Below are 56,449 nucleotides of genomic sequence, written 5' to 3'. Positions count from 1 at the left end.
CACCCGCAGGTGGACGGCGCTGTCGGTCTGCGCCAGGCGCTCGTCGCCGAAATGCCGCAACAGCGGCTGCCACTGGCTCCCGTCGAAGAAGCCGAACACCGGGCCGCGAAAGTACAAATCGCTTTGCGGCGGGACAACCCCGTCGGGGCCGTCAAAGCGCACCCGCAGTGCCACGCTTTCGTCGAGCACCAGCTTGGTGATCTGGCCCAGTTGCATCGAATCGGACAGCCCGCTGCGCCCGCTCATGTTGTCGCCGGGCAGGCCCCACAGCGGCGCCACGCGCGGAAACAGCATGAACAGCGCGGCCATGATGGGCGCGCCCAGCGCAGCCATGCCGACGGCGATGCGCAACACCTGCGCAAGCGGCGGGCGGCCCACCGGCATATGGGCGTTGACCAGGGCCGTCAACAGCCCGAGCAGCGCCAGCAACATGGCTGCGGCGGTGAGCAGCGACTGCGAGAAAAGAAAATTGCTCAGCAGCGCGAAAAAGCCCAGGAAGAACACCACCATCGCATCGCGCCGCGCGCGCAGTTCCAGCGTCTTGAGCACCAGCAGCAGCACGATCAGCGTCACCCCGGCATCGCGACCGAGCAAGGTGCCATGGGTCAGCCATGTGCCGGCCATGGACCCGAGCAGCGCGACGGCCAGTGTCCAGCGCCCGGGCAACGGGCGGCCCGTCCAGGCCAGCACGCCGCGCCACAGCAGCAGGCCGCCGGCCAGCAGGCTGACCCACACTGGCAAGACGCCGACCTGCGGTGCGATGACCCAGGCGATCACGCACAGCAAAAAGAGCGTGTCCCGGGCGTCGCGGGGCAGGGCATCGAGGCGCTGGTACGGCGTCATCGCGCAACGCATCGGGTCGGGGTTGCAGTCATGCGCGCAGCCTGCGAATTGCTATTCAAAATATAGCTGTATGCACAATGAAAATATGCACTGCACGGCTTTTCACGACAAAAATTCAGCACAATGCCAAAGCCTCCAGGCAGCGCCTGCGGTGCGCGGCGCCGGCGCCGGGCGCGATCTGCCCGCCGGGCAGGCGCAGGCCGTAGTTCAAACCCATCCGGTCGGCCTGCAACACCCAGGCCGTCAGGCGCGCAATGCGGGCTTCGGGGTCGGGCAACGCGGCCTGGGCCAGGTCCAGCCATAGCTCGTGGCGCCGGATCTGTGGGGCATCGCGGCTGAGCAGATCGCCACTGCCGCTGGCCAGCGACTTGGCCGCCTTCTTCCAGACCACCAGTTTGAGCGGGTCGCCGCGCCGGTAAGCGCGCACGCCGTCAAACTCGCCGCTGCCCTGCGCCACTGCGCTGCCGCTGCCGTCGGCCAGCGGCGCGCTCGGGGGCAAGGGCGGCGCCGGCACTTCGGGCGCCGGGTACACCAGCACCTGCGCGGCGGGGCGCCAGTAGGTCCAGACGCGAAAGCTGCCGAGCGGAAAGCGCGTCTCTGCCGTCAGCGTCGGCAGGCGCTGCAGGCCGCGGCGCGCGGGCTTGAACGCCAGTTGCACGCGGGCCTGGCCCTGGGCGGGCACATCGGTCCAGACCCACTGCGGCCCCGCCCCGCCCGCGCCATGCACGGACAGCGCAATGCCATGGCGCGGCGACCTGCGCGCGCTCGACAACTGCACCTTGAAAGCCATGCTGCTGCCCAGAAAATGCGGCTCGGGCGCCTGCAACTGCAAGGTGATGCCGCGCAGGTTGGCGTGGCAGACATGCATGCCCACCACGGCGCTGCCGGCCAGCAAAAAGGTCAGCAGATAGCCCAGGTTGAGCTGGAAGTTGATCGACGCGATCAGCAGCACGAGCAGCGTCAGCGCCAACATCCAACCCGCGCCGGTGGGCAGGATGTAGACATTGCGCTGCGTCAGCAGCAAGCTGTCGCAAAACGGCAGCCGCTCCTGCCACCAGCGCTGGAAACGGCGGCGCACCGACGCCAGCGGGTCGAGCCGGTCGAGGGCGCGATGACCGGGGGTCGGGGCCCGCGCCGCTGGCGGCGGCAGGTGGGCCTTATCGGCTGGCGGCAGCAGAGGGGCCGTATCCGTCGGCGGCAAAAGGGGTGAAGCCACAGAGTCCATGAGCGCCATCGGCTCAGGGCAGCGCCGTTGCGTCCACCATCGCGCGCACCTGCTCGACCACGCCGCGCCCGGCATCGCCCACGGGCACCAGGCGGTGGGCGATGGTCTGGGGCACGATGGCCTGCACATCGTCCGGCGCCACATAGTCGCGCCCGCTGATCAGGGCCTGCGCCTTGGCGGCGCGCAGCAGCGCAATCCCGGCGCGCGGCGACAGCCCTTGCAGAAACCAGCGGCCCGAACGGGTGGCCGCAACCAAATCCTGCACATAGTCCAGCAGCGGCCCGGCCGTGTGCACGGCCTGCACCTGGCGCTGCAACTCGAGCAACTCCTGGCCCGACAACAGCGGCAGCAAGCGGGTCACCAGATCGCGCCGGTCAGTGCCGGCCAGCAAAATGCGCTCGGCCGTGCGGTCCGGGTAGCCGAGCGAAATGCGCATCAAAAAACGGTCCAACTGCGACTCGGGCAGCGCAAACGTGCCCAACTGGTCATTCGGATTCTGGGTCGCGATCACGAAAAAGGGCTGCGGCAAGGCCCGGGTCTCGCCCTCCACCGACACCTGTTTTTCCTCCATCGCTTCGAGCAAGGCGCTTTGCGTCCTGGGGCTGGCGCGGTTGATTTCGTCGGCCAGCAGCACCTGGGCAAACACCGGCCCCGGGTGGAACACAAAAGCCTGCTTGCCACGCTCGTACACCGAAACGCCGGTCAAATCGCTGGGCATCAGGTCGGCCGTGAACTGCACACGCGAAAACTGCAAGCCAAAAGTATGCGACAGCGCATGCGCCAGCGTCGTCTTGCCCACGCCCGGCATATCTTCGATGAGCAAATGGCCGCCCGCCAACAAACAAGCTACGCAGTCCTGTACTTGGGCCCTCTTGCCGACAATCACCGTGTTAAGCTGATCCAGAAGCGATGTGATCTTGTGCTGTGCATTCATAAGGCGCGACCATATCCGAAAAAATACCGGACCACGGAAACCGACTGTGAGCAAAACGGGCTACTTCACCCACCGCGATTGCAGCAAACACGAAATGGGCCCCGGCCACCCGGAATGCCCGGAACGGCTCGACGCCATCGCAGACCACTTGCTGGTCACCGGCGTGGCCGACGTGCTCGCGCACTACGAGGCCCCCGAGGCCGCGCTGGCCGACATCGAACGCGCCCACGACCACGGACATGTCGCCGCGTTGCGCGGCATGTCCGAGCGGCTGCGCCAAGAGCAGCAGGCGGGCGGGCCTGATTACGCGCGCATCGACCCCGACACCGCCCTGAACGCCCACACTTGGCAGGCCGCCCTGCGCGCCGCCGGCGCCGCGCTGGCCGCCACCGACGCCGTCATCGCGGGCGAGATCGACAACGCCTTTTGCGCCGTGCGCCCCCCGGGCCACCACGCCTGCCGTGACAAGGCCATGGGCTTTTGCTTTTTCAACAACATCGCCGTGGCGGCCAGACATGCAATGCAGCGCCACCAGATGCAGCGCGTGGCGGTGGTCGATTTCGATGTGCACCACGGCAACGGCACCGAGGACATCCTGGCCGGCGACCCCCGGGCGCTGATGGTCGGCATCTTCCAGCACCCGTTGTACCCCTACAGCGGCGTGCAGTCCCCGGCGCCGAACATGCTGAACCTGCCGGTGCCGGCGTACACACGCGGCATGGCCATCCGCGAGCTGATCGAGAGACTCTGGCTGCCCCGGCTGGAAGCCTTTCAACCCGAAATGATCTTTGTCAGCGCAGGCTTCGACGGCCACCGCGAAGACGACATGGGCCAGCTCGGCCTGAGCGAGCCAGACTACGCCTGGATCACCCGACACATCAAAGACATCGCACACCGCCACGCCCGGGGCCGCATCGTCTCCTGCCTGGAAGGCGGCTACGCCATGGGCCCGCTGGCGCGCAGCGTGGCGGCGCATCTGCGCGTGCTGGCCGACATTTGACGCGCGCCACGACGGGCACCAAGACACGCACCCGTTCCTCCGGCGCGGCCAGCGGCCATTGCCGCAACAGCCCGCGCCAGTGCCGAGCGCCGGCGCCAAAACGCAGCACGCGCCGCACCACGCACGCGCCTGATGCCGCCACAATCCCCCGGAACACGGTGCGTGGCTTGGCGGGTGTCATACATAGAGGCACAGGCCGGGTGGCCATAAGCACAGGCAATAGGTGTATCGGGCGCATCGGGCGTGGCGCGGCCAAGTAGGTTCCGGTGGCGCTTGGTGCAAGGCCACATCGGCGCCGGGGCAACACGCCGGGGTCGTCGCGCTGGGCCACCGATCGCGGCTTTCCGGCGCCTTCCATCCTTCCGGCCTCCCGGCCCTGTGGCGTCAAGCTGCGGCGCGGCATCGGCATAGAATGCCCCTGGTTTGCGTCCGTTCAACCCACCCTCTCCAGGAGTCACAGCAATGAAGGTCATGGTCCCTGTCAAACGGGTCGTCGACTACAACGTGAAGGTCCGCGTCAAATCGGACCACACGGGTGTGGACATCGCCAATGTGAAGATGAGCATGAATCCCTTTGACGAAATCGCCGTTGAAGAGGCCGTGCGCCTGAAGGAAAAGGGCTTGGTGACCGAGATCATCGCGGTCTCCTGCGGTGTCGCCCAGTGCCAGGAGACCCTGCGCACCGCGATGGCCATCGGCGCCGATCGGGCCATTCTGGTTCAGACCGATGTGCCGTTGCAGCCCTTGGCCGTGGCCAAGCTGTTGCAGGCCCTGGTCGCCAGGGAACAGCCGGCGCTGATCATCCTGGGCAAGCAGGCCATCGATGACGATGCCAACCAGACCGGCCAGATGCTGGCGGCCCTGGCCGATCTGCCGCAGGCCACCTGCGCCAGCAAGGTCGAACTGGCGCCCGACAGGCTGGAGGTGACCCGCGAAGTCGACGGCGGCCTGGAGACCCTGGCGTTGACGCTGCCTGCGGTCATCACCACCGACCTGCGCCTGAACGAGCCGCGCTACATTACCTTGCCCAACATCATGAAGGCCAAGAAGAAGCCGCTCGATACCGTCACGCCCGATGACCTGGGGGTGGATGTGGCGCCGCGCCTGACGACGCTGAAGGTGAGCGAGCCTGCCAAGCGCGGCGCCGGTGTCAAGGTGGCCGATGTGGCCGCCCTGGTCGAAAAACTCAGGAACGAAGCGAAGGTGATCTGAATGTCGGTACTCGTGATTGCTGAACATGACAACGCGTCGATCAGGGGCGCAACGCTCAACACCGTGACGGCCGCGCGGGCCTGCGCTGCCGGTGATGTGCATGTGCTGGTGGCCGGCCACAACGCCGGCGCTGCCGCTGCCGCTGCGGCGCAAATCGCCGGTGTGGCCAAGGTCCTGCACGCGGATGCCCCCGGTCTGGCGCATGGCCTGGCCGAGAACATGGCCGCGCAGGTGCTGGCCTTGCAAGGCGGTGGGGCGGGCAACTACAGCCATATCCTGTTTCCCGCCACCGCCAGCGGCAAGAACATCGCGCCGCGCGTCGCGGCCAAGCTCGATGTGGCCCAGATCAGCGACATCACCCAGGTGCTGAGCGCCGACACCTTCGAGCGCCCGATCTACGCCGGCAACGCGATGGCCACCGTGCAAAGCGCCGACAGCGTCAAGATCATCACCGTGCGCACGACAGGGTTCGACGCTGCTGCGGCCAGCGGCGGCACGGCGGCGGTGCAAACCATTGCCGCTGCGGCCGACTCTGGCAAGAGCCGCTTTGTCGGCAGTGAAATCGCCAAGAGCGAGCGCCCCGAACTGACCGCCGCGAAGATCATCGTCTCCGGCGGCCGCGCGCTGGGCAGCAAGGAGCAGTTCGACAGCGTGATAACCCCCCTGGCCGACAAGCTCGGTGCCGCACTGGGCGCCAGCCGCGCCGCAGTGGATGCGGGCTACGCGCCGAACGACTGGCAGGTGGGCCAGACGGGCAAGATCGTCGCGCCCGAACTGTATGTGGCGGTCGGCATCTCGGGCGCCATCCAGCATCTGGCCGGCATGAAGGACTCCAAGGTGATCGTGGCGATCAACAAAGACCCCGAGGCGCCGATCTTCAGCGTGGCCGACTATGGCCTGCAAGCCGACCTGTTCACCGCCGTGCCGGAACTGGTCGAGGCGCTGTAACGGCGGCCCTTTCCCCCGAAGCCTCGCCAGCGCCGACTCGTTGGCTCCCGGAGACAGCCATGAGCTACATCGCCCCTGTCAAGGACATGCTGTTCGCCATCGAGCACCTGGCCCGGATCGAGCAGATCGCACGACTGCCGGGCCTGGCCGATGCGGGCCTGGGCACGGCCCGGGCCGTGCTGCAAGAGTGCGCCAGATTCAGCCAGGGCGTTCTGTCGGCGCTGAACGCCGAAGGCGACAAGCACCCTGCGCGCTGGCAAGACGGCCAGGTCAGCACCAGCCCCGGCTTCAAATCCGCCTGGCGCCAGTACGCCGCAGGCGGCTGGCAGGGCCTGCAACACCCGGCCGAGTTTGGCGGCCAGGGCCTGCCCAAAACCATTGGCGCGGCCTGCATCGAGATGAGCAACGGCGCCAACCTGAGCTTTGCGCTGTGCCCGCTGCTGACCGATGCCGCCATCGAGGCGCTGCTGATCGCCGGCAGCGATGATCTGAAGACGTGCTACCTGGAAAAACTGGTCAGCGGCCAATGGACCGGCACCATGAACCTGACCGAGCCCCAGGCCGGCTCCGACCTGGCCTTGGTGCGCACACGCGCCGAGCCCCAAGCCGACGGCAGCTACAAGCTCTTTGGCACCAAGATTTTCATCACCTACGGCGAGCACGACATGGCCGAGAACATCGTGCACCTGGTGCTGGCCCGGGTGCCGGGCGCGCCCGAGGGCGTCAAGGGGCTGAGTCTGTTCGTTTGCCCGAAATTCCTGGTGCGCCAGGACGGCAGCCTGGGCGCGCGCAACGATGTGCACTGCGTCAGCATCGAGCACAAACTGGGCATCAAGGCCAGCCCCACGGCGGTGCTGCAGTTTGGCGCCGGCCCCGGTGTAGCTGGAGACAGCACCGGCCCCGGCGCTGTGAGCCACCTCGTCGGCCAGGAAAACCGGGGCCTCGAATACATGTTCATCATGATGAACGCCGCCCGCTACGCCGTGGGCATGCAGGGCATCGCGATCTCCGAGCGCGCCTACCAAAAGGCCGTGCAATACGCCCGGGAGCGCGTGCAAAGCCGCCCTGTGGACGGCAGTGGCAATGCCAGCATCGCGATCATCGGGCACCCCGATGTCCAGCGCATGCTGATGACCATGCGCGCCGGCATCGAAGGCTGCCGCGCGCTGGCCACCGTGGCGGCCGCTGCGTTCGACACTGCGCAGCACCATCCCGACGCGCAGATACGCCAGCACAACCGGGCCTGCTACGAGTTCATGGTGCCCCTGGTCAAGGGCTACTGCACCGAAACCAGCCTGGAGCTCACCTGCCTGGCATTGCAGGTGCATGGCGGCATGGGCTTCATCGAAGAGACCGGGGCGGCCCAGTATTACCGCGATGCCAGGATACTGACCATCTACGAAGGCACCACCGCCATCCAGGCCAACGATCTGGTGGGCCGCAAGACAGCGCGCGACGGCGGCCGGACGGCCCGGGACATCGCCGCGCAGATCGAAAGCACCGAGGCCGAATTGCTGGCCAGCGGCACCCCCGCTGCCCGTTCCATGGCCCGCCGCCTGACGGCGGCACGCCAGGCCCTGCTGGACGTGGTGGACTTTGTCGTCGCCGGCAGCCAGACGCAGCCCCGGGCGGTGTTTGCCGGCAGCTACTCCTACCTGATGCTGGCCGGCCATGTGCTGACCGGCTGGCAGTTGGCGCGCAGCCTGCTGGTGGCGCAAGAGCTATTGCGCAGCGGGCAGGAGCCGGCCTTCATGCGCGCAAAAATCAGCACCGCGCAATTCCATGCCGAACATATCCTGGTCAAGGCTGCGGGCCTGCGCGACAGCGTCGTCGAAGGCGCAGACAGCGTGACCGGGCTGGCGCCGGAAGACTTTTGACCATTCGGCGGCGCCCTCTGCGAGATTCTGCGGGGCCGATAGCCAACCGCAACGCACCATGAAAACGATAGCTGATGGCGCAGGCAAGACAAGCGCCAGAGGCTGTTTACCGATGTTCCCGTTCTCTGAAAGCCCTTGCCATGTCCACCTTGCCTGCCGTGCTGCAAAACCTGTCGCTACCCCTCATCGGCGCGCCGCTGTTCATCATCAGCAACCCACGGCTCGTGATCGAGCAATGCCAGGCCGGCATCGTCGGCGCCATGCCCGCGCTCAATGCCCGCCCGGTCGAGCAACTCGATGAGTGGCTGGCCGAGATCACCGAAACCCTGGCCGCCTACGACCGTGCCCACCCCGACCGGCCAGCCGCACCCTTTGCCATCAACCAGATCGTGCACAAGAGCAATGACCGGCTGGAGCACGACATGCAGGTCTGCGCCAAATACCGGGTGCCGATCGTCATCACCAGCCTGGGAGCGCGCGAAGACGTGAACCAGGCCGTGCACGGCTGGGGCGGCATCGTGCTGCACGACATCATCAACAACCGGTTTGCGCACAAGGCGATCGAAAAAGGCGCCGACGGCCTGATCGCCGTGGCCGCCGGCGCCGGCGGCCATGCGGGCACCAAGAGCCCGTTTGCGCTGATCCAGGAAATCCGCCAGTGGTTCGACGGCCCGCTCGCACTCTCGGGCGCAATCGCCTCGGGCGGGGCGGTGCTGGCCGCGCAGGCCATGGGGGCCGATCTGGCCTACATCGGCTCGGCCTTCATCGCCACCCACGAAGCGCGCGCCAGCGATGACTACAAGCAGGCCATCGTGGCTTGCAGCTCCGACGACATCATCTACAGCAACCTGTTCACCGGCGTGCATGGCAACTACCTGGCGCCATCGATCCGTGCTGCGGGCCTGGACCCGGAGCACCTGCCCGAGGCCGACCCGAGCAAGATGAATTTCAGCGGCGGCGCCAGAAAAGCCTGGAAGGACATCTGGGGCTGCGGACAAGGCATTGGCGGCATCGATGCCGTCACCAGCGCCGCCGACCTGGTGGCCCGACTGCGCCGCGAATATGCCGCCGCCCGCGCCCGCTTGATGTGAACCACCCCCGCCCGCAAACCCGGCGAACGGTTCGCGGCGCTGGGCGCAGGCAGCGGTTTTCCGAAATGATGGTTTGCAAAAATATGCGCCGGCCATTCATCATGCGTTGCCCCATACCTTTATTCCCGCTGCTCAAAGACCCCGGGCAATCAAACGACTGATCACCGGGTGGTATTTTTCCCCCAGGCCCGCCTCGATCGCTTGCGCGAACCACCGATCGACGACACGGGCCGAGCGCGCATCGACCCCGGTGTCATCGGCCAGTTGAAGCGCATATTGCAAATCCTTGCGGGCGTAGTGCACCGAGAAAGCACGCTCGGGAAACTCACCGGGAAGCACCGCTTTCATGCCGTGGTTTCTCAGCGCAAAGCTGTCTGCCGAACCATTGGCCAAGGTATCGAACAAAACGCTCGCATCGACGCCCGCCTTTTCGCCGATGGCTTTTGCCTCGCTGATGGCCACCACCGTCTCGAAAAGAATCATGTTGTTCAGTATCTTCAGCACCTGACCACATCCGACGGGGCCGCATAAAGCGATGTCGGAGGCGAAAGTTGCGATCAGCGGCTCGATCACCCCGAACAGCTCGGGGTCGGCCCCGACCATGACGGCCAACGTGCCCGCTTGCGCAGCGGCCCGGGTTCGCGCCACCGGGGCATCAGCGAATTTCGCTTGCCTGGCGGCAAATTCGGCCGCGAGTTGCCTGGTGCCATCCACCGACGAAGTACCCAGATCGACCACGATATGCCCGGGGCGGGCGGACGCAAGCAAACCGTCTTGCTGGCGACAAAGTTGCGCAACGATCGCGCCGGAGGGCAGCGAGAGAAATACCGTGTCAGATTGGGCCATCACGGCCGAGGCACTGCCCTGCCCTTGCACGCCATCGGCCGCCAAACGCTGCAATGGCGCGGCGTCGAGATCAAACGCCAAAACCTGTGCGCCGGATTTGCGCGCGAGATTGCGGCAAATGGGCTCGCCCATGACGCCCAAACCGATGAATCCGATCACTTGTGCCTTTTTGCTGCCCATTTTTCACTCCATTGCGTTTTCAAGCCATGCCGAAGTAAATGCTCTTGGGCTGCTGATAAAGCCTCATGCCGGCAATGCCCTTTTCCCTGCCGATGCCGCTGTCCTTGAAACCGCCGAACGGGCTTGCAACCGATAGCTGTTTGTAGGTATTGATCCAGACCGTCCCCGCGTCAAGCGCCCGCGCAACACGCCATGCCCGCTGATAATCGGCAGTCCAGATGCCGGCGGCAAGGCCAAAGGCCGTGCCATTGGCCTGTGCGATCAGGTCTTCTTCGTTCCCGAACGTCAGCACACACAAAACCGGGCCAAAGATTTCCTGCTGGGCAATCCGCGCGCGGTTGTCGATTCCAGCAATGATGGTCGGCAGGTAATAAGCCCCGTTGGCAAGCGCACAGGCATCCGGGCGCGTGCCGCCGGCAAGAATGCTGGCTCCTGCGGCCCGGGCCTCGTCGACCATTGCCTGCACCTTGTCACGCTGCGCGAAGGTGGCCAAGGGGCCCATTTCGGCGCCAGGCGCGTCGGGCAAATCAACGCGCAGCGAGCGCGCCCGCTCCAGCAGTTTCTTGAGCACGACGTGATGAATGGATGCATGCACGAATAACCGGGAGCCGGCCACACATGATTGCCCGCTTCCTTCAAAAATGCCTTCCGCGACAGCCGCCACTGCGGCATCGACATCGGCATCCTCGAACAGGATATGGGGTGATTTACCGCCCAACTCCAGCGCCACCGGCATCAGTTTTCTGGCGGCTATTTCACCGATCCGCCTGCCACTTTCGGTTCCCCCGGTAAAGGACACCATCCGCACCAAAGGATGGGCGACCAGCGCAGCACCCGCACCCTGCCCGGTGCCCGGCAGGACATTCAGGATTCCCTCGGGCAACCCCGCTTGCAACGCAATGCGCGCAACCGCCAGTCCGGTGGAAGGCGTGACCTCGGATGGCTTGAGGATGACGGCGTTGCCGGCCGCCAGGGCGGGCGCCATTTTTTGCGCCTCCATGGTCATCGGCGAATTCCACGGTGTAATGGCCGCCACGACCCCATAGGGTTCGTGGAGCGTCATCGACAGGTAATTACCGCGTGCCGGCGTTACTTCGGAGCCGGTGACCTCGCACACGCCAGCGTAATAACGGAACGTCGCAGCCGCACTCTGTACCTGCCGGCGGCACTCACTCCAAACCTTGCCGTTTTCCTGCATTTGCAGCCTTGCGAGCATGGCGCCGTCGCGCTCGATGCCATCCGCAATGCCGAGCAAAATACGGGCACGCTGCATCGGCAGCATTTCGCGCCATCCACGGTCCGCGCAGGCCGAGGCGGCGTTGCGCACCGCAAAATCCACCGTTTCAGGACCTGCTGCGGCCACTTCGTAATTCGTCTGCCCCGTCGCAGGGTTGATCGATAGCAAAGGCGCGATTCCGGCTTCGCACGGAACGTCGGCGCCGGCAATCAGCATTGGTTTGGGTTCCGGCATTTTCATTTTCTCCGCCGATCTTCATGTAACGATGGCCGCCTGGTCAGCCGCAATGGTCGAGCCGGCCTGGCTGCCGCCGCTCGACACAGTAGCGCAACAAGGCAGCGCTGCGGAAAACGCCATGCGCGAATTTTCCATAGGGCAAGGTGGCAAACAAAGCCATGACAGCGGCCAAGTGCAGGCACAACACCATGGGCAGCGCCTGAGTCCCGCGACACAGCCAGAGCGCAAAACCACTGGCACTGACCAGGAACAGCAGGGCAATGAATCCTTGGTCCATCGGTTTCTGGGCCTGGTCGCCATGCAGCGGGTGGCGCCTGAGTTTCAACCAGCACAAACCGGTCGTGCCAATGAGCAAACCGAAACCGCCTGCGACCCCGAGAATTTTTGGCAGGCTCGGCCAATCGTAGGGGGCTGCCAGGCCGAGGAAATAGTGGTATATCGTTGCGACGCTGGTGGCGGCAAAACACAGCAAAAACCCGTAGAAAGTGCAATGATGAAAGCGCCGGCGCGCCAGCGTATGCGCGTCATCTTCATCGTGACAGCCAGCGCCATGGCCGCCATCGAGGTATTTCAGGCGTAAAACGGCATCGGCGGCCTGTGCTGCCGCCGGGCGCGTCAGCGGCGCGCCACTGGTGGCAACGGTGATGTCGCGCAAAAATCTGCGCACCCCGATAGCCAAGGCCAGGCTCGCAAACAAGAACACCGGAACAAACAGCAGCACCAGGATGCCGTGCGGGAAAATGTCGTAAAAATCAGCGCCCATGCTCATCTTCCATGGAGCGCCGTTGGCGAGCACTGCCAGAAACAGAAAAAAGGCCAAGAAAAATACCAGCACCAAAGAAATGCCCAGACCGTTGTGCTGGTAGAGCTTGCCCAGCGCCGATGGCCAGGCATAGTCCGCATAGGTCTGGACCCGCACGCGCGCCATGGCCCGGGGCACGTTGATGGCAAACTCGTGCGGCGGTGCGTACTGGCATGCATGCAGGCAAGCGCCACAGTCGTGGCACAGGTTGGCCAGGAAGTGGATATCGGCTTTTCCGAATTCCAGCCGGCGGGTCATCGCCGGGAATACGGCACAAAATCCTTCGCAATAGCGGCAGGCGTTGCAAATCTGCATCTGACGCGCCACTTCGGTTTCAGCCAGGCTCGGCACGATATTCCCGTTCGCCAAATCCCGCGCCGTGCGCGTCAGCGCATCAAGCACCTGCATGGCCGAAGCCCTTTTTCAGTGACGCGCGTGCTGCATTGGCGCCGGCGATCCGGCCAAATGCCGTGCCGATCGACATGCCAACGCCCGCCGTATACCCTTTGCCGAGTACGTTTCCGGCCATCATTTCGCCGGCCACGAACAAGTTTTCGCTGGGCCTGTTGGCAAAACGAACCGCTGCGGTTTCATCCGTGCGCAGGCCCAGATAGGTAAAGGTCACCCCCGGCTTGAGCGCATAACCGAAAAAAGGCGCGTCAGTGATGGGCCGCGCCCAATGTGTTTTGGCCGGGCTGATGCCCTCGGTATGGCAATCGTCAAGCACGGTGTGGTCAAAGTTGCCCGCTCGGCAAGCCGCGTTGTAGTCATCGAGGGTGCGCATGAAGGCAGCGGCGTCCAGCCCGAGCTTTTGCGCCAATTCCCGCAATGTGTTTGCGACGACGCCGGGAAAGACCGCCGGCATGAAATGCCCGACGGCCTTGGCATCGATGATCGCGTAGCCCATTTGTCCAGGCTGCCGGGCCACCAGCCGCCCCCAAATGGCGTAGCGCTTGGGCCAGAAATCCTCGCCCTCGTCATGAAACCGTTGCGCATCCCGGTTCAGCACGACACCGAGCGAAACGCAGTCGATGCGTGTGCATATTCCGCCGTCATACAAAGGGGCCCGCGCGTCGATGGCCACCATATGCGCTTGCGTCGGATCCCCGATGCGATCGGCGCCATGCTCATCGAGCATGTGCCGCAGCAGCACGCCTTGGTTGTACCTCGTGCCCCGGATCAGGAAATTGTCCGTCGGCCATTCTCCGCGTTCATTTTGCCCCCAGGCTTGGCGCAACCATTCCCGGTTCGACTCGAATCCACCGGCGGCAAGGACACAGGCCTTGGCGGTAATGCGTTCGCCGTTGACATGGGCCGCGACAAACCGGCCCTGCTGCCCGATTTCCAGCCGATCGACCGGCGCCCCGTAGCGGATGGTGACACCCAGGCGCTGCGCGCTGCGGTAATAGGCATTCAGCAAGGCTTTGCCACCCCCCATGAAAAAGGCGTTCGTGCGGGCCACATGCAGGGCGCCCGAGAGCGGGGGCTGGAAATGAACGCCATGCGCGCGCATCCAATCCCGGCAGGTGGCGGATGCCCGAATGGTCAGACGTGCCAGGCGCTCATCGGTCGACCCGCCGGTGACTTTCAGGAGATCCTGCCAGTATTCCTCTTGCGGGTATGCATCGACGAGAACATCCTGCGGCGCATCATGCATGCAGCGCAGGTTGCGCGTGTGCCCTGAATTTCCTCCGCGCCATTCCTTTGGCGCAGCCTCCAGCAGCAAAACACCAGCGCCCGCTTCGCGCGCCATCAAAGCGGCACACAGCGCCGCATTTCCGCCACCGATGACCACAACGTCATGCTCCAAAACAAGCTCTCCTGCGGTACTTTGGCACGCCCGGGCCAAGCCCCCGCCGGTGCCAATGTAGTGACAAGCATGGTTGCAGCCCAGCCCACGAATGGCATGGGGACATCATTTATCGTGATGCCTCGTATGCCTCACGATGACTACAGGCATCACTGCGGTTTTCACCCGGCCCTAGTGTCGCGTCACCGATCATCTGTCGGTCTGCGCTGGCCATCGAAGCGCATCGCGGCGTTGCATCGCTTGCCAATACAGCTCGGTATGGGCAAGCGATGCGCCTTGCGCTGCGCTCCGATGGCTGCGCGCAGCCTACGACATCTGATCCGTGACGCGACCCTGGCACGAAACACATCGATTTCATTTTGCACAGCTATTTGCGGGACGGCATACGAGGGGTAACCCCTGGCCAACTGCCGTTTTCGATCAATGCCCTGACGGCATCGCTGATCACCATCCGTGTCGCGATCGCAGCCGAAGACAGTTCTGCCTCGGGAAGGCTGCACAGGGTATTGGTGCGGCGCACTTCATTTTCGTCGATCCGGGCCCACTGAAAGCGCTGATCGGCATCGGGAAAACGGCCGACGGCTGCGCGCGGCTGAAGTGTGCAGCCCAAGCCGGCATCGACAGCGGCCATGAGCATGGACAGTGAATCGACCTCGAGAACCACGTTGGGAACGACCCCGGATCGGGCAAAAGCCGCATCCAGGGTGCTGCGCAAACCATGGGGGCCTGTGGGCAATATCAACGGCTCCTGCGCAATGTCGTTCAGGGTCGGCGTGGAAGGTATTTTCCCCGGACGCATATACCGCTCGCGGGCGCAAATGAGAAAGATATCCTCATCCATCAGCGGCTGTATCTGCCAGAGCCGGCGACCTGGTTCACCGGGGCCAGCCGGTGTGCGACGGTCAAACAAAATGGCCATATCCAGGGTTCTTGAATTGAGCATGGCCGCAAGGTGGCCCGACAGTCCTTCGACCAAATGCAGTCGAACGTCCGGATAGCGCTCGCGCATGGCCCGCATCAGCGGCAGCCCCAGCATTGCGGCCGTCGTGGGGGCCAGGCCCACGCTGACCGTCCCGGAAAGTCTCGCCTGCCGGGCCACGCGAACCGCTTGATCTGCATGCCTCAACGTGAGCTGGGCTTCCCGAAAAAATGCCACCCCGGCCTCGGTGGCGACGACGCCGCGCGATGTGCGCCGCAGCAGGCGCGTGCTCAGTTCGCCCTCCAGCCGACTGACCTGCTGGCTCAAGGCTGACTGGACCATATCCAGATCGAGTGCCGCACGGCCCATGGAGCCCAACTCCACGATGCGCACGAAGTAACGCAATTGACGCAATTCCATCGCGGGTCGCAGCTTGAAAATTCAGCAGGCCATTTTGCCGGCAGATGGCGCAGGCCGGTGCTGCCCGCCAGCCCGGCCGGAAAGGATTGGCAGATGGCTATTCAAATAACCCCGGTCATCCTGACTTCTGCCAGGTGCCGCTTCATGTCTTGCACGTCACGCAAATGCCCGGCGCCGCGTTGGATTGCGACACTGATCGCGAGTATGTCCATCACCACCAGCGCCGCCAGTCGGGATATCGTGGGGGTGTAGATATTGGTGTTCTCCAAGGTTTCGGCAATGATCGAAATATCGGCATACCGGGTGATCGGACTCCTGGAGCCGGTGATGACCACCACCGACGCCCCCCGCTCCTTCACGGTGCGCACGACTTCGATCAATGAGCGGGTCGATCCGGTGTTGGAGATGGCAACCACGGCATCTTCAGGGTTCAGCATCGAGGCCGCAATCAGTTGCTGGTGCGAGTCCTGGTGTGCGATGCAGGGAACGCCGAACAGGGGGAATTTTTGCTGCGCATCCAGTGCCACGATGCCCGATGCGCCGAAGCCAAAAAATTCGATGCGCCTGGCCTTGAGCAAAAGCGCGACCGCTTTTGCAATGGCGTCCTGGTCCAGCTTTTTCCGCGTCCAGTCCAGACTGGTAATGGTGTGGTCAAAAATCTTGGTGGCGACGGTTTGCGGAGAGTCCTTTTCACGCAATTCGGAATGCGCCAGTGGCGCCCCCAAGGCCAGGCTCTGGACGAGGCGCAGCTTGAGCTGGGTAAATCCATCACAACCGACGGTATTGCAAAACCGCAAAACCGTCGGTTCGCTGACGCCGGCACGGGCGCTCAAATCGGCCAGGCTCGCTTGCGCTATCGCGGCGGGGTCGTGCAAAACGGCTTGCGCCACGTTCAGACTGCCGCGCTTGAGCGTTGGCCGGATGCGCTCTATCAGTGCCAGGATGTTTTCTTCTGCCATGGGGTGGCGCTTGGCTCGATGGGATGATGGGATGGTTTGGATGATAGTGGTCTGGTCGCGGCCTGGTGGCGCCGCATGGTGCGCAAAGAAAGGCTAGTGTCGCGTCACCGATCATCTGTCGGTCTGCGCTGGCCATCGAAGCGCATCGCGGCGTTGCATCGCTTGCCAATACAGCTCGGTATGGGCAAGCGCTGCGCTCCGATGGCTGCGCGCAGCCTACGACATCTGACCGGTGACGCGACACTAGCAATCCAGCAGTTTGCCGGGGTTGAGCAGATTGTCCGGATCGATGGCGCGTTTGATGGCCCGCATCACGTCGATTTCAATCGCCGAGCGGGTCAGACCCAGCACCGGCTTGCGCTTCAAGCCGATTCCATGCTCTGCAGACACCGATCCTGCCCATTGGCCCGTGATGCCATACACCACGGACTGCACTTCGGCCATGCTGCCGGCGGGCCAGTCCGGCTCCTGCACCACGATATGGATATTGCCATCGCCCAAATGCCCATATATCAGCACGGTGGCCTTGGGCCAGCGCTCGCGCAGCGCCGCTTCGCAGTGCGCGATCGCGGCCTCGACATCAGAGATGGCAAAGCTGATATCGAATGAGACGCGCCCCGGGAGGATGCGCTGGTATTCTCCCGGCGCGTCACGGATGGCCCAAAATGCCAGTGCATCGGCATCAGATCCGGCAATGGCGGCATCTTGCAGCAATCCGTCTGCCATGCATTTGGCCAGAAAACACTCGAACGCCTGGTTTTGCCGCTCTGCATCGGCCCCGCTGCTTTCCAGCAGCAGATAAAAGGCGTGGCGCCGCGCCAGTGGCGCACGCAGATGCGGCAGGCGCTCGAGCACAAAGTGGTAGTAGCCCGGCCACATGACCTCGAAGGCCGAGACCCCGGCAGGAAGCTCCGACTGGGCCCGGGTCAGCAGTTGAATGACGGCGGCAAAGTCGGGGACGCCGCAAAACGCGGTGGAGACCGCCGTCGGCTTGGGACGCAGTTTCAGCACCGCCTTGGTAATCACGCCCAGCGTGCCTTCGCTGCCGATGAACAGGTGGCGCAAGTCATAGCCGGTGTTGTTCTTGATCATCCGGTGGCGGCCGCCCAGCACCTGCCCGCCGGGTAGCACCACCTCGATGTCCAGTACCTGGTCGCGGGCCATGCCGTACTTGATGACGCGGTTGCCGCCCGCGTTGGTGGCAAGGTTGCCGCCTATGCTGCAACTGCCGCGCGCGCCCAAATCCAGCGGGAACATCGCGCCCGCCGCCTCTGCGGCCTGCTGAACCATTTGCAACGGCGTGCCGGCCAGCACCGTCATCGTCGACGCCTGCATGTCGATGGATTCGATCCCGCGCATGCGCTCCATCGACAGGGCAATCTCGCCGCCCCTGAGACAGGCGCCGCCAGACAGTCCGGTCAAACCGCCTTGCGTGACGATCGGCTGCCGGTGCTCACTGCAAATGCGCAGCGCCTGCGCAATCTGCGCCGTGGACACAGGGCGCAGCAGCGCAATCGGTTCTGCGCAGGCCATGCGACTGGCGTCGGCATGCTGGCGGTTGCCGAAGTCGGCCGGAAGTTGCACGACTTGCGCACCCAAGGCATGCAGCAAGGCTTGAACGGCCCGAGGGTGCCCGGGGGTGATGGCAGGGGTCATGGGGGTGAAAGCCAAGGAAACGACTGGTTGCCGGTAACGTTAGTCTAGCAAATGACTGTAGATAGCATAAGGAACGATGATTCAAGGGTATTCCCCAATTTTTCGGCAGAACGTTGTATTTATCATTTGCACAACTAACGTTCATTGAAAGAACAGGTGTCGGATGGAGTGGATGGAACCAAGATCTTTTGCCGTCGATGTCCCGGCCGGTTCGATGCGCGGGGGCGGGTCCTGCTACCAAAAAAGGCTCAAAGACATGGCCGGGCAATACGCGAATGCGGCTGTGTTTGCCCAGATGGCGGCGGCATCCGCCGATGCCGTCGTCTACGAGGTCACCGACCATAGGCCGAGCCAGCGCGCGGGCGACCTGATCACGGGTGTGACGCGGATGTCGCCGGGCGATGTCGCCGGCGAGTACTTCATGACCCGGGGCCACCTCCACGGTGTCGCAGACCGGCCCGAAATGTACTTCTGCCTGGCCGGCAAAGGCGTAATGCTGATGGAGGCCCCCGATGGGCAAACCCGGGTGCTGGAAATGACGGCCAACACCATCTGCTACGTGCCGCCCTGCTGGATTCACCGCTCGGTCAACGTCGGCCCGACGGACTTCGTCACCCTGTTTTGCTACCCCGCAGATTCCGGTCAGGACTACGACATCATTGCCCGCTCCAACGGCATGCGCCTGCGGGTGATGAAGACCGCCGGCGCTGGCTGGGAAACCATCGCCAACGCTGGTTACCAGCCGCGCGCGCAATCCTCGGGGCGGGCGCGCGTATGAACCTGGCTGCGGCAACCTGCCCGACCCTGTACTTCATTGGCGTGAGCACCCGGCAAAGCTCGATCATGAAGGTGTTTCCGGACTGGGCTGCGCACCTGGGTCTGCGCAATGTGGCCATCGCGGGCATCGATTTTCCTTTGCATGCACCGCCTGCGGACTACCGCGCCGTGGTGCGCTTCATCAAGGATGACCCGCTCTCGCTGGGCGCGCTGGTGACCACGCACAAGATCGATCTGTACGCCGCCTGCGCGGATCTGTTCGATGTGGTGGATGCGCATGCCCGGCGCCTGGCCGAGACCAGTTGCCTGTCCAAATCCGGCGGCCAGTTCGTCTGCCACGCCAAAGACCCTGTCACTGCGGGCCTGGCGCTGGACCACTTCATTCCTGCCGGCCACTTTGCCAGGACAGGGGCCGAGGTATTTGCCATCGGCGCCGGCGGATCGACGCTTGCGCTGACCTGGCATTTGATGCAGGCCAGTCGCGGCGCGGACCGCCCGGCGCGGGTGCTGGTGACCGACCGCTGCGCGCGCCGTCTGCATGACATCGAGCGCCTGCACCGGTCTTGGGCCACCGGCATTCGCTGCGAATACATGCTGGCGCAGACCGCCGCCGACAACGACGCCGTGCTGCAAGGTCTGCGCCCCGCCGCGCTGGTGGTCAACGCCAGCGGCATGGGCAAGGACCGGCCAGGCTCGCCGCTGACGGATGCCTGCCCGTTTCCCGAGGCGGCCTTGGTGTGGGAGCTCAATTACCGTGGCGAGCTGTCTTTTTTGCAGCAAGCCAGGCGCCAGGCGCAAGAGCGCCGCTTGCAGGTCGAAGACGGCTGGCTTTACTTCATCTACGGCTGGAGCCGGGTGCTTGCCGAAGTCTTCCACATCGAGGTTCCGGTCAGCGGCCCGGGGTTCCGGCAACTGTGCCGCATTGCGCAGCAGGCCGGGCAACCGGCGCCGCCATGATCCCTGGCCCGCAGGCCCGTCATTCGCCCCCCAGTCAGACAAGGAGACAAAGATTATGAACATCCAACGCCGCGCATTCGCCATCAGCGCAGCCGCCAGCGCCGCGCTTGCCGCAGCCGCCCTGGCCGCCAGTGCCGCCGCGATGGCCCAGACCGGGGCCTTCAAGATCGGCGTATCAATGAAAACCTTGTCGGCGCCGTACTTCGCCGCGCAAATGGAAGCGGCCAAGGCGCGCGGCAAAGAGTTGGGCTACGAAGTGCTGGCCACCGATGCCCAGGGCAAGCTGCAAAAACAAATCTCCGACGTGGAAGACCTGGTCACCCGGGGCGTCAAGCTGTTGATCATCAACCCGGCCGACTCCGAAGGCTTGGTCAATGCCGTCAACAACGCCAGCGCCAACGGCGTCAAGGTGGTCGTCATCGACAGCACGCTGAACCCCCGGGCCAACTTCGTCACGCAAGTGCAGTCCTCCAACAGCATCAATGGCGCCTTGGTGGGCCACTGGGTCATCGAGGAAGTGGGCAACAAGTCGCTGAAGATTGCGCTGCTGTCGGGCGAAAAGGGCAACCCCGTGGGCCAGGAGCGTCGCCTGGGTGTGCTCAGCGGAATCATCGAAGCGCAGTTGCGCAAGTTCGGCAAGGCCGATCTGACCGTGGTCGGTCAGGGCTGGGGCCACTGGAATGACGAAGGCGGCCTCAAGGCGATGGAAGATTTGCTGGTGGCCAACAAGGACATCAACATGGTCTTGGGCGAAAACGACAGCATGGTGCTGGGCGCGCGCCGCGCCATCGAAAGCGCTGGCCGCACCGGCATTTTGCTGGTCGCCGCAGCCGACGCGCAGAAAGAAGCCCTGGCCTTGATCAAGCAAGGCAAGTATGGCGTCACCGGTCTGAATGACCCGGCCCTGGTGGCACGCACGGCGATCGACCTGGGTGTGAAAGTGGTCAAGGGTGAAGTCAAGGATGTGCCCAAGCAAACCCTGACCACCCCGGCGGCCATCACCAAGGGCAATGTGGACAAGTTCTACAACCCCAAGGCAGTGTTCTGAGCAACCGACGGACTGGCGCTGGCGGACCCGCCCCGGACGACCCCGCAAGAGACCATCAGGAGAATCCGCTTGGCTGCGCTCACTGGAATACCTGCGCCTTCGGCTGCGGTGCGCGCGCCTTCGGGCGGCCGGGCGGCGCTCACTGGAGGACCTTCGCCTTCGGCTGCGGTGCGAGCGCCTTCGGGCGGCCGGGCTGCGCTCATGGCCCTGCACGGCATTCACAAGAGATTTGGCGGCATCCATGCGCTGCGGGGTGTGGACTTTTCCGTCGAGGCCGGTCAAGTGCATGCCTTGGTGGGCGAAAACGGCGCGGGCAAGTCGACCATGATGAAAATCATCGCCGGCAACTACCCGCCGGACGCCGGCACCATGCGGATGGGCGATGAGGCCATCTGCCTGGCCACACCGCAAGACGCAATCCGGCGCGGCATTGCGCTGATCCACCAGGAAACCGCGCTGGCCCCCGATCTGTCGGTGGCCGAAAACGTATTCTTGTGCCAGTTGCCCTGGTTCCTGCGCCGGGCCGACATCCACCGGCGTGCCGCACGGTTGATCGAAGGACTGGGCTTTCACATCGCCCCCGGCCAGCCCGTAGCGCAGTTGTCCGCAGCCCAGCGCCAGGTGGTGGAAATTGCCAAGGCGCTGAGCCTGAACGCCAAGCTGCTGGTGCTCGATGAGCCGACCGCCTTGCTCTCCCCTGCGGATGCCAGGCGCCTGCTCGACATCGTTCGCGGCTTGCAAAAACGCGGTGTCGGCGTGGTCTACATCTCGCACCGTCTCGATGAGGTGTTCGACATTGCCGACCGCATCACGGTGCTCAAGGACGGACAGACGGCAGGCACGGTCAAACCGTCCGACGTGAACATCGACGGACTGATCAAACTCATGGTGGGTCGCCCGCTGGCCGCCATGTTCCCGCCCCGTCGAGGAGAGCACCGGGTCACACTGGGCGCGGTCAAATTGCGCGTGACCGGCATGACACGGCCGGGGCACACGCAGGGCGCGTCTTTCGAGGTGCGTGCCGGCGAGGTGCTCGGCATTGGCGGGCTGATCGGCTCCGGCAGAACCGAACTGGTGCGCCTGATCTTCGGCGCCGATGCGCGCGCCAGCGGCCGCGTGGAGATCGACGGTATCGACGTCACCCCGCAAAACACCCGGCAAGCCGTGGCCGCCGGCATCGGACTGGTGCCCGAAGACCGCAAAACACAGGGCGTGATTTTGAGCATGTCGATCCAGATCAACTCCACGCTGGCCAATCTGCGTGCCGTGAGCCACCGCCTGGGCCTGATCAAACGCCGGCATGAACGCGCTACCGTCTCGGCGTTGTGCGCCAGGCTCGGCGTCAAAGCCCGCAGCATCGACGCCGATGTGTCCTCCTTGTCCGGGGGCAACCAACAAAAGGTGGTGCTGGCAAAGTGGTTCCATGCCCAGGGCCAGGTCCTCATCTTCGACGAGCCGACGCGGGGCGTCGACGTGGGCGCCAAGGCCGAGATTTACACCCTGGTCAACGCCCTGGCCGCCGAGGGCAAGGCGATCGTGCTGGTTTCCTGCGATCACCAGGAACTCATCGGCATGTGCGACCGCATCATGGTGATGGGCGACGGCCGTATCCGTGGCTACCTGGCGCCCGCGCAGTACAGCGAAGAAAACATCGTTGCCATGTCGTTGGGCCTGATGCCGCCAGGCCAGGCACCCGGCAGCGCAGGAGCGTAGCGCATGGACCCGACCTGCACCGGCACATCGGCCACGGCCACCGTCGACACCCGGCAGGGCATGGCCGCCCGCACCGGCCGGCGCCTGCGGGAATACGCCACGCTGTTCATCCTGGCCGGCTTGGTGCTGGCCGCGTCGATGGTGTCCGCAGATTTCTTCACCGCGCCCAACCTGTCGAACATCTCGCGCCAGATTGCCGGCTTCGGCATCATGTCGATGGGCATGCTGCTGGTGGTTCTGACCGGCGGCATCGACCTGTCGATAGGCTCGGTGGCGGCATTTTCCAGTGTCGTGACCGCCATGCTGATACCCGGGCATGGTCTGGGCATGGGCCTGATGGCCGGTCTGGGCACCGGACTGGCCTGCGGCTTGATCAACGGCCTGCTGATTGCCAACTACCGCCTCAGCCCGTTTGTCGTCACCCTGGCGATGATGACCGTGGCCCGGGGCCTGGCACTGATGGTCTCCCATGGCGCCCCGATTCTGGTGGATGAGACCGGCGCCCTGCTGCTGGACTTTGGCCGCGCGACGCTGCTGCATATTCCGCTGCCTACGGCGCTGATGCTGCTTGTGTTTTGCGCGGGCGCCCTGTTCCTGGGCTGGACACGCCCTGGCCGGATCGTGCGCGCAGTCGGCTCCAACGAAGAGGCGGTGCGGCTGTCCGGCGTGCCGGTCGGCCGCCATGTGCTGCTGACCTATCTGGTCTCTGGCGCCCTGGCCTCGGTGGCCGGCATCATTTCGACGGCGCGTGCGGGGGTGGGAGCACCCACCGTGGGTGTGGGCGACGAACTGACCGTGATTGCTGCCGTGGTGATTGGCGGCGCCAGCCTGGCCGGTGGCCGTGGCAACGTGCTCAACACCTTGGTCGGCGTGGTGATCCTGGGGGTGATTGCCAACATCATGAACCTGGCCAGCGTACCGGGCTACCACCAGCAGGTGGTGATGGGCGTCATCATTTTGGCGGCCATCCTCGTGCAACGCGGCACCGTCGCCACGCGGCGTTAGAAGCGGGATCCGGCGATGCGCCCCGAACTGACCCTGGCCATCGATGTCGGCACCGGCAGCGCCCGGGCGGCACTGATGAACGCCGATGGCGCCATCGTCGCCGTCGCGGCGCGTGAACTGACGCAGACAGTGCGCCAATTCGGCTGGTCCGAACAACAGCCGCTGGCCTGGTGGAGCGGTGTCGTGGCATCGGTTCACGACCTGCTGGCGCAGGTGCCGGATGCCAGGGGCCGCATCGCCATGGTGCTGGCCTGCGGGCAGATGCACGGCACGGTGCTGCTCGATGCCGCTGGCGCACTGACCCGCGACACCGCGCCGCTCTGGAATGACAAGCGCACCAGCGCCCATGTCGCCGCCTATGAGGCAGCACATGCAGACAGCGACTTTTTGCCCCGCACCGCGAACCCGGCCACACCGGCCTGGCCGGCGTTCAAACTGCAGTGGCTGCGCGACAACGACGCGCAAGCCTACCAATCGGCCTGGAAAATGCTGGTCCCCAAGGACTTCATCAACTTCAAGCTCACGGGCGTGGCGGCCATCGACCGCACCGAGGCCGCCTGCAGCTTCTTGATGGACCCGGCAACGGGCCACTGGTCTGCGCAAACCTGTGACGAGATGGGGCTGGACATCGGCAAACTGCCCCCGATCCGCCAGCCGCTGGACATTCTGGGCGCGGTCACGCAAGCGGCCGCCGCAGAGACCGGGCTGGCAGCCGGCACCCCGGTGCTGGTCGGCGCCAGCGACTTTGCCACGGCCTTGCTCGGCTCGGGCGTGTGCCAGCCCGGCATGGGCTCGGAGATGATTGGCTCGTCGTGCATCGTGACACTGGTCGCGCGCCAACCCACGCTGCACGGCCAGGTCTGCAACCTCGGCACGGTGGAAGGCCACTGGGGTGCTTTCATGCTGCTGGAATCGGGCGGCGACGCGATGCGCTGGGCGCGCCGCGCCCTGCACGGCTCGCGCCTCGGTTACGCCGAACTGGTCGCGCACGCCGCCACTGCGGCCGCAGGCAGCCAAGGGCTGTTCTTTGTGCCGTATCTGACGGGCCAACGCCTGGGACGGCACCGCAACGCCCGGGCGCAGTTCTTTGGCCTGGGCGCAGCGCATGGATCGGCCGACATGGATCGCGCGGTGTTGGAAGGTGTGGCCTTCGCGGTGCAGCGCCACATCACGCAACTGCAAACCGCGCAGGGCCGCACGTTGGAGCGCCTGGTGGCCTCCGGCGGCGGCGCGCGCACCGCGCTGTGGCTGCGCATCAAGGCCAGCGTCTACGGCTTGCCGATCGCCGTGCCGCGCGAGGCCGAGTGCGGTCTGGTAGGCTGTGCAGCGATGGCGCAAACCGCGCTCGGGCGTTTTTCTTCGGTGCAAGACGCGGCGCAAGCCCTTGTGAAATACCAGGCCGACATGCTGCCGGACCCCCGCTGGCAAGACATTTACCGCCGCATGCAACCGGTCTTCGAGAAACTCCTGGTGCATGCGCAGGCCATGTACGACGATCTGGATACCCTGACACCATGAGCACAGCAGCCGTTTTGTTTGATCTGGATGGAACACTGGCCGTCAGTGAAGAAACCCACCAACGGGCCATCGATGATGTGCTGCGCGCACTTGGAATCGAAAAGCCTGCGGGTTTCGACCAGCAGGTGATGGGCCTGACCATGCGCGCCACGTTCGAGGCCCTGCGGCAGCAAACCACGCTGGCCCTGAGCTACACGCAACTGTCGGCCGCGAAACACCAGGCCTTTCTGGCCCGTATCGACGAACTGCACTGGCGCGCAGGCGCGCGCGAAGCCATGCAGGCGGCGCAGGACAGCGGCCACCAGATCGCGGTAGTCACCAACTCCGACCGGATCGTGCTCGATGCCAGCCTGCGCGCCCTGGGCATCAGCCGACCCGACCTGATCACCGTGTCACGCAACGACGTGCGCGAGGGCAAGCCCGAGCCCGAACCCTATCTGCGCGCCGCCTGGTTGCTGAGGCGGCACGCCGAGCACTGCGTGGTGGTGGAAGACAGCCACGCCGGGGCCAGCGCGGGCCTGCGTGCCGGCATGCGCGTCATTGGCTGGCCGCATGCGGCCACGGGCCGCATGCAGTTTCCCGAAGGGGTTTGCCGCGCCGACAGCCATGCGCTGTGGCCGGCACTCAAAAGCCAGCTCGATCAAGTGTAAAGACCAGGACTTGCGATGATTCTCGACCGATTCAAACTCCATGGAAAAACCGCCGTGGTCACCGGCGCAGCACAAGGCATAGGCCAGGCCTGCGCGCAGGCCCTGGCCGAGGCCGGTGCCAGCGTGGTGCTGACCGACATGCAAGCAGAGCCCCTCGGCGCCGCCACCCGGCTCTTGCGCGCGCAAGGCCACCCTGTGGACCAGCAACTGCTCGACGTGAGCGATGCCGGGCAAGTCGAGGCCGCCCACGCCGCCATCATCGAGCGCCACGGCACGGTCGACATCCTGGTCAACAACGCCGGCATTGCCATCTCCAACCATCCGGCCGAGACCATGTCCGACGAGGTCTGGAACAAAGTGATCGATGTCAACCTGAACGGCACCTTCCGGTGCTGCCGTGCGTTCGGCGCTGCGATGCTCCGGCAAGGCCGCGGCAGCATCGTGAACATCGGCTCGATGTCGGGCTTCATCGTGAACCGCCCGCAGGAGCAGGCCAATTACAACGCCTCCAAAGCTGCGGTGCACCACCTGACACGCTCACTGGCCGCCGAGTGGGGGGCACGCGGCGTGCGCGTGAATGCGGTCGCGCCCACTTACATTCAAACGCAGATGAACCGCTACGCCAGCGACGACCCGCAATTGCTGCGCCACTGGATAGGCGGCACGCCGATGAACCGCATGGGCCGCCCGGACGAAGTGGCCGCCGTGGTGCTGTTTCTGGCCAGCGATGCCTCCAGCCTGATGACCGGCGCTATCGTGCTGGCCGATGGCGGCTACGTCTGTTGGTAGGGCCGCCGGCCGGCCATGTCCTCCGAACGGTCGCCGGCCGTGAACGGGATCGCCGCCACCGGCTGCCGATGCGGGTTGCAGCCGCGATCACGGCCGCGCCTCATGGTGCCGCAGCGTCCGGCTCTGCGGCCGAAGACAGTGCTTCCAGCGTGACGCCCTTGGTCTCGATTCCGAGCAGCCACACCGCGAATGCGGCCACCCCGAACGACATTGCGCCCAGCGTGAAGACGCCGCCTTGGCCGAATGTCGGCAGTACGACGCCGACCGCGTAGGGGCCGATCAGCGAGCCGACCCGGCCCACCGCCGACGCAAGGCCGGAGCCGGTGGCGCGCACGCCGGTGCCGTACAACTCCGGCGTGTAGGTGTACAGCACCGCCCACATGCCGAACAGGAAAAACTGCATCGCCAGGCCGGTGCCGATCAGCAACCCGATGCTGCCGCCGTACAGCGCGCTCTGGCCATACGCATAGGCCATCACGGCGCCGCCAATCAGCGCCGCGATACAGGTGGGCTTGCGCCCCCAGCTTTCGACGAGCCATGCCGCGCACAGGAAACCCGGCACGCCGCCGAGCGAGATCAGCACGGTGTAGAGCACCGATTGCGTGAGGGCAAAGCCGGCCTGTTGCAGCAAGGCGCCGAGCCACGATGTCAGACCGTAGAAGCCGAGCAGGGCAAAGAACCACAGCAGCCAGACCATCGTCGTGCGGCGCCGATACACGCCACTGCAGATCTCGCGCAGTGCATCTTGCCGGCGCGCCGGCATGGCGCCGACCAGCGCCGATGGGGGCGGCAGCGTCGTGACGCCCGCCGAGTGCATGACCTTGGCCTCGATGCGCTGCATCACCGCGTCCGCCTGCGCAAGCCGACCGGCGTGTTCGAGCCAGCGCGGCGACTCCGGCACGAAGCGCCGCACGGCCAGCACGAACACCGCCGGAATCGCGAGCAACGCGAACACCGTGCGCCAGCCAAATTGCGGCAACACGAAGTAGGCAAAAATCCCTGCGGTGATGAAGCCGAGCGGCCAAAAACCGTCCATCAGCGCAATCAGGCGGCCGCGTTTTGCGGTGGGAACGAACTCGGACAGCAAGGTCTGCGCGATCGGAAACTCCATGCCCATGCCGATGCCGAGCAGCACGCGGTAGGCGATCAGCGCATCGACGCTTTGCGCGGTCGAGCAAAGATACGAGGCTGCGCCCCACAGCACCATGCTCCATTGGAACACCGGCCGGCGTCCGAACCGGTCGGCAAGCAGGCCCGCAGCCGCCGCGCCAAGCGCCATTCCGAAGAAGCTCGCGCTGGCAACGAGGCCGGTCGCCGCATTCGACAAGCCGAACTCTGCTTTGATCGACCCCAGCACGAAGGTCATCATGCCCAGGTCCACCGAGTCGAAGAAAAACGCGATCGCGATGATGAAGAAAATCAGCTTGTGGTACCCGGAAAACGGCAGGCGTTCGAGCCGGGCGGCGGCGCTGACGCGCGTGGGGGAGACAGGGGCGGTCGACACGGGCGTCCTCTGACGAAAAGAAGGTCTCCAGGCACCGTGCCGGGAGGACTGATGGCCGGATGGCCCGATGACAACCGATTACAGATGATCGGGGTGTGCGGCGGTCGCTGCGGGCCAAGATGAGCCGTGCAACTATTGCGCCAAAGGCTAGTGTCGCGTCACCGGTCAGATGTCGCAGGCTGCGCGCAGCCATCGGAGCGCAGCGCAAGGCGCATCGCGCAGCCAATACCGAGCGTATTGGCAAGCGATGCAACGCCGCGATGCGCTTCGACGGCCAGCGCAGACCGACAGATGACCGGTGACGCGACACTAGCTGTGCCCGCGCAATGTCCGCAGCAGGCTGTCCAGATGCGCGCGTGCGCTTTGTGCGTCGCCGGCGCGCATTTGCTCGCAGGTGCGCTGCGCCACGTCCGGGGCGACGGGTTTGAGCGCCCGGCCGCTGGCCATGGCCTTGAGCTGCACTTGGGCGGCGCGCTCCAGGTAATACAGGTCGTCCCAGGCTTGGGCAATGTCGGGGCCGGTGACCATCACGCCGTGGTTCTTCAGGAACAGCACATCCGCCGTTCCCAGTGCTGCGGCGATGCGGTCGCCTTCGGCCGCATCGAGCGCCAGGCCGTTGTAGTCCTCGTCGACCGCAATACGGCCATAGAACTTCAATGCGGTTTGCCCGGCCCAGAGCAGTGGCGCGCCTTCCAGCATGCTCAGCGCCGTGGCGTGCGGCATGTGGGTATGGAAGGCGGCACGCAGCGCAGGGCGCGCCCGGTGCAGCCTGGCATGGATGAAAAAGGCCGTGGCTTCGGGCTGTCCCTGTCCGGCCAGGACATGGCCGTCGAGGTCGCAGATCAGCAGCCGCTCGGCCGTGATTTCGCTGAATGCGTAGCCGTAGGGGTTGACCAGAAACAGGTCGTCGCGCCCGGGCAGCAGCGCCGAGAAGTGGTTGCAGATGCCCTCGTCGAAGCCGTGGCGCGCGGCGGCCTGAAAGCAGGCGGCCAGCTCGATTCTGGTCTGCGCCACGGCGTCGCTGTCCAGGTTCGATGCCGATGGTTCCGGGCGGGGGGCTGATCGGCCCGATCCGGCCAAAGCGTGCAGGGTGTGCGCCATGTGTTGCTCCTTGTTCCTCGTGCTTGACGGTCATGAACGGTTGCGGGGGCTCGCGCAGATTGTGCACTGTGCCAGGGCGGCCCGATCTGCGCGATCGATACGATCTACACCGGCTTGCCCGGCTCGCGTTCATCCATGCGCCCGGCCAGCCACGCACCCCCGCCCACGGCGGCCCCGATCACCCAAAAGAGGCCGCCGACGCCGATCACCGTGCCCGCCGAGCCAAACAGCATGGGCATGAACACGCTGGAGGCGTTGATGACCATCAGGCGCAGGCCCAGCGCCTCGCCATGGCGGTGCGCCGGCGTGATCTGGTGCAGCAGGCTCATCACCATCGGCTGCACCGAGCCCAGCGCAAAGCCCAGCAGCACCGAGCACAGCCCCATGCCCAGCGCGGTGCCCAGCAGGGGGTAGACGGCAAACAGCAGCGCCGTGACCAGCATCGCGCCGGCCACCACCACCCGCTCGCGCAAGCGCTCGGCCACCAGCAGCATCAGCAGCCGGATCACGGCGGCGGCAATCGCAAAGGCCCCGAGGATGCTGCCGATGACCGATGCCGACATGCCCCGCTCATGCCCGAGCAGCGGCACCGCGAAGGTGTGCACGTCCCAGCAGGAGGCCAGTATCCAGTTGACCAGCAGCAGGCGGCGAAACGGCAGCTCGTTCATCAGGTCCCAGGCGCGCTGCGGCGGGCCTGCGGCGGCAATCACCGGCGGCAGTTCCACCGCGTTGCGCACCCAGAACCAGGTGAGCAGCGGCAGCACGGCCATCAGCGCGAAGGCGGCGCGGAAGCCATCGATGCCGGCGCTGCCGGCGTGGTCTATCAACTGTCCGGCCAGGAAGGGGCCGACGAAGTTGGACACCGCCGGCCCGATGGCCAGCCAACTGAAGACCTGCTTGAGCTGCGTCGCGTCATGGGCGGCGGTGCGGCCCACATGGCGCTGCAATGCAATGATGGCGGCTCCGGTGGCGCCGCCGGTCATCAGCGCCGCCAGGCACAGCACCGCAAAGATCGGCCACAGCAGCGCCAGCCAGGCCCCCAGGCAGGCCACCACCACGGCATAGCCGATCGGGCGCTTGAGGCCATGGCGGTCGACATAGCGCCCTGCGGGCAGCGCCAGGACCACCTGCATGAGCGCGAACAGCGCCAGCAGCAGCCCCACCGCCGCCGCGCTGTGGCCCTGGCGCAGCGCCAGCAGCGGGGCGGCCATGCGCATCCCCGTCATGCATGCGTGCACGCAGATCTGGCCGGCGATCAACCGGGCCAGCGCCCGGTTCACGGCAGTTCGTCCTCGGGCACGGGCAGGGCTGCCGTGGCCAGCGCCAGGTCGGCGCCGGGTGCGGGCAGGTCCTGCACGGCGCGCAGCCGGCGCTGTATCGCGCGCGTGCGCACGCCCACCTCGTCAAACTTCTTGGCGGCGGTGTCTATCGATTTCTTCGTGGCCTCGACCGCCTCGCCAAATTTGGCGAACTCGGTTTTCACGCTGCCCAGCAGGCTCCACACTTCGGACGAGCGCTTTTCGATCGCCAGCGTCCTGAAGCCCATTTGCAGGCTGTTGAGCATGGCCGCCAGGTTGGCCGGGCCGGTGATCATCACGCGGCATTCGTTTTGCACGGCTTCGACCAGGCCGGGGCGGCGCATCACCTCGGCAAACAGGCTTTCGGTGGGCAGGTAGAGCACGGCAAAGTCCGTGGTGTGGGGCGGCGAGACATATTTGGCGAAGATTTTCCTGGCTTCGAGCCGGACCGAGGTCTCGAAGGCGTTGCCGGCCGAGGCGATGGCGGCCTTGTCGGCAGCGTCCTGCGCATCCAGCAGGCGCTGGTATTGCTCCACCGGGTACTTGGCATCGATCGGCAGCCACACCGGGTGTTCGTCGCTCTTGCCTGGCAGGCGGATGGCGAACTCCACCAGTTCGTCGCTGCCCGGCACGGTCTTGACGTTGCGGGCGAATTGCTCGGGCGTGAGCACGTTCTCGATGATGGCGCCCAACTGCATCTCGCCCCAGGTGCCGCGCGACTTGACGTTGGTCATCACGCGCTTCAAGTCGCCCACGCTGCCCGCCAGGGTCTGCATTTCGCCCAGGCCTTTGTGCACCTGTTCCAGCCGTTCGCTGACGAGCTTGAAGGATTCGCCCAGGCGCTGCTCCAGCGTGGCGTGGAGCTTTTCGTCCACCGTGCGGCGCATGGCTTCGAGCTTGCTGGCGTTGTCGGCCTGTATCGCGGCCAGGCGCTCGTTGAGCGTATTGCGCAACTGCTCGGCGTTGTGCCCGCTGCCTTGCACCAGGCCGGCGAGTTGCTGCGAGACGGCGTCCTGCAACACCGAGAACTGGTTGGTGATCTGCAAGCCGTTGGCCTCCAACTGATTCTTCAGCGCATTCGCCATGCTGCCCAATTGGGCCTGGACATCGCCCTTGAGCGAGTCGAGCGTCTGGCGCGTGCCGGCAGTCAGGGCCTCGAAGCGCTCCTGGATGCGTTGCTCGAACAGCGCCGCGCTCTCGCCCATGGCCTGGCGCGATTCGCCGCTCTGTTTCACCAGCGCGGCGGTGGTGGTGGTCAGTTCGGTGCGAAAGCCGGTGAGCGTGTCCGACAGTTCCTTGCGTGCCGTGGCCGAATCCGCCTGGCCCTGGGCCAGATGCGCCAGCAGCGCCTTGTTGCTTTCTTCCAGCCGGCCCGCCACGGCTTGTTGCTGGCCATCGAAGCGTTGCTCCAGCGTGGCGCCCAGCGCCATCTGCCGCTGCCCCAGGCTGGCCTCGAACGTGCCGAAGGCGGCGAGCAGTTCGGTCCGGCCGCTGCGCGATTCGGCCACGGCCTGCGCCAGACGCTCATCCACGACCTGGCGCAGGCCCTCCAGCGTCTGCTGCGTGGCCTGGGTCAAGCCGTCCAGTTGCCGCGCCAGCGCGTCGATCGTGCCATCGTTCTTGACCACCGCCAGATGCGTGGCCAACGCCCTGCCGTCCAGCGCCGACGCGATCTGCTCCAGTTTGTTCGTGAACACCAGTTGCGTGGCCAGCGCCTTGTCGTCCAGCGCTTGCAGGCCCGCCTGCCATTGGGCAAGCAGCAGACGGCGCAGCAGCAGCCACACCACGAGCAGCAGCAACGCCAGGGCCAGCGCGGCCAGCACGATGAGCATGTCAGTCGTCAAGGGTTACTCCGTTTGCCATCGGTTTTGCCGCCACAGGGGAAATGAAACCACGCGCCTGCGGGCCGTTTCATTCCAGGCCCTGGCTCGAGCGCGCGGCTGCGGCCCGGGCCTGCGGCGTATTCACCGGGGTGAGCGGGCCGCGCCCGTCGAAGAAGGCGATCAGGTTGTCGGCAGCCAGGCGCGCCATGGCCCGGCGCGTGGGCACGGTGGAACTGGCGATGTGGGGCGTGAGCACCACGTTGGGCAGCGTGAGCAGGTCCGGGTGCACCCGGGGTTCGCCCTCGAACACATCCAGGCCCGCCGCTGCGATGCGCCGCTCGCGCAGCGCCGCCGCCAGCGCCGCGTCATCGACGATGCCGCCGCGCGCAATATTGACCAGCGTGGCCGTGGGCTTCATCAGCGCCAGTTCGGCCGCAGCAATCAGGTGCCGCGCTTCGGGCGTGTATGGCAGCACCAGCACCACATGGTCGGCCGTGCGCAGCAGCTCTTGCTTGCCCAGGTAGCGGGCCTTGCATCGCGCCTCCAACTCGGGCGCCAGGCGTGAGCGGTTGTGATAGAGCACCTGCATGCCAAAGCCATGCGCGCCACGCCGGGCAATGCCCTGGCCGATGCGGCCCATGCCGATGATGCCCAGCGTGCTGCCGTGGATGTCGGCGCCGGCAAACAGGTCGTAGCGCCATTCGGTCCATCGGCCGGCGCGCAGGTAATGCTCGCTCTCGGTGATGCGGCGGGCGGTGGCCATCAGCAACGCAAAGCCGAAGTCGGCCGTGGTCTCGGTCAGCACGTCGGGCGCGTTCGTGCCCTGCACGCCTGCGGCGCTCATCGCCTCGACATCGAAGTTGTTGTAGCCCACGGCCATGTTGGCCACGACCCTCAGCCGCGGCGCGGCGGCCATCAGCGCCGCGTCGATGCGCTGGCTGCCGGTGGTGAAGGCGCCGTCCTTGTCGGCCAGCCTGGCAGCCAGTTCGGCCGGGTTCCAGAGGATGTCATCGGGGTTGTCTTCGACCTCGAAGTGCTGGCGCAGCAGGTCGACGATGTCGGGAAAGATCGCGCGCGCGACCAGGATGCGGGGCTTGTTGCTCATGGCAAGGAATCTCCTGTCAACGGAACCAGATGAAAGTCATGGCGATGAACAGCGGCACCAAAATGGCGCCCGCCCACAGCATGTAAGCAAAAAACCCGGGCATTTTCACACCCCGGTCCTCGGCGATGGCCTTGACCATCAGATTCGGCGCATTGCCGATGTAGGAGTTGGCCCCCATGAACACCGCGCCGGCCGAGATCGCCGCCAGCGTCGGCGCCAGCCGGGTCATCAGCACCGCAGGGTCGCCGCCGGCGATGTTGAAAAAGACCAAATAGGTGGGCGCGTTGTCCAGAAACGAACTGAGCAGGCCCGAGGCCCAGAAGTACATGGCCGGATCGGGCTGGCCATCGGGGCGCGTGACGGCCGCGACGATGGCGCCAAACGGGCCGTCGATGCCGGCCCTGAGCATCGCGATCACCGGGATGATGGTCAGGAAGATGCCCGCGAACAGCTTGGCCACCTCCTGCATCGGCGCCCAGCCGAAGCGGTTGTCCGCATGCACCTGCGCGGGGGTGATGCGCAGCGACAGCAGCGTCACCAGGACCAGGCCCAGATCGCGCACCAGGCCGGGCAGACCGACCTGCGCGCCGGCAATGTGCCAGGACAGCGGCGACTTCCAGATGCCGCTGAGCAGCACCAGCGCCACCACCAGGCCCAGCAGCGCAAAGTTGGCCTTGCCGTCAAAGCCGATGGCCCGGTCGTCCGGCGTGGGGTCGGCCGGCAGCAGTTCTTCACGGCGGTGGTAGAACCATGTGTCGAGCGCGAAGAAGATGAGCAGCAGCGCGCCCACCAGGAACAGCGTCTCGGGCAGGATATGCCGCGCCGTCCAGAAGAAATCGATGCCATTGAGAAAGCCCAGGAACAGCGGCGGATCGCCCAGCGGTGTCAGCGACCCCCCGGCGTTGGAGACGATGAAGATGAAGAACACCACCACATGCGCGACATGCTTGCGGTTGTCGTTGGCGCGCAGCAGCGGGCGGATCATCAGCATCGACGCGCCCGTGGTGCCCATGAAACTGGCCAGCACCGCCCCGATGGCCAAAATGGCCGTGTTCAGCCCCGGGCTGCCATGCAGATTGCCCCGGACGTAGATGCCCCCCGCCACGGTGAACAGCGCGGTCAGCAAAAGCACGAACGGGATGTACTCGGCCAGGGCCGCGTGCACCAGACTCGTGCCCGCCGCCGCAGGCCCGAAGCAGAGCGCAAAAGGCAGCAAAAACGCCAGCGCCCAAGCCGCAGCCACTTTGCCGAAATGGTGGTGCCAGAAGATCGGCGCGAACAACGGCAGCAGCGCAATCGACAGCAAAATGCCGGCAAAGGGCAGGCCCCACAGCAAGGACAGCGTGGCGCCGTCGATATCGGCCGCCCGGCCCATGCCCGGCAGCAGCGCAAGAAAAACGGCAACCAGCGGGCCGCGCGGGAGGGTCATGGTTTCCTGGTCTCCATCAGAGGGGTGCAAAGGGGTGCAAAAGGGTGCAGAGGGCGCAGCCATCGCCGGGTCGGCAACGGCGCACTCCGCCGGGCCACCCATTGACACATGCAGCGCGCACTGGAGCACCTGCGCCTCCGGCTGCGGTATGAGCGCCTTCGGGCGGCCGGGCGGCGCGCACTGGGGTGCCTTCGCCTTCGGCTGCGGTATGAGCGCCTTCGGGCGGCCGGGCGGCGCTCATGCCTGCGCCGGGATGTCAAACACCTGGCGCAGATAGGCCAGGTACTTCTCGTCGTCGCACATGCCCTTGCCCGGCGAGTCGGCCAGTTTGGCCACCGGCTGCCCGTTGCAGCGCGTCATCTTGATGACCACTTGCAGCGGCTCATGCGCAGGCGGGCTGCCCAGGTCGTTGGTCAGGTGGGTGCCGATGCCGAAGGCCAACTGGCAGCGGCCCCGGAACTGCCGGTACAACTCGATGGTGCGCGTCACCGTCAGCGCATCGCTGAAGATCAGCGTCTTGCTCTGCGGGTCCACGCGCAGCTTGCGGTAATGGGCCAGCAGGCGCTCGCCCCAGGCAAACGGGTCGCCGCTGTCCTGGCGCGCGCCATCGAAGAGCTTGCAGAAGTACAGGTCGAAGTCGCGCAGGAACGCACTCATGCCGTACACATCGGACAGCGCGATGCCCAGGTCCCCCCGGTATTCCCTGGCCCATATCTCGAAGCCGAACACCTGGCTGTCGCGCAACCGCGGGCCCAGGGCCTGGCAGGCTTGCAGATACTCATGCGCCATCGTGCCCAGCGGCGTCACGCCCAGTTTCATCGCATACAGCACATTGCTGGTGCCGGCAAACTGCCCCGGGCCAGCGGGCGCTTCGGCACACTGGTCGCCCGTGCCCAGGCGGGCCACCAGCACGCGCAAGACCTCCTCATGCCAGGCGCGGCTAAAGCGCCGGCGCGTGCCGTAATCGGCGATCTTCAACTCCTCCAGGCCCTCGGCCTGCAACAGCGCGATCTTGGCATCGAGCCGTCTGCGCCCTTCGGGAAAATCGGGCACCTTTTGCGTGTTGCGAAAGTACACCTCGTTGACGATGGCCAGCACCGGAATCTCGAACAAGATGGTGTGCAGCCACGGCCCGCGAATGCAGATATCGATCTCGCCGCCAGGCCGGGGGGCGACGCTGATGTATTTCTCGTTGAGCCTGAACAGACCGAGGAAATCGACGAAATCGCTCTTGATGAAGCGCATCGAGCGCAGGTAGTCGAGCTCGGCGTCCTGAAACTGCAGGCTGCACAGCGACCGGATCTCGCCCCGGATCTCGGCAACGTATGGCGCCAGTTGCACGCCCGGGTTGCGGCACTTGAAGCGGTATTCGACCTGCGCGCCCGGAAACTGGTGCAGCACCACCTGCATCATGGTGAACTTGTACAGATCGGTGTCGAGCAAGCTGGTGATGATCATGGGCAGGGCGGCCCCTCGGGGAGCAAGAGCGCAGACCGGACGACGAAGCGGCACAGTGTAGGGCATCATCGAGGGGGCCGATCGGCGGCCCATCCGGCGCAGGCGCTTCAGCCCGGCATCACCAGGGCCTGCAGCACAGCGCGCAAAGCCGGCGGCAGCGGCACCGGCCGGCGGCTTGCGCGATCGACATACACATGGATGAAATGGCCTGCCGCCGCCGTGAGCGGCGCGCCCTGCGCGAACAGGCCCAACTCGTAGCAGACGCTGGAGCCGCCCAGGCGCGCCACGCGGATGCCCGCCTCCACGGTCTGCGGAAAGGCCAGCGGGGCAAAATAATTGCACCGGGTTTCGACGACCAGACCAATGGTCTGGCCGGCATGGATGTCGAGCACACCCTGCTCGATCAAGTGCGCATTCACCGCCGTATCGAACCAGCCGTAGTACACGACATTGTTCACATGGCCGTACATGTCGTTGTCCGCCCAGCGGGTGGCGATGCAGCGAAACACGCGGTAGGCGCTGCGCGCCTGGGGGGCCGGACGGGCCGCTGCGGGGACGCAGGCGCAAGAGGTGCTGGCGGGCGAGGTCATGGCCGCAGATTTTGCCAGCCGCCTTTTCGGGGTCGGGAAATACCCCATGGCAGCCCGGCGGGCCGAGGGCCATTCTCTATGGCTGGCACATATCATGCTCGGAGCCGTTTGTCCCGTCGTCCCCCGTTCGCCTGCGTCGCGCATCCCGTTCCTGTCCCGTTTTTCGTCATCCCACACCCCGGAGTTCCATGTGCAGCATGCCGCCCCCGCCTCGTCCCTGAAACAACCCCTGGCCGCCTGCGCCGCGCTGGCCGCGCTGGCCGCCCTGGCACTGGCCGCGCCGGCCGCGCTGGCGCAGGAAAAGACGCTGCGCATCGCGATGACCGCAGCCGACATTCCGCGCACCCTCGGCCAGCCCGACCAAGGCTTCGAGGGCAACCGCTTCACCGGCATCCCGATCTACGACTCGCTCACGCAGTGGGATTTGTCGCAAGCCGATGCCCCCAGCGTGCTGATTCCCGGCCTGGCCACCTCGTGGGCCGTCGACGCGAAAGACAAGACCCGGTGGGTCTTCACACTGCGCCCCGGCGTCAAGTTCCACGACGGCTCGGCCTTCGACGCCGACGCAGTGGTGTGGAACGTGCAAAAGGTGCTCGACAAGAACGCGCCGCAGTTCGACGCCAGCCAGGTCGGCGTGACCACATCGCGCATCCCCACGCTGCGCAGCGCGCGCAAAATCGACGACCTCACGGTCGAACTCGGCACCAGCGAGCCTGACGCCTTCCTGCCGATCAACCTGACGAACCTGTTCATGGCCTCGCCCGCGCAGTGGCGCAAGAAGTTCGACGCCGCAGCCGGTGCAACGCCGGCCGACAAGGCCAAAGCCGCCTGGACCGCCTTTGCCGCCGACCCTGCCGGCACGGGTCCGTTCAAGGTCACGCGCTTCGTGGCGCGCGAGCGGCTGGAGTTGGCCGCCAGCAAAACCTATTGGGATGCCAGGCGCGTGCCGAAGATCGGCAAGGTGGTGCTGCTGCCGATGCCCGAAGCCAACGCGCGCACCGCTGCGCTGCTGGGCGGGCAGGTCGACTGGATCGAGGCGCCGGCGCCCGACGCCAGCGCGCAAATCACGCAGCGCGGCTTCAAGATCTACGCGAACGCGCAGCCGCATGTCTGGCCGTGGCAGTTGTCGTTCATCGCAGGCTCGCCCTGGCTCGACAAGCGTGTGCGCCAGGCTGCCAACCTGTGCATCGACCGCAGCGGCATGAAGCAGTTGCTCGGCGGCATGATGGCCGAGCCCAAGGGCACGGTGTCGCCGGGCCATCCGTGGTTCGGCAAGCCCGGCTTCGACATCCGGTACGACCCGAAGGCCGGGCAGGCGCTGATGGAGCAGGCCGGCCATTCGGCCGCCAAGCCGCTCAAGGTGAAGGTGCAGATATCGGCCTCGGGATCGGGCCAGATGCAGCCGCTGCCGATGAACGAGTTCGCGCAGCAGTCGCTCAAGCAGTGCTTTTTCGACGTGCAGTTCGACGTCATCGAATGGAACACGCTCTCGACCAACTGGCGCAAGGGCGCCAAGGATGCGTCAGCCAACGGCGCCAGCGCGGTCAACGTCAGTTTCTCGGCGATGGACCCGTTCTTTGCGATGGCACGCTTCGTCAGCACCAAGGCTTTCCCGCCGCTGTCGAACAACTGGGGCTATTACGGCAACGCCGAGGTCGACCAGTTGGTGGCCGATGCGCGCACCAGTTTCGACGACAAGGCGCGCGATGCCGCGCTGGCCAGGCTGCACACACATATCGTGGACGACGCGCCCTTCGTCTGGATCGCGCACGATGTGGGTCCGCGCGCGCTATCGCCCAAGATCAAGAACGTGGTGCAGCCCAGGAGTTGGTTCATCGACATCGCAACGATGACCATGGACTGAGCACCCGGGCCTGCACCACGACAGCCCCGAGGCCACATGCTCGCCTACTGCCTGCGCCGCGTGATCTACGCCGTGCCGACCATGCTCGGCGTGGCCCTGGTGTGCTTCGTGCTCATGCACATCGCGCCCGGCGACCCGCTGGTGGCCATCTTGCCGCCCGACGCCTCGGCGGAGTTGCAGGCGCAGTTGCGCGAGCTCTACGGCCTGAACCGCTCGCTGCCCGAGCAGTTCGCGATGTGGGTCTGGCGCGCACTGCACGGCGACCTGGGCGTGTCCATCGCCAGCAACCGGGCCGTGGCCGGCGAGGTGCTCCGCGCCGTGGGCAACACGCTGCGGATCGCGCTGGTGGCCGCCTTCATCGGCTTCGCGTTCGGCTGCCTGTTCGGCTTGCTGGCCGGCTACTTTCGCGGCACATGGATCGACCGCCTGGCATCGATATGCTCGGTGCTCGGCGTCAGCGTGCCGCACTACTGGCTCGGCATGGTCATGGTGATCCTGTTCTCGTCGCAGCTGATGTGGCTGCCGGCCACCGGCGCAGGCCCGAGCGGCTCGAACGACTGGGCCTGGGACTGGGCGCACCTGCAATTCCTGCTGCTGCCGGCGCTCACGATGTCGGTGATTCCGATGGGCATCATCGCGCGCACCGTGCGTGCGCTGGTGGCCGACATTCTGGAGCAGGAATTCATCGTCGGCTTGCGCGCCAAGGGGCTTACGCACACCGGTGTGCTGCGCCACATGGTAAAGAACGCGGCGCCCACGGCGCTGGCGGTGCTCGGCCTGCAACTGGGTTACCTGCTGGGCGGCTCGATCCTGATCGAGACGGTGTTCTCGTGGCCAGGCGCCGGCTTGTTGCTCAACAGCGCCATCTTCCAGCGCGACCTGCCGCTGCTGCAAGGAACGATCCTGGTGCTGGCGCTGTTCTTCGTCGTGCTCAATCTGTTGGTCGATGTGCTGCAAACGCTGCTCGACCCGCGCATCGCGCGTTCCTGAAGCGGCCCGCCGCCAAGCCATGCCCATCATGCACACCATGCCCACCCGCCCGGCCACTGCTGGCGCCGCCCCGGCCTTGCCGGCCCGGCGCCAGCGCGGCTACTGGGCCAGCGTCTGGCTGCGCCTGCGCCGCGACCCGGTCGCGGTCGGCGCGGCCAGCGTCGTGTTGCTGTTGCTGCTGCTGGCGCTGTTCGGCCCGTGGCTCGCACCGGCAGACCCGTACCAGTCGTCGATGCTCCAGCGGCTCAAACCGATAGGCACCGCAGGCTTGCCGCTGGGCAGCGATGAACTGGGCCGCGACATGCTCACGCGGCTGATCATCGGCGCGCGCTTGTCCCTTTTCATTGGCATCACGCCGGTGCTCTGCGCCTTCGTGCTGGGCACGGCCATCGGCATCGTTGCCGGCTATGCCGGCGGCCTGGTGAACACGCTGATCATGCGCACCATCGACGTGTTCTACGCCTTCCCATCGGTGCTGCTGGCCATCGCGCTGTCGGGCACGCTGGGCGCGGGCGTGGTCAATTCGCTGATCTCGCTGACCATCGTGTTCATTCCGCAGATCGCGCGCGTGGCCGAAAGCGTGACCACGCAGGTGCGCACCCGCGATTACGTGCAAGCGGCGCGCGCCTCGGGCGCCGGCCCCTTGACCATCGTGCGGGTGCATGTGCTGGGCAATGTGCTCGGGCCGATCTTCGTCTATGCGACCGGCCTGATCGCGGTCTCGATGATCCTGGCCTCGGGCCTGTCGTTCCTGGGCCTGGGCGTCAAGCCGCCGGAGCCCGAATGGGGCCTGATGCTCAACACGCTGCGCACCGCGATCTACGTGCAGCCCTGGGTGGCAGCGCTGCCGGGCGTGATGATCTTCATCACCTCGATCTCTTTCAACCTCCTGTCCGACGGCCTGCGTTCGGCGATGGACAACAAGGGCTAAACCAAGGGCTAAACGATGGAGCAACCCATCGATATCGGCGGACCGGCGCAACCGCTGCTGACCATCAGCGGCATGGTCAAGCATTTTCCGCTCAAGAAAACCGCGTTCGGCGCCGGCACCGTGGTGCGCGCCGTGGACGGCGTGGACTTTCAGGTCATGAAGGGCGAGACGCTCGGCGTGGTCGGCGAATCGGGCTGCGGCAAGTCCACGACCGCGCGCCTGCTGATGCAGTTGCTGAAACCGACGCGCGGCCAGATGGTGTTCGACGGCCGCGCGATCGGCGGCCGCGACCTGCCGCTCAAGGAATTCCGCCGCCAGGTGCAGATGGTGTTCCAGGACAGCTATGCCTCGCTGAACCCGCGCCTGAGCATCGAGGACACGGTGGCCTTCGGCCCGCAGGTGCACGGCATGCCCCGGCGCGCGGCGCGCTCGAACGCGCGCGACCTGCTCGCGCGCGTGGGGCTGCCGCCGCAGCGCTTGGCCGAGCGTTATCCGCACGAGTTGTCGGGCGGCCAGCGCCAGCGCGTGAACATTGCGCGGGCGCTGGCGCTGCAGCCGCGCATGGTCATCCTCGACGAGGCGGTGTCGGCGCTGGACAGATCGGTCCAGGCGCAGGTCATCAACCTGCTGCTGGATCTGAAAACGGAGTTCGGCCTGACCTATCTGTTCATCAGCCACGACCTGAACGTGGTGCGCTACATGAGCGACCGCGTCATGGTGATGTACCTGGGCCAGGTGGTCGAGATCGGCCCGGTCGATGCGCTGTACGCAGCGCCGGCGCATCCGTACACGCGCGCGCTGCTGTCGTCGATACCGTCGCTGGACCCGGAGCAGCGCAGCGAGAAAGCAGCGCTCTCGGGCGATCCGCCGAATCCGATCGACCCGCCCACGGGCTGCCGCTTTCACCCGCGCTGCGCGCTTGCCGCGCCGGTGTGCGCCCGGCGCGCGCCCAAGCCCATCGCCGCCGGGGCGCAACATGCGGCAAGTTGCCTGGTCCATGAACCGGACAGCGGGCACCCGATGGCGCAACAGCGCCGGCAAAGGCCGGCCGCATGAACGCCGCCCGGCCGCCCGAGGGCGTTCATACCGCAGCCGAAGGCGAAGGTACTCCAGCGAGCGCAGCAAACGGCGCTTCAGCCGAACCCATGGTCCGGCTGCGCGACCTTGGCGTCACCTTCAGCGGCAGCGGCGGCGGCAAACCCGTGCGCGCCATCAGCGGCGTGAGCCTGCAAGTGCAGCGCGGCGAGGTGCTCGCGCTGATCGGCGAGTCGGGCTCGGGCAAGAGCGTGACCATGCGCACCTTGCTGCGCCTGCACCCGGAGCGGCGCACGCGCATCGACGGCCTGGTGGAGGTGGCCGGTCGCGCCGTGCTCGCGCTGTCGCAGCGCGAATTGGCCGACTTTCGCGGCAAGGTCGCGTCGATGATCTTCCAGGAGCCGCTGCTGGCGCTCGACCCGGTCTATCCGATCGGCGCGCAGATCGTCGAATCGATCCGCCGCCACGAATCCGTCACCCGGGCCGAGGCCCGGCAACGCGCGCTCGCGCTGTTCGAGCGCGTGCAGATTCCAAGTCCCGAGCGGCGCCTGGCCGCCTACCCGCATGAGCTGTCCGGCGGCATGCGCCAGCGCGCGATGATTGCGCTCGCGCTGGCCTGCCAGCCGCAGTTGCTGCTGGCCGACGAGCCGACCACCGCGCTCGACGCGACGGTGCAAATCCAGATTTTGTTGCTGCTGCGCCAGTTGCAGCGCGACCTCGGCCTGTCGGTGATCTTCGTCACGCACGACATCGGCGCCGCCGTCGAGATCGCCGACCGCATCGCCGTGATGTATGCGGGCCGCATCGTCGAGGAAGGCACGGTCCGCGAACTGCTCGGCGCGCCGCGCCATCCATACACCATCGCACTGCTCAAGAGCAGCGCGCACGGCGCGCTGGCACGCGGCACGCGGCTTGCGACCATCGCCGGCGCGCCGCCCGACCTGTGCGCGCTGCCGCCCGGCTGCGCCTTTGCCGAGCGCTGCGCGCTCGCGCGCGCGGCCTGCCACGCCGCGCCGCCGCCGATGGTCGAAATCGCACCGAATCGTCGCCTGCGCTGCATCCATACGGATGCCGCCACATTGCCGGACTGACGGACTGACGGGCTGTCCGGTTGTCCGGTGGTGCGCGCGTCATCGATGCCGCTGGCACCGCGCGCCGCCGGGCTTGTCGCCGCCCGGGCCGGCGGGGTCGAACCGGTCATCGATCGCCTTGGCCGAGCGCAGCGCAGCGGCGCGCTGCGGCCAGGGCCGGTGCCGCGATGCGGCTATGTTCCGGGCTTGGAACGACCGCCTTGCGCCAACGGATGCGCCTGCCCGAGATCCTCCAGAAACGCCAGCGTGATGTCGTTCAGACGCTCGCGCCGGCGCGAAACCATGTGGAACTGCACGTCGTAATACATCACCGCCGGATTCACCGGCGCCAGCAAACCGGCCTCGACATAGGACGCGGCAAAGTGCTCCGGCAGATAGCCCAGGTGCCGCCCAGACAGCACCAGCACCGCCGTCGCCTCCATGTTGTCGGTCACCGCCGTGATTTGCAGCGCGGGCAGCCATTGCTGCGCTTCGGGCAGCGGGTAGCTGCGCCAGACCCAGTCGCAGCCCGAGAGCTCGTCTGGCATCAGTTGGCCGGCCCGGTCGAACAGCGGGTGCTCCCGGCCGCAATAGGCCAGTTGCCGCTCCGAGAACAGCGGGGTGTATTCCAGCGTCGGCATATGGCGCCAGAAATAGCCGACCGCCACCTGGATTTGCCCGCTGACCAGTTGCTCCTCCAGATGGCTGGGCGAGCGCACGATGATGACGAAGCGCACCGCTTCGTCGCGCTGGCGAAAACGCGCGATGGCCTGGGCGATGCGCCGGTTTTGCTCGATCGGCGCATACCCGATCAGGCCGATGTTCAGGCTGCCGACCAACTGGCGCTCCAGATGGTGCGCCTGCGCGCTGAAGTCGCTCAAGGTGTCGATCAACCGCCGGGCGATCGGGGTGAAACGCTCGCCCTTGGGCGTGAGCTGAAAGCCGCCACGGCCGCGCGCGCACAAGGAAAAGCCCAACCGGGTTTCCAGTGTCGCCAGTTGGCTGCTCAGGGTCGGCTGGCCCACGTTGAGCGTCCTTTGCGCGGCCGACAGCCCGCCCGCGTCGACGATGGCCAGGAAGACGCGGATCAGCCGCAAATCGAGATCGGCAAATTGGGGCGCCATGGTGCTTCTCTCCATTGTGCTGCATCGATGCCCATCGATAGGCGCACCGGCCATCGGGATGCCGGAACGCAGCAAGCTGCGGCCCGACGATACCTCGATGGCACCCCCCGGGCCGTGCACCGCCTGCGGCAAAGCGCAGGCCGCAGCGTGCCGGCCATCGGCAGCGCTGGCAGCGCCGATGCGGGTTTTGGAGCGCTTCGGGCCGCAGCAGTCTGCGGTACGCTGGACAGTCCGGACGCCTGCCCCCGCAACCGCAACCGCCCCCGCGAACACCCGCATTCCCGGCCATGCCCACCGACCCGCGCGCGCTTTTGACACCAGAGATCACCGTCCTCGAACGCGGCTGGTTGTCGGCCAACAACATCCTGTTCATCGGCCCGCAGGACACGGCCCTGGTGGACACCGGCTACTGCGGCCATGCCGAACAAACCCTGTCCCTGGTGCAAGCCAGCCTGGGCGAGCGCCCGCTGGACCGCATCCTCAACACCCACCTGCACAGCGACCACTGCGGCGGCAATGCCGCGCTGCAACGCGCCTGGCCAGCGCTGCGCACGGCCATTCCACCGGGGCAGGCGCTCCATGTGCGCCACTGGGACCCCCAGGCGCTGAGCTACACGCCCACCGGCCAGGAATGCCCGCCGTTCCACTTCGACACGCTGCTCACGCCCGACTCCTGCGTGCTGCTGGGCAACCGGCCCTGGCAGATACATGCCGCCCCCGGGCATGACCCGCACTCGGTGGTGCTGTTCGAGCCGCAGCAGCGCATCCTGCTGTCGGCCGATGCGCTCTGGGAAAACGGCTTTGGCGTGGTGTTCCCCGAACTGGCCGGCGGCGGCGCGGCATTTGCCGAAGTGGCCGCCACGCTCGATCTGATCGAGGCCCTGGCCCCCCGGGTGGTGATTCCGGGCCACGGCCCGGTGTTTGCCGATGCCCCGCGCGCGCTGGAAGGCGCGCGCCGCCGCCTCGACGGCTTTGTGCGCAACCCGACCAAGCACGCGCTGTATGCGGCCAAGGTGCTGCTCAAATACAAGTTGCTGGCGTGGCAGCAGATCACCATGGCCGAGCTCAGCCGTTGGGCGCAGGCCACACCGTACTTCGACATGTTGCACGCGCGCCATTTCGCCGACCAGACCGCCGCCGAATGGCTCAGCAGCCTGGTCGACGATCTGGTGCGTTCCGGCGCGGCCGTGCGCCAGCGCGAGTGGCTGCACAATGCCTGAGGGATGGGCCTGGCTTGCAGTTTGCTGCGCCCCTGGCGCCTGCCGGGGACCCGCCCGGGGCCGGCTGGTGTCGCGTCACCGATCATCTGTCGGTCTGCGCTGGCCATCGAAGCGCATCGCGGCGTTGCATCGCTTGCCAATACGCTCAGTATTGGCTGCGCGATGCGCCTTGCGCTGCGCTCCGATGGCTGCGCGCAGCCTACGACATCTGATCGGTGACGCGACACCAGTGTCCCGCCATCCGAAAGCACACCCAAGGTACTCGAAGGTACAATGCGCGGTTTGTCATCGGCGAGAGCGACGCTGGCAGCACCCACGCCGGGCCGCCGTGAAAAACGACGCACGAATGCCCACCACTGGCTCACCACCGACCCCCGCCCAGCGCAAGGACTGCACACCCAATGATCGCCCAGGCCCCTTGCCGGCCCGCCCGCAAAGCGCGCAGACCTTGAAGCTGCGCGTTGCCAGCCGCGCCGGTAGCGGTGGCGCCGGCGGTGTCCGGCTGATGTTTTCCATGTGTCCGTTTTTGATTTCGAGGTTGTTCCATGCCCGCTGAAAAGTCTGCAAAGCCGCCCAAATCTGCTCCAGGCCCCGCCACGAAGGCGCCTGCCGCCCCGGCTGCCAAGACGCCCGCGGCGCCCGCGAAGGCCGCAAGCAAAAAGCCCGCCCCCGCCCCGACGGCACCGGCCGCCAAGACCGCCAAAGCCATGCCCGTGAAAAACACTGCCGAGCAGACAAAAGTCGCTGCGGCCAAACCCGCCAGCGACTTGCCCAAAAGCAAGCCCGCCAGCGCCAGCAAACCGGCCGCCCCGGCCGGAAGCACCCCCCCGAAAAAAACCCCGGCCCCGGCTGCCACCGCCGCTACTACTACTGCGGCGGCTGCAACCAGGACACCCCCCGCCAAGCGCGACCCCAAGCCAAAGCCTGCCGGCAACCAGAGTGCCGATCCGGGCAGCACCGTGGTGGCGCCCGCGCGCAGTGACGACACCGACCTGTCCGATGTAGAAGCAGACCTGGAAGGCGAGGTCGAGGAGGTTCCCGAAGCGGCGGTTGCGGTCGAGAAGGTCAAGCCGCTGCGCATGAAGATCAGCAAGGCCAAGGAACGCGCGCTGATGAAGGAGTTCGGCCTGGACGAGACCGTTCTGTCCGAGGAAGACCTGGCCCGGCGCCGTTCGCGCCTGAAGACCCTGATCAAACTGGGCAAGACGCGCGGCTACCTGACCCATGTCGAGATTTCCGACCACTTGCCCGACAAACTGGTCGATGCCGAAACGCTGGAAGCCGTCATCACCACGCTGAACGACCTGGGCGTGGCCGTCTACGAGCAAACGCCCGATGCCGAAGCGCTGATCATTACCGACAATGCCCCCACCGGCGCCAGCGAAGAAGAGGCCGAAGAGGCCGCCGAAGCGGCCCTGTCTACCGTCGACAGCGAGTTCGGCCGCACCACCGACCCGGTGCGCATGTACATGCGCGAGATGGGCACCGTGGAACTGCTCACGCGCGAAGGCGAGATCGAAATCGCCAAACGCATCGAAGGCGGCCTGATGGCGATGATGGAGGCGATCAGCGCGTCGCCAGCCACCATCGCCGAAATACTGAACATGGGCGAGGAAATCCGCGCAGGCAAGGTCGTGATCTCGACCATCGTCGATGGCTTTTCCAACCCCAACGAGGCCGACGACTACGTGGCCGAAGAAGACTTCGACGAATTTGACGAAGCCGATGACGACGACGGCAAGGGCGGCTCCAAGGCGCTGACCAAAAAGCTCGAAGAACTCAAAAAGCAGGCCCTGGAACGCTTTGACAAACTGCGCGATCTGTTCGAGAAAATGCACAAGGTCTACGACAAGGACGGCTACGGCACGCTGGCCTACGTGCAGGCCCAGCAAGCCCTGTCGGCCGAGCTGATGACCATACGCTTTACCGCCAAGACCATCGAAAAACTGTGCGACATGGTGCGCGGCCAGGTCGATGATGTGCGCCGGAAAGAACGCGAGCTGCGCCGCATCATCGTGGACAAATGCGGCATGCCGCAGGAAACCTTCATCAAGGATTTCCCGCCCAACCTGCTGAACCTGCAATGGGTGGAAAAGCAGGCGGCCATGGGCAAGCCCTGGTCTTCGATCATTGCGCGCAACATCCCGCCGATCCAGGATTTGCAGCAAAAGCTGATGGACTTGCAGTCGCGCGTGGTGGTGCCGCTGACCGAGCTCAAGGTCATCAACAAGCGCATGAATGAAGGCGAGGCCACCTCGCGCGATGCCAAAAAGGAAATGATCGAGGCCAACCTGCGCCTGGTGATCTCGATTGCCAAGAAGTACACCAACCGTGGCCTGCAATTCCTGGACCTGATACAGGAGGGCAACATCGGCCTGATGAAGGCCGTGGACAAATTCGAATACCGCCGCGGCTACAAATTCTCGACCTATGCCACCTGGTGGATCCGCCAGGCCATCACGCGCTCGATCGCCGACCAGGCGCGCACCATCCGCATCCCGGTGCACATGATAGAGACCATCAACAAGATGAACCGCATCAGCCGCCAGCACTTGCAGGAGTTCGGCTTCGAGCCCGATGCCTCGCTGCTGGCCGCCAAAATGGAGATACCCGAGGACAAGATCCGCAAGATCATGAAGATCGCCAAAGAACCGATCTCGATGGAAACCCCGATCGGGGACGACGACGACAGCCACCTGGGCGATTTCATCGAGGACGCGAGCAACACCGCCCCGATAGAAGCCGCGATGCAGGCCGGCCTGCGCGACGTGGTCAAGGACATCCTCGACGGCCTGACGCCGCGCGAAGCCAAGGTGCTGCGGATGCGCTTCGGCATCGAGATGACCAGCGACCACACGCTGGAAGAAGTGGGCAAGCAATTTGACGTGACGCGCGAGCGCATCCGCCAGATAGAAGCCAAGGCGCTGCGCAAGCTCAAGCACCCGAGCCGTTCGGACAAGTTGCGCAGCTTCATCGACTCGATATAGCACGCACCCCTGCGGACGCACGCCGCGCAAACGGTGAAAAACACGCAGGCTCGGCCCCGCTACGACGGCCCTGCCGCCGGGGGCCGCCATCCCTGATGCATGGCTCAGGCCACGGCCTGCTTGCCTTGCAGGGCCTGCACCTGCTCCGGTGTGTAGCCCAGCTCTGCCATCAGGGCAGCGGTGTGCTGACCCAGAACCGGCGGCGGCGAGCGCACACCGAGCCGCTGCCCGGCCATGCGCAGCGGCAGCAGCGCAGTGCGCACCGTCTGCCCTGCCCGTTCGCCATCGGGCAAGGTGATGTCGGCCAGGCCCCCGGTCGCGTTCAGGTGCGGGTCGTCGAACAGTTGCTCGGGCCGCGCGATCGGCGCAAACGGCAGTCCTCGTTGCTCGAAGATGGCCGCCAGTTCGCCGGCGCTGTATTCGGCCAGGCGCTGGCGCAGTTCGGGCAGCAGCCTGGCACGGGCGCGCACGCGATCGTTGTTGCTCAGCAATTGCGGATCGGCCTTCAGGTCCGCAAAGCCCAGCGCATCGCAAAACGCCAGCCACTGTGCATCGCTGACCGCCGCCAAAAATATCTGCTCGCCGTCTTTCACGCTGAACACGTCGTACAGCGCCCAGGACGAAATACGCTCGGGCATCGGGGCCGCCGGCTGGCCGGTCACGGCGTACTGCAGCATATGCTGGCCGACCAGAAAGACGTTGTTCTCGAACAATGCCGAATCCACCTCCTGCCCGCGCCCGGTGATGCCGCGCTGCATCAGCGCCGCGATGGCCCCGAGGGCGCCGAACATGCCGCCCATGATGTCGTTCACGCTGGCGCCGGCCCGCAGCGGATCGCCCGGGCGGCCCGTCATGTAGGCCAGGCCCCCCATCATCTGCACCACTTCGTCGAGCGCAGTGCGGTGCTCGTAAGGCCCGGGTAAAAAGCCGCTGTGGTTCACAAGGATCAGGCGCGGATTGCGCGGACTCAGCGCAGCGTAGTCGAGCCTGTATTTCGCCATCACCCCGGGTTTGAAGTTCTGCACCACCACATCGGCCGATGCCGCCAGTTTGTGCGCCACTTCCAGCCCCTCGGGGCTGCGCAGATCGAGCGCGATGCTTTTCTTGTTGCGGTTGAACATCGAAAAAAAGCCCGCCCCCGACCCCAGCAGATGGCGCGTGCGATCACCATCGACCGGCTCGACCTTGATGACCTCGGCACCAAGATCGGCCAGCACCATGCCGCAGGTAGGCCCCATCACCATGTGCGTGAATTCCACGACCCGCAGGCCATCGAGGGGCAAAGGACGGCGGTCAGCCTGCGCTGCGCCAGACGCAGCAGTGGGCGCGATGGGTGTGCAAGTCATGGGGCAACGATACGGGATTTTGCGCGCTGTGGGCCGGACATTCCTAGTGTCGCGTCACGGATCAGATGTCGTAGGCTGCGCGCAGCCATCGGAGCGCAGCGCAAGGCGCATCGCGCAGCCCATACCGATCTGTATTGGCAAGCGATGCAACGCCGCGATGCGCTTCGATGGCCAGCGCAGACCGACAGATGATCGGTGACGCGACACTAGCTTCATTTCCATCCTTGCCACCTTGGGGCACTGCGCTGCGGGCTTACACCGCAAAAGGGGGCGACCCGACAGCAGTGCCACACCGGCCATGGCGATCGACAAACCCAATACCTTGCCGCCATGCCTTGATTTGCCGAGGATTTTCCTGATGGCGACACCGGCCAGCGCATACGCCATGAAACAGGCGCTGGCAATCTGCCCTATCGGGTTGAAAATCAGCAGCAGATTTTGCATCCCGATTTGGCGCCGATCGATGAATTGCGGCAACCGCGCGGCAAAAAACAACAGGGCTTTCGGGTTGAAGGGGGCAAACATGAAGCCCTCTTGCAAATGGGTCAGGGGGCCATATCGCTTGCATTGCCATTACCGCCGAGCGCACCAGAATGCCTGACGCGCAGCAGCGTCACTCCCGGATACATGGTGCAGGCGGCACCGGGATATTGGTTGGCCAGCCAGGCGGTCGCTGAAGCCATGCCGCTTTCGGAAATCACCAACCAGGCAATGATGGCCTGAACCGTCGAGGCGATGGCATTGCCGATCCCTGCGATACCGCACGCCAGCCATCCCTTATTCCATTTTCAAATCGTTCGTGAACGCGAAGCCGACAAAGTGCACGGATGTTTCAGGAATGAAATCATTGGCCCCGGTGGCCAAAGCCCAAAGCATCGCCGGGACGATGGAAGCGATGAGAAGCGCAAGGCAGCATGAAATGACGGATTCGTGGCCCACTGGTGGAGCAGCTTCGCCTTCGGGCGGCCGCGCGGCGCTCATCGCGCACTGTACGGAAGATTTTGACCGGCTTATTTTCCAAATGCCCGGGGCCGTGCCCGATGGGTTGCACCGTTGCCGCCAGCGCCGCACGCCGCTGTCTGCATGCCATCCCAAACCATGAAACGCCCACAACAGTCTGATACATAATATCGTGCCAGCGTATATGTATCATGCATTTTGAGCTACCAAACTTGTAGCAAAATAGGTTTCGCGCTGCAAAGTGGCAGCGTGTCCGGCAGTGCCGTGCAGGCGACCACCCGCACTGAGCACCGACCCTGATACTTGCGCCAGGAGAAGCGTCCATGAGCTCCAAAGAAAATACCGCCATCAACCAGTTGTTCGCAAAGCTCGAATGCCGCTATGCGCTGCGCGTGCTGTGGGCCTTGAAGGACGGTCATCCCCAAACCTTTCGTCTGCTGCAAGACAGCGTGGGCAGCATCACCCCCAATACGCTCAACACCCGCCTCAAGGAACTGCGCGCCGCAGGCTTTGTCGACCATGGCAGCGACGGCTACACCATCACCCCCTCGGGCGCCGATCTGCTCAAGCGGCTGAACGATGTGCAAGCCTTCGCCACCCGCTGGGTGGCCAGCCAGGCCAAGAAGGTGGAAGCAGGTTGATGTGAAACGCCCCCTGCCCCTGCGCGCCGCCGGCGGCGCCTGCATGTGGCCGGCGGCTTGGCAAGGCCGGTTCCGTGGCCTGCCCGGCTTCGGGGCGGTGCCCGTTGGCATGGGTCTGCGCTGAAACCGGAGGCGGTTCAGTCAAACAGCGCCTTGTCCAGCGGTTCGTACTGGGCAGCGCCTACGGCCTCCCGGATTTTCGGGGCCAGCGCCGCCAGATCGTCAAAGCTCCTGGCCCCCTCGACCGCCAGGTTCAGGCGAAAACCGCGCAACCCCAGACGCGCCGTCAACTCGGCGGCGATCGGGTAGGCCGCCTGGTAGCGCTGCGGCGGCGAGCGCCCCGGGTCTTGCTCCGGTGGCGCGGTGGCAGGCACCGCCGCCGGCGGTTGCTCCGGCAGCGGCACCAGCAGTCCCGCGTCCATCATGGCCTGGACATCGCCCTGCGTGATGCCCATGGCGACGGTCGCGCCCAGAACTTCATCGATGCTGCGCTTGCCGTCAAACAAAATGAAGGCCGACCGCTGGCGCGAACTCAAACTGCCGTGCCGGTTCTTGAGCGCCTCTTGCCCGGCCTGGGTTTTGATGAGAACCATGGTACCCCCTCGCAAAACAACCGTTGAGTACCCGCGCAAGGGATGCATCAGAAGCACTGATGTACGGGATTGAAACACCCGCCCCTGCGCCGGACATCGCAACACGCTCAGGCATCGTTTCATGCCTTCCGGAAAACACGAGTCTCCTGTTCCGCCCCCGACCGAATGGGGCTGGACATTGGCGGGGCTGCCAGTCGTTCCAACAGCCCGGTCCGGTGCCGGTTTACGTCTTGCAGCGGATACGCGGCGGCGCCTCAGCCGGCCGCGTGATCCAGCTCACGAGCACGGTCAGCAGCAGTCCACAAGGAACACCGAACACGCCCGCAGAAATCGGCTCGATCCCGAACCAGAGTCCGTCGGGCAACAGCCCATCGGGCAAGACCCGCATCATAGGCAAGTGCGACAATAGTGACAACATGTAGTACACCGTAACACCCAGCCCGCCCAACATGCCCGCCACCGCCCCTTGCCGGGTGGTGCCGCGCCAGAAGATGCCCAACACCATCACCGGCACGAAGGCCGATGCCGCCAGCGAAAACGAGGCCGACACCATGGTCAGTATCGCCGAGGGTTTGAGCGCCGCGACGAAGGCCGCCGTCAAGGCCACCAGCAGCAGCGTGAACTTGGTCAGGATCACCCGCTGCTCGGGCGAGGCCTGCCGCTGCTGGCCCTGAAAATACAGGTCCCGCACCAGCGCATTGCTGATGGTCAGCAGCAGGCCGTCGGCCGTGGACAGCGCCGCCGCCAAGCCGCCGGCCGCCACCATGCCCGACACCACATAGGGCAGACCGCCCAGTTCCGGGGTGGCCAGCATGATCAAGTCGGTGCCGAGCCGGATTTCGCCCAACTGGATCAGCCCATCGCGATTGACATCTTGCACCGACAGCAAGGAACTGTCCATCCGCGCCCATTGCGCGATCCAGTTCGGCAGCGTCGCGAAGCTGCTGCCCACCAGGTTTTGCATGACCTCGAACTTGACCAGCACGGCCAGGGCCGGGGCGCTCAGGTACAGCAGCGCAATGAAGAACAGCGACCAGCCCACGGATGCGCGTGCCGCCGCCACCGAGGGCACGGTGTAGTAGCGGGTGAGCAGATGCGGCAAGCCCGCCGTGCCCACCATCAGGCAGAACATCAGCGCCAGAAAGTTGCGCCGCGCCAGTTCGTAGTCGCGCTGCTCCTGCGGCGTGCCATCGGGGTCGCCCGGATAGGCCTGGCTGTGCGCCGGCAGGCCGCCCAACGGGCGCGCGCGCTCGTAGTTTTCCTGCATCTCGCGGCTCCAGCGCGCGCGTGCCGCGTCAGCGTCGCGGGGCAGCGCCGCCAGTTCGCGGTTGGCCGCGATGATCAGGCCCACATCTGCGTTCTGGGCGCGCAGCGCGCGGATGCGCTGATGCAGCTTTTCGCGCTCGAGCGCCAGCGCGGCCGGCACGTCCTGCAGCCGCTGCCGGTGATCCTCGGCGCGCTGCAGATAGGTTTGCACCACTTGGTGCTCGGCCGCAGAGTCCATCAGCTGCGCCTCCAGGCCGGCAATCTTGCTGATCTGCTGGCCATAGACCAGAAACGCCAGCGGGTTGCCCAATTGCTTGTAGGCGAGCCACGATACCGGGATCATGAACGCCAGCAATAGCACCACGTATTGCGCCACCTGCGTCCAGGTGATCGCGCGCATGCCGCCGAGAAACGAGCACAGCAGCACGCCCCCGAGGCCGAGCATGATCCCGATCTCGAATTGCACTCCGGTCAGGCGCGAGGCGATCAGCCCGACGCCATGGATTTGCGCGACCACATAGGTGAAGGAGCACAGCACGGCCGCCAGCGCGGCGATGATGCGGGGCCAGCGCCCGCCGAAGCGCACCGCAAAGAAGTCGGGCACGGTGTACAGCCCCATGGCCCGCAACTGCGGCGCGATGAGCATCGCCACCAGGCAAAAGCCGCCGGTCCAGCCGAGCAGATAGGCCAGCCCGCCCGCATGTCCCGGCGTGCCCGAAAAGCCCTGCAGGTACAGCGCCCCGGACAGGCTGATGAAGGAGGCGGCGCTCATCCAGTCGGCGGCGGTGGCCATGCCGTTGTACATCGGCGGAATGCGCCGCCCGGCGACGTAGTAGTCCTGCGGGTCGGTCGTGCGGCCATACACGCCGATGGCGGCGTAGACCATCACCGTGACGAACAGGAAGATCGGGCCGATCCAGTGGCGCGACAGGCCCTGGCGCTCGGCCCAGACCATCAGCGCCAGAAAGCCCAGCACCCCGGCCACATACAGCGCCAGGATGCGGTGCAGCCGCCACAGGTAGGCGCGGTCGCCCGCCACGCTACCGGAGCCGTGCTCACCAGCCATGGGGGTGATCGGCGTTGCCGGGCGCTGGCTCCGGCATCTGGCGCCGATGGTCCTGGCGCTGCTGATCCTGGCGCTCGAAGCGGTTCATGGCCCAAGCGTAAACCACGACGATGGCGATGAACACCAGCACCGCGCCCTGGGCGACGATCCAGTAGCCCAGCGGCCAGACACCGAGCACCAGGGTCTGCAAATCCCGGGCGAAGTAGCTGGCGCCAAACGACACCAGCGCCCACAGCAGCAGCAATCCGGCCTTGAGCCAGAGATGGCGCACATCGTGCAGTTCGGGCGGGAACGGGCTTGCCATGGGTCTGTCGGGCTGGTCTGCGGGCGGGGGCAGCATCATCGGGGGTTGCCTGAGCGGGCCAGTGGCGGGGCTTGGGCCAGTGCTTAGCTTGCCCGTGGCTGCGCGCGGCTTGCAAGCTGGTGCCAGGTGGCGATCACGCTGTCCGGGTTGAGCGAGATCGACGAGATGCCCTCGTCGGCCAGCCACTGCGCAAAGTCCGGGTGGTCACTGGGGCCTTGGCCGCAAATGCCGATGTACTTGCCCTGCGCCAGGCAGGCCTGGATGACTTGGTGGATCAGCGCTTGCACGGCCGGGTCGCGCTCGTCGAAGTCCTGCGCCAGCAGTTCCAGGCCCGAGTCGCGGTCCAGGCCCAGCGTGAGCTGGGTCAGGTCGTTCGAGCCGATGGAAAAGCCGTCGAAGAACGCCAAAAACCGCTCGGCCAGGATGGCGTTGCTCGGCACTTCGCACATCATGATCAGTTTGAGCCCGTCCTGCCCGCGCTGCAGGCCGTGGCTGGCCAGCAAAGAGGTGACGCGCTCGGCCTGCGCCAGCGTGCGCACAAAGGGCACCATCAGTTGCACATTGCTCAGGCCCATGTCGTTGCGCACGCGCTTGAGCGCCTCGCATTCCATCGCAAAGGCGGCGCCGAAGTCCTCGCTGAGGTAGCGCGCCGCGCCGCGAAAGCCGAGCATCGGGTTTTCTTCCTCGGGCTCGTAGCGGCTGCCGCCGATGAGCTTGCGGTACTCGTTGCTCTTGAAGTCCGACAGGCGCACGATCACCGGCTTGGGATAAAACGCCGCCGCAATCGTGGCCACGCCTTCGGCGACCTTGTCGACGTAGAACGCGCGCGGGCTGGCATGGCCACGGGCCACGGATTCGACGGCTTGCTTGAGGTCGGCGTCGATCAGCGGGTAGTCCAAAATGGCCTTCGGGTGCACGCCGATGTTGTTGTTGATGATGAACTCCAGGCGCGCCAGGCCCACGCCGTCGTTGGGCAACTGGGCAAAGTCGAACGCCAGTTGGGGGTTGCCGACGTTCATCATGATCTTGGTCGCCACGGCCGGCATCGCGCCACGCGGCACCTCGGTCACTTCGGTGTCGAGCAGGCCGTCGTAGATGCGGCCGGTGTCGCCCTCGGCGCAACTGACGGTGACCAGCATGCCGTCTTTCAGGCGCCCGGTCGCGTCGCCGCAGCCGACCACGGCGGGGATGCCCAGTTCACGCGCAATGATCGCCGCGTGGCAGGTGCGCCCGCCCCGGTTGGTGACGATGGCGCTGGCGCGCTGCATTACAGGCTCCCAGTTCGGGTCGGTCATGTCGGTCACCAGCACATCGCCGGGCTGGACCTGGCCGATGTCGGCAATGCTGTGCACCAGGCGCACCGGGCCGGTGCCGATCTTCTGGCCAATCGCGCGGCCTTCGGCCAGCACGGCGCCCCGGCCCTTGAGCTGGTAGCGCAGTTCGGCCTGGCCCTTGGCCTGGCTTTTGACGGTCTCGGGCCTGGCCTGAAGGATGTACAGCAGGCCGTCGCTGCCGTCCTTGCCCCATTCGATGTCCATCGCGCGGCCATAGTGCTGCTCGATCACCAGCGCGTAGTGCGCCAGTTGCCCGACCTCGGCGTCGGTCAGCGAATAACGGTTGCGCTGCTCGGCGGGCACCTCCACGGTCCGGACCCGCTGGCCGCCCCGGGTCTGCTCTTGGGCATACACCATCTGCACCAGTTTGCTGCCCAGGTTGCGCCGGATCAGCGCCTGCTTGCCGGCGCGCAGCATGGGCTTGTGCACGTAGAACTCGTCGGGGTTCACGGCGCCCTGCACCACCGTCTCGCCCAGGCCGTAGCTGCTGGTGATGAACACCACGTCGGAAAAGCCGGATTCGGTGTCGATCGTGAACATCACGCCGGCCGCGCCCAGGTCGGAGCGCACCATGCGCTGCACACCGGCCGACAGGGCCACGCCGGCATGTGCAAAGCCCTTGTGCACGCGGTAGGAGATGGCGCGGTCGTTGTACAGCGAAGCAAACACCTGCTTCATCCTGTGCATGACTTCGTCCAGGCCGAGCACATTCAGAAAGCTCTCCTGCTGGCCGGCAAATGAGGCATCGGGCAGGTCC

53 protein-coding genes (2 of these 53 cut by a window edge) are annotated in these 56,449 nt (G+C 65.8%); 25 read left to right on the top strand and 28 right to left on the bottom strand.

What is annotated here, in order from left to right:
* From VEIS_RS10255 to VEIS_RS10245, 3 genes are all read right to left on the bottom strand, one after another.
* On the bottom strand, window positions 1–843 hold the 5' end (the start) of the coding sequence (locus tag VEIS_RS10255; RefSeq protein WP_041949953.1) for a transglutaminase family protein. Its footprint begins 1,203 nt before the window's first position; the window shows 843 of its 2,046 coding nt (coding positions 1–843); it begins with the start codon at window positions 841–843; its stop codon lies off the left edge, out of view.
* A 115-nt stretch (window positions 844–958) separates the two neighbouring features.
* Window positions 959–2,077 carry a DUF58 domain-containing protein gene (locus tag VEIS_RS10250; RefSeq protein ID WP_011809853.1) on the bottom strand — a complete coding sequence of 373 codons (1,119 nt, stop codon included), beginning with the start codon at window positions 2,075–2,077 and terminating at the stop codon, window positions 959–961.
* Window positions 2,078–2,081: 4 nt separating this feature from the next.
* Window positions 2,082–3,002, bottom strand: coding sequence for an AAA family ATPase (locus VEIS_RS10245; RefSeq protein ID WP_011809852.1), 921 nt, complete (start codon window positions 3,000–3,002; stop codon window positions 2,082–2,084).
* Between the two features lie 46 nt (window positions 3,003–3,048).
* Between VEIS_RS10245 and VEIS_RS10240 the strand changes: the two genes are divergently transcribed.
* From VEIS_RS10240 to VEIS_RS10220, 5 genes are all read left to right on the top strand, one after another.
* Window positions 3,049–4,002 carry a histone deacetylase family protein gene (locus VEIS_RS10240; RefSeq protein ID WP_011809851.1) on the top strand — a complete coding sequence of 318 codons (954 nt, stop codon included), beginning with the start codon at window positions 3,049–3,051 and terminating at the stop codon, window positions 4,000–4,002.
* 462 nt (window positions 4,003–4,464) lie between these two features.
* On the top strand, window positions 4,465–5,214 hold the full coding sequence (locus tag VEIS_RS10235; RefSeq protein WP_011809849.1) for an electron transfer flavoprotein subunit beta/FixA family protein: 750 nt from the start codon (window positions 4,465–4,467) through the stop codon (window positions 5,212–5,214).
* The gene (locus VEIS_RS10230) at window positions 5,215–6,162 is read left to right on the top strand and encodes an electron transfer flavoprotein subunit alpha/FixB family protein (protein ID WP_011809848.1); all 948 of its coding nucleotides are present in this window, start codon (window positions 5,215–5,217) and stop codon (window positions 6,160–6,162) included. It begins immediately after the preceding gene.
* Between the two features lie 59 nt (window positions 6,163–6,221).
* Window positions 6,222–8,039: an acyl-CoA dehydrogenase gene (locus tag VEIS_RS10225; RefSeq protein ID WP_011809847.1), complete on the top strand. Its 1,818-nt coding sequence runs from the start codon at window positions 6,222–6,224 to the stop codon at window positions 8,037–8,039.
* 140 nt (window positions 8,040–8,179) lie between these two features.
* Complete coding sequence (locus tag VEIS_RS10220) at window positions 8,180–9,130, top strand: NAD(P)H-dependent flavin oxidoreductase (protein ID WP_041949952.1); 951 nt, start codon at window positions 8,180–8,182, stop codon at window positions 9,128–9,130.
* 132 nt (window positions 9,131–9,262) lie between these two features.
* Here VEIS_RS10220 and VEIS_RS10215 read toward each other — a convergent pair whose 3' ends face one another.
* Genes VEIS_RS10215 through tcuA form a run of 4 tightly spaced genes read right to left on the bottom strand, consistent with a single transcriptional unit; the run spans window position 9,263 to window position 14,242 of the window.
* Window positions 9,263–10,156 carry an NAD(P)-dependent oxidoreductase gene (locus VEIS_RS10215; RefSeq protein WP_011809845.1) on the bottom strand — a complete coding sequence of 298 codons (894 nt, stop codon included), beginning with the start codon at window positions 10,154–10,156 and terminating at the stop codon, window positions 9,263–9,265.
* A gap of 19 nt (window positions 10,157–10,175) precedes the next feature.
* Window positions 10,176–11,627, bottom strand: coding sequence for an aldehyde dehydrogenase (locus VEIS_RS10210; protein ID WP_011809844.1), 1,452 nt, complete (start codon window positions 11,625–11,627; stop codon window positions 10,176–10,178).
* 43 nt (window positions 11,628–11,670) lie between these two features.
* Window positions 11,671–12,840, bottom strand: a complete 1,170-nt coding sequence (gene tcuB / locus VEIS_RS10205) for a tricarballylate utilization 4Fe-4S protein TcuB (RefSeq protein WP_011809843.1) — start codon at window positions 12,838–12,840, stop codon at window positions 11,671–11,673.
* Window positions 12,827–14,242, bottom strand: a complete 1,416-nt coding sequence (tcuA, locus tag VEIS_RS10200; RefSeq protein ID WP_011809842.1) for an FAD-dependent tricarballylate dehydrogenase TcuA — start codon at window positions 14,240–14,242, stop codon at window positions 12,827–12,829. Before tcuA ends, tcuB begins: the two co-directional genes overlap by 14 nt.
* A gap of 174 nt (window positions 14,243–14,416) precedes the next feature.
* On the opposite strand from tcuA, the gene VEIS_RS28565 reads away from it, so the two are divergent.
* Entirely contained in the window at window positions 14,417–14,638 is a 222-nt protein-coding gene (locus tag VEIS_RS28565; RefSeq protein ID WP_157048464.1) for a hypothetical protein, read from the top strand.
* Here the strand turns inward: VEIS_RS28565 and VEIS_RS10195 are convergent.
* From VEIS_RS10195 to VEIS_RS10185, 3 genes are all read right to left on the bottom strand, one after another.
* Window positions 14,610–15,581, bottom strand: coding sequence for a LysR substrate-binding domain-containing protein (locus VEIS_RS10195; RefSeq protein ID WP_011809840.1), 972 nt, complete (start codon window positions 15,579–15,581; stop codon window positions 14,610–14,612). The two genes, VEIS_RS28565 and VEIS_RS10195, sit on opposite strands and share 29 nt — an antisense overlap.
* A 101-nt stretch (window positions 15,582–15,682) precedes the next feature.
* Window positions 15,683–16,540: a MurR/RpiR family transcriptional regulator gene (locus tag VEIS_RS10190; protein ID WP_011809839.1), complete on the bottom strand. Its 858-nt coding sequence runs from the start codon at window positions 16,538–16,540 to the stop codon at window positions 15,683–15,685.
* A gap of 243 nt (window positions 16,541–16,783) precedes the next feature.
* Window positions 16,784–18,196, bottom strand: a complete 1,413-nt coding sequence (locus tag VEIS_RS10185; protein ID WP_011809838.1) for an FAD-binding oxidoreductase — start codon at window positions 18,194–18,196, stop codon at window positions 16,784–16,786.
* 163 nt (window positions 18,197–18,359) lie between these two features.
* Here VEIS_RS10185 and VEIS_RS10180 point away from each other — a divergent pair, with 163 nt between their 5' ends.
* The 3 genes from VEIS_RS10180 to VEIS_RS10170 are packed head-to-tail and all read left to right on the top strand — an operon-like array spanning window position 18,360 to window position 20,978.
* Window positions 18,360–18,974, top strand: a complete 615-nt coding sequence (locus VEIS_RS10180; RefSeq protein WP_011809837.1) for a glucose-6-phosphate isomerase — start codon at window positions 18,360–18,362, stop codon at window positions 18,972–18,974.
* The gene (locus VEIS_RS10175) at window positions 18,971–19,930 is read left to right on the top strand and encodes a hypothetical protein (RefSeq protein ID WP_011809836.1); all 960 of its coding nucleotides are present in this window, start codon (window positions 18,971–18,973) and stop codon (window positions 19,928–19,930) included. Before VEIS_RS10180 ends, VEIS_RS10175 begins: the two co-directional genes overlap by 4 nt.
* 55 nt (window positions 19,931–19,985) lie before the next feature.
* Complete coding sequence (locus VEIS_RS10170; RefSeq protein WP_011809835.1) at window positions 19,986–20,978, top strand: sugar ABC transporter substrate-binding protein; 993 nt, start codon at window positions 19,986–19,988, stop codon at window positions 20,976–20,978.
* Here VEIS_RS10170 and VEIS_RS30455 read toward each other — a convergent pair.
* Window positions 20,954–21,181: a hypothetical protein gene (locus tag VEIS_RS30455; protein ID WP_232287893.1), complete on the bottom strand. Its 228-nt coding sequence runs from the start codon at window positions 21,179–21,181 to the stop codon at window positions 20,954–20,956. The two genes, VEIS_RS10170 and VEIS_RS30455, sit on opposite strands and share 25 nt — an antisense overlap.
* On the opposite strand from VEIS_RS30455, the gene VEIS_RS10165 reads away from it, so the two are divergent.
* The 5 genes from VEIS_RS10165 to VEIS_RS10145 are packed head-to-tail and all read left to right on the top strand — an operon-like array spanning window position 21,180 to window position 26,653.
* Window positions 21,180–22,691 (top strand): sugar ABC transporter ATP-binding protein, encoded by a 1,512-nt coding sequence (locus VEIS_RS10165; RefSeq protein WP_011809834.1) that lies wholly within the window; start codon window positions 21,180–21,182, stop codon window positions 22,689–22,691. The two genes, VEIS_RS30455 and VEIS_RS10165, sit on opposite strands and share 2 nt — an antisense overlap.
* A gap of 3 nt (window positions 22,692–22,694) precedes the next feature.
* Window positions 22,695–23,696 carry an ABC transporter permease gene (locus tag VEIS_RS10160; RefSeq protein WP_011809833.1) on the top strand — a complete coding sequence of 334 codons (1,002 nt, stop codon included), beginning with the start codon at window positions 22,695–22,697 and terminating at the stop codon, window positions 23,694–23,696.
* A 15-nt stretch (window positions 23,697–23,711) separates the two neighbouring features.
* Window positions 23,712–25,214, top strand: coding sequence for a xylulokinase (locus VEIS_RS10155; protein ID WP_011809832.1), 1,503 nt, complete (start codon window positions 23,712–23,714; stop codon window positions 25,212–25,214).
* On the top strand, window positions 25,211–25,864 hold the full coding sequence (locus VEIS_RS10150; protein WP_011809831.1) for an HAD family hydrolase: 654 nt from the start codon (window positions 25,211–25,213) through the stop codon (window positions 25,862–25,864). Before VEIS_RS10155 ends, VEIS_RS10150 begins: the two co-directional genes overlap by 4 nt.
* A gap of 15 nt (window positions 25,865–25,879) precedes the next feature.
* On the top strand, window positions 25,880–26,653 hold the full coding sequence (locus tag VEIS_RS10145) for an SDR family NAD(P)-dependent oxidoreductase (RefSeq protein ID WP_011809830.1): 774 nt from the start codon (window positions 25,880–25,882) through the stop codon (window positions 26,651–26,653).
* Between the two features lie 100 nt (window positions 26,654–26,753).
* On the opposite strand, the gene VEIS_RS10140 is transcribed toward VEIS_RS10145, so the two are convergent.
* From VEIS_RS10140 to VEIS_RS10105, 9 genes are all read right to left on the bottom strand, one after another.
* Window positions 26,754–28,157, bottom strand: a complete 1,404-nt coding sequence (locus VEIS_RS10140) for an MFS transporter (RefSeq protein WP_011809829.1) — start codon at window positions 28,155–28,157, stop codon at window positions 26,754–26,756.
* A 309-nt stretch (window positions 28,158–28,466) separates the two neighbouring features.
* Window positions 28,467–29,258, bottom strand: coding sequence for an aldolase (locus tag VEIS_RS10135; RefSeq protein WP_011809828.1), 792 nt, complete (start codon window positions 29,256–29,258; stop codon window positions 28,467–28,469).
* Window positions 29,259–29,362: 104 nt separating this feature from the next.
* Window positions 29,363–30,538 (bottom strand): MFS transporter, encoded by a 1,176-nt coding sequence (locus tag VEIS_RS10130; protein WP_041949951.1) that lies wholly within the window; start codon window positions 30,536–30,538, stop codon window positions 29,363–29,365.
* Window positions 30,535–32,400 (bottom strand): DNA recombination protein RmuC, encoded by a 1,866-nt coding sequence (rmuC, locus tag VEIS_RS10125; RefSeq protein ID WP_011809826.1) that lies wholly within the window; start codon window positions 32,398–32,400, stop codon window positions 30,535–30,537. The genes VEIS_RS10130 and rmuC overlap by 4 nt, the downstream gene beginning before the upstream one ends.
* A 67-nt stretch (window positions 32,401–32,467) precedes the next feature.
* Window positions 32,468–33,484 (bottom strand): 2-hydroxyacid dehydrogenase, encoded by a 1,017-nt coding sequence (locus VEIS_RS10120; RefSeq protein WP_011809825.1) that lies wholly within the window; start codon window positions 33,482–33,484, stop codon window positions 32,468–32,470.
* A gap of 16 nt (window positions 33,485–33,500) precedes the next feature.
* The gene (locus VEIS_RS10115) at window positions 33,501–34,913 is read right to left on the bottom strand and encodes a sodium:proton antiporter (RefSeq protein ID WP_011809824.1); all 1,413 of its coding nucleotides are present in this window, start codon (window positions 34,911–34,913) and stop codon (window positions 33,501–33,503) included.
* A 16-nt stretch (window positions 34,914–34,929) separates the two neighbouring features.
* Window positions 34,930–35,154: a hypothetical protein gene (locus VEIS_RS28555; protein ID WP_157048463.1), complete on the bottom strand. Its 225-nt coding sequence runs from the start codon at window positions 35,152–35,154 to the stop codon at window positions 34,930–34,932.
* Window positions 35,151–36,371, bottom strand: coding sequence for a nicotinate phosphoribosyltransferase (gene pncB / locus VEIS_RS10110; RefSeq protein WP_011809823.1), 1,221 nt, complete (start codon window positions 36,369–36,371; stop codon window positions 35,151–35,153). Before pncB ends, VEIS_RS28555 begins: the two co-directional genes overlap by 4 nt.
* 107 nt (window positions 36,372–36,478) lie before the next feature.
* On the bottom strand, window positions 36,479–36,961 hold the full coding sequence (locus VEIS_RS10105) for an acyl-CoA thioesterase (RefSeq protein WP_011809822.1): 483 nt from the start codon (window positions 36,959–36,961) through the stop codon (window positions 36,479–36,481).
* Window positions 36,962–37,151: 190 nt separating this feature from the next.
* On the opposite strand from VEIS_RS10105, the gene VEIS_RS10100 reads away from it, so the two are divergent.
* The 5 genes from VEIS_RS10100 (at window position 37,152) to VEIS_RS10080 (ending at window position 42,872) form a co-directional block, all read left to right on the top strand.
* A complete protein-coding gene (locus VEIS_RS10100; protein WP_041949950.1) occupies window positions 37,152–38,825 on the top strand; it encodes an ABC transporter substrate-binding protein in 1,674 nt (557 codons plus the stop codon).
* 36 nt (window positions 38,826–38,861) lie between these two features.
* Window positions 38,862–39,815, top strand: a complete 954-nt coding sequence (locus tag VEIS_RS10095) for an ABC transporter permease (protein WP_011809820.1) — start codon at window positions 38,862–38,864, stop codon at window positions 39,813–39,815.
* Between the two features lie 28 nt (window positions 39,816–39,843).
* Window positions 39,844–40,746, top strand: a complete 903-nt coding sequence (locus VEIS_RS10090; protein ID WP_041950725.1) for an ABC transporter permease — start codon at window positions 39,844–39,846, stop codon at window positions 40,744–40,746.
* A gap of 15 nt (window positions 40,747–40,761) precedes the next feature.
* Window positions 40,762–41,802 (top strand): ABC transporter ATP-binding protein, encoded by a 1,041-nt coding sequence (locus VEIS_RS10085; RefSeq protein WP_011809818.1) that lies wholly within the window; start codon window positions 40,762–40,764, stop codon window positions 41,800–41,802.
* Window positions 41,803–41,891: 89 nt separating this feature from the next.
* Window positions 41,892–42,872, top strand: a complete 981-nt coding sequence (locus VEIS_RS10080) for an ABC transporter ATP-binding protein (protein WP_011809817.1) — start codon at window positions 41,892–41,894, stop codon at window positions 42,870–42,872.
* A gap of 173 nt (window positions 42,873–43,045) precedes the next feature.
* Here VEIS_RS10080 and VEIS_RS10075 read toward each other — a convergent pair whose 3' ends face one another.
* Window positions 43,046–43,975 carry a LysR family transcriptional regulator gene (locus VEIS_RS10075; RefSeq protein ID WP_011809816.1) on the bottom strand — a complete coding sequence of 310 codons (930 nt, stop codon included), beginning with the start codon at window positions 43,973–43,975 and terminating at the stop codon, window positions 43,046–43,048.
* Window positions 43,976–44,262: 287 nt separating this feature from the next.
* Between VEIS_RS10075 and VEIS_RS10070 the strand changes: the two genes are divergently transcribed.
* The 3 genes from VEIS_RS10070 to rpoD all read left to right on the top strand — a co-directional run bounded on the left by VEIS_RS10070 (window position 44,263) and on the right by rpoD (window position 48,182).
* Entirely contained in the window at window positions 44,263–45,195 is a 933-nt protein-coding gene (locus tag VEIS_RS10070; RefSeq protein ID WP_011809815.1) for an MBL fold metallo-hydrolase, read from the top strand.
* Between the two features lie 67 nt (window positions 45,196–45,262).
* A complete protein-coding gene (locus VEIS_RS28550; RefSeq protein WP_157048462.1) occupies window positions 45,263–45,751 on the top strand; it encodes a hypothetical protein in 489 nt (162 codons plus the stop codon).
* The gene (rpoD, locus tag VEIS_RS10065) at window positions 45,741–48,182 is read left to right on the top strand and encodes an RNA polymerase sigma factor RpoD (protein WP_041949949.1); all 2,442 of its coding nucleotides are present in this window, start codon (window positions 45,741–45,743) and stop codon (window positions 48,180–48,182) included. Before VEIS_RS28550 ends, rpoD begins: the two co-directional genes overlap by 11 nt.
* A gap of 104 nt (window positions 48,183–48,286) precedes the next feature.
* Here rpoD and VEIS_RS10060 read toward each other — a convergent pair whose 3' ends face one another.
* Together VEIS_RS10060 and VEIS_RS28545 are read right to left on the bottom strand one after the other, a co-directional pair.
* Window positions 48,287–49,528: a CaiB/BaiF CoA transferase family protein gene (locus VEIS_RS10060; RefSeq protein WP_011809813.1), complete on the bottom strand. Its 1,242-nt coding sequence runs from the start codon at window positions 49,526–49,528 to the stop codon at window positions 48,287–48,289.
* 54 nt (window positions 49,529–49,582) lie between these two features.
* On the bottom strand, window positions 49,583–49,972 hold the full coding sequence (locus tag VEIS_RS28545) for a hypothetical protein (RefSeq protein WP_157048461.1): 390 nt from the start codon (window positions 49,970–49,972) through the stop codon (window positions 49,583–49,585).
* On the opposite strand from VEIS_RS28545, the gene VEIS_RS28540 reads away from it, so the two are divergent.
* On the top strand, window positions 49,967–50,251 hold the full coding sequence (locus tag VEIS_RS28540; RefSeq protein WP_157048460.1) for a hypothetical protein: 285 nt from the start codon (window positions 49,967–49,969) through the stop codon (window positions 50,249–50,251). The two genes, VEIS_RS28545 and VEIS_RS28540, sit on opposite strands and share 6 nt — an antisense overlap.
* A 54-nt stretch (window positions 50,252–50,305) precedes the next feature.
* On the opposite strand, the gene VEIS_RS28535 is transcribed toward VEIS_RS28540, so the two are convergent.
* The gene (locus tag VEIS_RS28535; RefSeq protein ID WP_157048459.1) at window positions 50,306–50,509 is read right to left on the bottom strand and encodes a hypothetical protein; all 204 of its coding nucleotides are present in this window, start codon (window positions 50,507–50,509) and stop codon (window positions 50,306–50,308) included.
* A 302-nt stretch (window positions 50,510–50,811) separates the two neighbouring features.
* Here VEIS_RS28535 and VEIS_RS10050 point away from each other — a divergent pair, with 302 nt between their 5' ends.
* Together VEIS_RS10050 and VEIS_RS31110 are read left to right on the top strand one after the other, a co-directional pair.
* A complete protein-coding gene (locus tag VEIS_RS10050; RefSeq protein WP_011809810.1) occupies window positions 50,812–51,129 on the top strand; it encodes a winged helix-turn-helix transcriptional regulator in 318 nt (105 codons plus the stop codon).
* 1 nt (window position 51,130) lies between these two features.
* A complete protein-coding gene (locus VEIS_RS31110; protein ID WP_265259634.1) occupies window positions 51,131–51,253 on the top strand; it encodes a hypothetical protein in 123 nt (40 codons plus the stop codon).
* A gap of 13 nt (window positions 51,254–51,266) precedes the next feature.
* On the opposite strand, the gene VEIS_RS10045 is transcribed toward VEIS_RS31110, so the two are convergent.
* From VEIS_RS10045 to ppsA, 4 genes are all read right to left on the bottom strand, one after another.
* Window positions 51,267–51,722, bottom strand: coding sequence for a hypothetical protein (locus VEIS_RS10045; protein ID WP_011809809.1), 456 nt, complete (start codon window positions 51,720–51,722; stop codon window positions 51,267–51,269).
* A gap of 223 nt (window positions 51,723–51,945) precedes the next feature.
* Window positions 51,946–54,054 (bottom strand): VC_2705 family sodium/solute symporter, encoded by a 2,109-nt coding sequence (locus VEIS_RS10040; protein ID WP_011809808.1) that lies wholly within the window; start codon window positions 54,052–54,054, stop codon window positions 51,946–51,948.
* Window positions 54,044–54,397, bottom strand: coding sequence for a DUF4212 domain-containing protein (locus tag VEIS_RS10035; RefSeq protein ID WP_011809807.1), 354 nt, complete (start codon window positions 54,395–54,397; stop codon window positions 54,044–54,046). The genes VEIS_RS10040 and VEIS_RS10035 overlap by 11 nt, the downstream gene beginning before the upstream one ends.
* 44 nt (window positions 54,398–54,441) lie before the next feature.
* Window positions 54,442–56,449 carry the 3' portion of a phosphoenolpyruvate synthase gene (ppsA, locus tag VEIS_RS10030; RefSeq protein WP_011809806.1) on the bottom strand. 398 nt of this gene lie beyond the right edge of the window, so 2,008 of the gene's 2,406 nt are visible here — the last part of the coding sequence; its start codon lies off the right edge, out of view; it ends in the stop codon at window positions 54,442–54,444.

Origin of the sequence: Verminephrobacter eiseniae EF01-2 (genome assembly GCF_000015565.1) — a bacterium.
Lineage (GTDB): Bacteria > Pseudomonadota > Gammaproteobacteria > Burkholderiales > Burkholderiaceae_C > Acidovorax > Acidovorax eiseniae.
This window is presented reverse-complemented; position numbering and strand designations above follow the sequence as displayed.

Excerpts from the sequence above, each read along its gene's own strand:
- VEIS_RS10250 (WP_011809853.1), bottom strand. The coding sequence starts at position 2,077 with ATGGCGCTCATGGACTCTGTGGCTTCACCCCTTTTGCCGCCGACGGAT.
- VEIS_RS10245 (WP_011809852.1), bottom strand. The coding sequence starts at position 3,002 with ATGAATGCACAGCACAAGATCACATCGCTTCTGGATCAGCTTAACACG.
- VEIS_RS10235 (WP_011809849.1), top strand. The coding sequence starts at position 4,465 with ATGAAGGTCATGGTCCCTGTCAAACGGGTCGTCGACTACAACGTGAAG.
- VEIS_RS10230 (WP_011809848.1), top strand. The coding sequence starts at position 5,215 with ATGTCGGTACTCGTGATTGCTGAACATGACAACGCGTCGATCAGGGGC.
- VEIS_RS10225 (WP_011809847.1), top strand. The coding sequence starts at position 6,222 with ATGAGCTACATCGCCCCTGTCAAGGACATGCTGTTCGCCATCGAGCAC.
- VEIS_RS10220 (WP_041949952.1), top strand. The coding sequence starts at position 8,180 with ATGTCCACCTTGCCTGCCGTGCTGCAAAACCTGTCGCTACCCCTCATC.
- VEIS_RS10215 (WP_011809845.1), bottom strand. The coding sequence starts at position 10,156 with ATGGGCAGCAAAAAGGCACAAGTGATCGGATTCATCGGTTTGGGCGTC.
- VEIS_RS10210 (WP_011809844.1), bottom strand. The coding sequence starts at position 11,627 with ATGCCGGAACCCAAACCAATGCTGATTGCCGGCGCCGACGTTCCGTGC.
- tcuB (WP_011809843.1), bottom strand. The coding sequence starts at position 12,840 with ATGCAGGTGCTTGATGCGCTGACGCGCACGGCGCGGGATTTGGCGAAC.
- VEIS_RS10195 (WP_011809840.1), bottom strand. The coding sequence starts at position 15,581 with ATGGAATTGCGTCAATTGCGTTACTTCGTGCGCATCGTGGAGTTGGGC.
- VEIS_RS10190 (WP_011809839.1), bottom strand. The coding sequence starts at position 16,540 with ATGGCAGAAGAAAACATCCTGGCACTGATAGAGCGCATCCGGCCAACG.
- VEIS_RS10185 (WP_011809838.1), bottom strand. The coding sequence starts at position 18,196 with ATGACCCCTGCCATCACCCCCGGGCACCCTCGGGCCGTTCAAGCCTTG.
- VEIS_RS10180 (WP_011809837.1), top strand. The coding sequence starts at position 18,360 with ATGGAGTGGATGGAACCAAGATCTTTTGCCGTCGATGTCCCGGCCGGT.
- VEIS_RS10175 (WP_011809836.1), top strand. The coding sequence starts at position 18,971 with ATGAACCTGGCTGCGGCAACCTGCCCGACCCTGTACTTCATTGGCGTG.
- VEIS_RS10170 (WP_011809835.1), top strand. The coding sequence starts at position 19,986 with ATGAACATCCAACGCCGCGCATTCGCCATCAGCGCAGCCGCCAGCGCC.
- VEIS_RS10165 (WP_011809834.1), top strand. The coding sequence starts at position 21,180 with ATGGCCCTGCACGGCATTCACAAGAGATTTGGCGGCATCCATGCGCTG.
- VEIS_RS30455 (WP_232287893.1), bottom strand. The coding sequence starts at position 21,181 with ATGAGCGCAGCCCGGCCGCCCGAAGGCGCTCGCACCGCAGCCGAAGGC.
- VEIS_RS10160 (WP_011809833.1), top strand. The coding sequence starts at position 22,695 with ATGGACCCGACCTGCACCGGCACATCGGCCACGGCCACCGTCGACACC.
- VEIS_RS10155 (WP_011809832.1), top strand. The coding sequence starts at position 23,712 with ATGCGCCCCGAACTGACCCTGGCCATCGATGTCGGCACCGGCAGCGCC.
- VEIS_RS10150 (WP_011809831.1), top strand. The coding sequence starts at position 25,211 with ATGAGCACAGCAGCCGTTTTGTTTGATCTGGATGGAACACTGGCCGTC.
- VEIS_RS10145 (WP_011809830.1), top strand. The coding sequence starts at position 25,880 with ATGATTCTCGACCGATTCAAACTCCATGGAAAAACCGCCGTGGTCACC.
- VEIS_RS10135 (WP_011809828.1), bottom strand. The coding sequence starts at position 29,258 with ATGGCGCACACCCTGCACGCTTTGGCCGGATCGGGCCGATCAGCCCCC.
- VEIS_RS10120 (WP_011809825.1), bottom strand. The coding sequence starts at position 33,484 with ATGAGCAACAAGCCCCGCATCCTGGTCGCGCGCGCGATCTTTCCCGAC.
- VEIS_RS10115 (WP_011809824.1), bottom strand. The coding sequence starts at position 34,913 with ATGACCCTCCCGCGCGGCCCGCTGGTTGCCGTTTTTCTTGCGCTGCTG.
- VEIS_RS28555 (WP_157048463.1), bottom strand. The coding sequence starts at position 35,154 with ATGAGCGCCGCCCGGCCGCCCGAAGGCGCTCATACCGCAGCCGAAGGC.
- pncB (WP_011809823.1), bottom strand. The coding sequence starts at position 36,371 with ATGATCATCACCAGCTTGCTCGACACCGATCTGTACAAGTTCACCATG.
- VEIS_RS10105 (WP_011809822.1), bottom strand. The coding sequence starts at position 36,961 with ATGACCTCGCCCGCCAGCACCTCTTGCGCCTGCGTCCCCGCAGCGGCC.
- VEIS_RS10095 (WP_011809820.1), top strand. The coding sequence starts at position 38,862 with ATGCTCGCCTACTGCCTGCGCCGCGTGATCTACGCCGTGCCGACCATG.
- VEIS_RS10090 (WP_041950725.1), top strand. The coding sequence starts at position 39,844 with ATGCACACCATGCCCACCCGCCCGGCCACTGCTGGCGCCGCCCCGGCC.
- VEIS_RS10085 (WP_011809818.1), top strand. The coding sequence starts at position 40,762 with ATGGAGCAACCCATCGATATCGGCGGACCGGCGCAACCGCTGCTGACC.
- VEIS_RS10080 (WP_011809817.1), top strand. The coding sequence starts at position 41,892 with ATGGTCCGGCTGCGCGACCTTGGCGTCACCTTCAGCGGCAGCGGCGGC.
- VEIS_RS10075 (WP_011809816.1), bottom strand. The coding sequence starts at position 43,975 with ATGGCGCCCCAATTTGCCGATCTCGATTTGCGGCTGATCCGCGTCTTC.
- VEIS_RS10070 (WP_011809815.1), top strand. The coding sequence starts at position 44,263 with ATGCCCACCGACCCGCGCGCGCTTTTGACACCAGAGATCACCGTCCTC.
- rpoD (WP_041949949.1), top strand. The coding sequence starts at position 45,741 with ATGCCCGCTGAAAAGTCTGCAAAGCCGCCCAAATCTGCTCCAGGCCCC.
- VEIS_RS10060 (WP_011809813.1), bottom strand. The coding sequence starts at position 49,528 with ATGACTTGCACACCCATCGCGCCCACTGCTGCGTCTGGCGCAGCGCAG.
- VEIS_RS28545 (WP_157048461.1), bottom strand. The coding sequence starts at position 49,972 with ATGCAAAATCTGCTGCTGATTTTCAACCCGATAGGGCAGATTGCCAGC.
- VEIS_RS28535 (WP_157048459.1), bottom strand. The coding sequence starts at position 50,509 with ATGAGCGCCGCGCGGCCGCCCGAAGGCGAAGCTGCTCCACCAGTGGGC.
- VEIS_RS10050 (WP_011809810.1), top strand. The coding sequence starts at position 50,812 with ATGAGCTCCAAAGAAAATACCGCCATCAACCAGTTGTTCGCAAAGCTC.
- VEIS_RS10045 (WP_011809809.1), bottom strand. The coding sequence starts at position 51,722 with ATGGTTCTCATCAAAACCCAGGCCGGGCAAGAGGCGCTCAAGAACCGG.
- VEIS_RS10040 (WP_011809808.1), bottom strand. The coding sequence starts at position 54,054 with ATGGCTGGTGAGCACGGCTCCGGTAGCGTGGCGGGCGACCGCGCCTAC.
- VEIS_RS10035 (WP_011809807.1), bottom strand. The coding sequence starts at position 54,397 with ATGATGCTGCCCCCGCCCGCAGACCAGCCCGACAGACCCATGGCAAGC.